This window comes from Pseudomonas sp. Leaf59, assembly GCF_920984685.1.
Lineage (GTDB): Bacteria > Pseudomonadota > Gammaproteobacteria > Pseudomonadales > Pseudomonadaceae > Aquipseudomonas.
In genome coordinates this window covers 1-55,830 of the sequence record NZ_CAKLBR010000029.1, presented here as the reverse complement: position 1 = coordinate 55,830, position 55,830 = coordinate 1, and the positions used below count along the sequence as shown (strand labels likewise).

General features: G+C 61.9%; 34 protein-coding genes and 1 pseudogene. 25 read left to right on the top strand and 10 right to left on the bottom strand.

Annotated elements, in window-relative coordinates; genetic code table 11:
• Nucleotides 1-128 precede the first annotated feature (128 nt).
• Nucleotides 129-704, bottom strand: a pseudogene (locus LUB09_RS22580) (DUF2252 family protein); the annotation flags it as partial.
• Nucleotides 705-853: 149 nt separating this feature from the next.
• On the opposite strand from LUB09_RS22580, the gene ampC reads away from it, so the two are divergent.
• Nucleotides 854-1,996 (top strand): class C beta-lactamase, encoded by a 1,143-nt coding sequence (gene ampC, locus LUB09_RS22575; RefSeq protein ID WP_231423746.1) that lies wholly within the window; start codon nt 854-856, stop codon nt 1,994-1,996.
• A gap of 25 nt (nt 1,997-2,021) precedes the next feature.
• On the opposite strand, the gene LUB09_RS22570 is transcribed toward ampC, so the two are convergent.
• Nucleotides 2,022-2,624: a tRNA-(ms[2]io[6]A)-hydroxylase gene (locus tag LUB09_RS22570; protein ID WP_209981636.1), complete on the bottom strand. Its 603-nt coding sequence runs from the start codon at nt 2,622-2,624 to the stop codon at nt 2,022-2,024.
• A 148-nt stretch (nt 2,625-2,772) separates the two neighbouring features.
• Between LUB09_RS22570 and LUB09_RS22565 the strand changes: the two genes are divergently transcribed.
• Together LUB09_RS22565 and acnB are read left to right on the top strand one after the other, a co-directional pair.
• Nucleotides 2,773-3,636: a universal stress protein gene (locus LUB09_RS22565; RefSeq protein ID WP_231423745.1), complete on the top strand. Its 864-nt coding sequence runs from the start codon at nt 2,773-2,775 to the stop codon at nt 3,634-3,636.
• A gap of 620 nt (nt 3,637-4,256) precedes the next feature.
• Nucleotides 4,257-6,866: a bifunctional aconitate hydratase 2/2-methylisocitrate dehydratase gene (gene acnB / locus LUB09_RS22560; RefSeq protein WP_231423748.1), complete on the top strand. Its 2,610-nt coding sequence runs from the start codon at nt 4,257-4,259 to the stop codon at nt 6,864-6,866.
• 218 nt (nt 6,867-7,084) lie between these two features.
• Here the strand turns inward: acnB and LUB09_RS22555 are convergent, their stop codons facing one another.
• Nucleotides 7,085-8,362: a serine/threonine transporter gene (locus LUB09_RS22555; RefSeq protein ID WP_231423744.1), complete on the bottom strand. Its 1,278-nt coding sequence runs from the start codon at nt 8,360-8,362 to the stop codon at nt 7,085-7,087.
• 224 nt (nt 8,363-8,586) lie between these two features.
• On the opposite strand from LUB09_RS22555, the gene LUB09_RS22550 reads away from it, so the two are divergent.
• The 3 genes from LUB09_RS22550 (at nt 8,587) to LUB09_RS22540 (ending at nt 11,527) form a co-directional block, all read left to right on the top strand.
• On the top strand, nt 8,587-9,540 hold the full coding sequence (locus LUB09_RS22550; RefSeq protein ID WP_231423743.1) for a 2-hydroxyacid dehydrogenase: 954 nt from the start codon (nt 8,587-8,589) through the stop codon (nt 9,538-9,540).
• 129 nt (nt 9,541-9,669) lie between these two features.
• Entirely contained in the window at nt 9,670-10,737 is a 1,068-nt protein-coding gene (locus LUB09_RS22545; RefSeq protein ID WP_209981628.1) for a phosphotransferase family protein, read from the top strand.
• Between the two features lie 22 nt (nt 10,738-10,759).
• Nucleotides 10,760-11,527 carry an SDR family oxidoreductase gene (locus LUB09_RS22540; RefSeq protein WP_209981625.1) on the top strand — a complete coding sequence of 256 codons (768 nt, stop codon included), beginning with the start codon at nt 10,760-10,762 and terminating at the stop codon, nt 11,525-11,527.
• A gap of 142 nt (nt 11,528-11,669) precedes the next feature.
• On the opposite strand, the gene LUB09_RS22535 is transcribed toward LUB09_RS22540, so the two are convergent.
• Nucleotides 11,670-12,299, bottom strand: a complete 630-nt coding sequence (locus LUB09_RS22535) for a DNA-3-methyladenine glycosylase I (RefSeq protein ID WP_231423742.1) — start codon at nt 12,297-12,299, stop codon at nt 11,670-11,672.
• Nucleotides 12,300-12,515: 216 nt separating this feature from the next.
• Here LUB09_RS22535 and LUB09_RS22530 point away from each other — a divergent pair, with 216 nt between their 5' ends.
• The 3 genes from LUB09_RS22530 (at nt 12,516) to LUB09_RS22520 (ending at nt 15,405) form a co-directional block, all read left to right on the top strand.
• The gene (locus LUB09_RS22530) at nt 12,516-13,841 is read left to right on the top strand and encodes a C4-dicarboxylate transporter DctA (protein WP_231423747.1); all 1,326 of its coding nucleotides are present in this window, start codon (nt 12,516-12,518) and stop codon (nt 13,839-13,841) included.
• A 159-nt stretch (nt 13,842-14,000) separates the two neighbouring features.
• A complete protein-coding gene (locus LUB09_RS22525) occupies nt 14,001-14,702 on the top strand; it encodes a FadR/GntR family transcriptional regulator (protein WP_209981621.1) in 702 nt (233 codons plus the stop codon).
• 16 nt (nt 14,703-14,718) lie between these two features.
• The gene (locus LUB09_RS22520) at nt 14,719-15,405 is read left to right on the top strand and encodes a GntR family transcriptional regulator (protein WP_209981620.1); all 687 of its coding nucleotides are present in this window, start codon (nt 14,719-14,721) and stop codon (nt 15,403-15,405) included.
• A gap of 112 nt (nt 15,406-15,517) precedes the next feature.
• Here the strand turns inward: LUB09_RS22520 and LUB09_RS22515 are convergent, their stop codons facing one another.
• Nucleotides 15,518-20,386, bottom strand: coding sequence for an NAD-glutamate dehydrogenase (locus tag LUB09_RS22515; RefSeq protein ID WP_209981619.1), 4,869 nt, complete (start codon nt 20,384-20,386; stop codon nt 15,518-15,520).
• 490 nt (nt 20,387-20,876) lie between these two features.
• On the opposite strand from LUB09_RS22515, the gene LUB09_RS22510 reads away from it, so the two are divergent.
• From LUB09_RS22510 to LUB09_RS22465, 10 genes are all read left to right on the top strand, one after another.
• Nucleotides 20,877-21,230, top strand: a complete 354-nt coding sequence (locus LUB09_RS22510; RefSeq protein WP_231423741.1) for a hypothetical protein — start codon at nt 20,877-20,879, stop codon at nt 21,228-21,230.
• Between the two features lie 260 nt (nt 21,231-21,490).
• Entirely contained in the window at nt 21,491-22,450 is a 960-nt protein-coding gene (locus LUB09_RS22505; protein WP_003236444.1) for an AAA family ATPase, read from the top strand.
• Between the two features lie 5 nt (nt 22,451-22,455).
• The gene (locus tag LUB09_RS22500; protein WP_209981617.1) at nt 22,456-23,388 is read left to right on the top strand and encodes a DUF58 domain-containing protein; all 933 of its coding nucleotides are present in this window, start codon (nt 22,456-22,458) and stop codon (nt 23,386-23,388) included.
• Nucleotides 23,385-23,879 carry a DUF4381 domain-containing protein gene (locus LUB09_RS22495; RefSeq protein WP_209981615.1) on the top strand — a complete coding sequence of 165 codons (495 nt, stop codon included), beginning with the start codon at nt 23,385-23,387 and terminating at the stop codon, nt 23,877-23,879. Before LUB09_RS22500 ends, LUB09_RS22495 begins: the two co-directional genes overlap by 4 nt.
• Nucleotides 23,872-24,960, top strand: a complete 1,089-nt coding sequence (locus tag LUB09_RS22490) for a vWA domain-containing protein (RefSeq protein ID WP_231423740.1) — start codon at nt 23,872-23,874, stop codon at nt 24,958-24,960. Before LUB09_RS22495 ends, LUB09_RS22490 begins: the two co-directional genes overlap by 8 nt.
• Nucleotides 24,957-26,690 (top strand): VWA domain-containing protein, encoded by a 1,734-nt coding sequence (locus tag LUB09_RS22485; RefSeq protein WP_231423739.1) that lies wholly within the window; start codon nt 24,957-24,959, stop codon nt 26,688-26,690. Before LUB09_RS22490 ends, LUB09_RS22485 begins: the two co-directional genes overlap by 4 nt.
• Nucleotides 26,687-28,327 (top strand): BatD family protein, encoded by a 1,641-nt coding sequence (locus LUB09_RS22480; protein ID WP_209981608.1) that lies wholly within the window; start codon nt 26,687-26,689, stop codon nt 28,325-28,327. The genes LUB09_RS22485 and LUB09_RS22480 overlap by 4 nt, the downstream gene beginning before the upstream one ends.
• 374 nt (nt 28,328-28,701) lie before the next feature.
• On the top strand, nt 28,702-29,943 hold the full coding sequence (locus LUB09_RS22475; protein WP_231423738.1) for an exonuclease SbcCD subunit D C-terminal domain-containing protein: 1,242 nt from the start codon (nt 28,702-28,704) through the stop codon (nt 29,941-29,943).
• The gene (locus LUB09_RS22470) at nt 29,940-33,578 is read left to right on the top strand and encodes an AAA family ATPase (RefSeq protein ID WP_231423737.1); all 3,639 of its coding nucleotides are present in this window, start codon (nt 29,940-29,942) and stop codon (nt 33,576-33,578) included. The genes LUB09_RS22475 and LUB09_RS22470 overlap by 4 nt, the downstream gene beginning before the upstream one ends.
• Nucleotides 33,575-34,168, top strand: a complete 594-nt coding sequence (locus LUB09_RS22465; protein WP_231423736.1) for a glutathione S-transferase — start codon at nt 33,575-33,577, stop codon at nt 34,166-34,168. Before LUB09_RS22470 ends, LUB09_RS22465 begins: the two co-directional genes overlap by 4 nt.
• Nucleotides 34,169-34,204: 36 nt before the next feature.
• Here the strand turns inward: LUB09_RS22465 and LUB09_RS22460 are convergent, their stop codons facing one another.
• From LUB09_RS22460 to LUB09_RS22450, 3 genes are all read right to left on the bottom strand, one after another.
• Entirely contained in the window at nt 34,205-34,384 is a 180-nt protein-coding gene (locus LUB09_RS22460; RefSeq protein ID WP_209981600.1) for a hypothetical protein, read from the bottom strand.
• Between the two features lie 156 nt (nt 34,385-34,540).
• Nucleotides 34,541-35,716, bottom strand: coding sequence for a lactonase family protein (locus LUB09_RS22455; RefSeq protein WP_209981598.1), 1,176 nt, complete (start codon nt 35,714-35,716; stop codon nt 34,541-34,543).
• Nucleotides 35,703-35,993 (bottom strand): DUF5629 family protein, encoded by a 291-nt coding sequence (locus LUB09_RS22450; RefSeq protein ID WP_231423735.1) that lies wholly within the window; start codon nt 35,991-35,993, stop codon nt 35,703-35,705. The genes LUB09_RS22455 and LUB09_RS22450 overlap by 14 nt, the downstream gene beginning before the upstream one ends.
• Before the next feature lie 142 nt (nt 35,994-36,135).
• Between LUB09_RS22450 and LUB09_RS22445 the strand changes: the two genes are divergently transcribed.
• The gene (locus LUB09_RS22445; RefSeq protein WP_231423734.1) at nt 36,136-41,016 is read left to right on the top strand and encodes a hypothetical protein; all 4,881 of its coding nucleotides are present in this window, start codon (nt 36,136-36,138) and stop codon (nt 41,014-41,016) included.
• Nucleotides 41,017-41,034: 18 nt separating this feature from the next.
• Nucleotides 41,035-45,840, top strand: a complete 4,806-nt coding sequence (locus LUB09_RS22440; protein WP_231423733.1) for a hypothetical protein — start codon at nt 41,035-41,037, stop codon at nt 45,838-45,840.
• A gap of 861 nt (nt 45,841-46,701) precedes the next feature.
• Here LUB09_RS22440 and LUB09_RS22435 read toward each other — a convergent pair.
• Together LUB09_RS22435 and LUB09_RS22430 are read right to left on the bottom strand one after the other, a co-directional pair.
• The gene (locus LUB09_RS22435; protein WP_231423732.1) at nt 46,702-49,077 is read right to left on the bottom strand and encodes an efflux RND transporter permease subunit; all 2,376 of its coding nucleotides are present in this window, start codon (nt 49,075-49,077) and stop codon (nt 46,702-46,704) included.
• Between the two features lie 15 nt (nt 49,078-49,092).
• The gene (locus LUB09_RS22430; RefSeq protein ID WP_231423731.1) at nt 49,093-50,133 is read right to left on the bottom strand and encodes a WD40/YVTN/BNR-like repeat-containing protein; all 1,041 of its coding nucleotides are present in this window, start codon (nt 50,131-50,133) and stop codon (nt 49,093-49,095) included.
• A 313-nt stretch (nt 50,134-50,446) separates the two neighbouring features.
• Here LUB09_RS22430 and LUB09_RS22425 point away from each other — a divergent pair, with 313 nt between their 5' ends.
• The 4 genes from LUB09_RS22425 to LUB09_RS22410 all read left to right on the top strand — a co-directional run bounded on the left by LUB09_RS22425 (nt 50,447) and on the right by LUB09_RS22410 (nt 55,629).
• On the top strand, nt 50,447-51,562 hold the full coding sequence (locus LUB09_RS22425) for a Gfo/Idh/MocA family protein (RefSeq protein ID WP_231423730.1): 1,116 nt from the start codon (nt 50,447-50,449) through the stop codon (nt 51,560-51,562).
• Nucleotides 51,563-51,851: 289 nt separating this feature from the next.
• A complete protein-coding gene (locus LUB09_RS22420; protein ID WP_231423729.1) occupies nt 51,852-53,576 on the top strand; it encodes a M10 family metallopeptidase C-terminal domain-containing protein in 1,725 nt (574 codons plus the stop codon).
• Nucleotides 53,577-53,727: 151 nt separating this feature from the next.
• Nucleotides 53,728-55,155, top strand: coding sequence for a nucleobase:cation symporter-2 family protein (locus LUB09_RS22415; RefSeq protein ID WP_231423728.1), 1,428 nt, complete (start codon nt 53,728-53,730; stop codon nt 55,153-55,155).
• 12 nt (nt 55,156-55,167) lie between these two features.
• Nucleotides 55,168-55,629, top strand: coding sequence for an LEA type 2 family protein (locus LUB09_RS22410; protein WP_231423727.1), 462 nt, complete (start codon nt 55,168-55,170; stop codon nt 55,627-55,629).
• Nucleotides 55,630-55,830: the final 201 nt, after the last annotated feature.

Below are 55,830 nucleotides of genomic sequence, written 5' to 3'. Positions count from 1 at the left end.
TGGATGAGTCGGTGCTGATCTACAACGGGGAGCGGCCGCACTTATCCCTGAAATACAAAACGCCCGATGCGGTGCATCAGGCGTTTTGAGACTGAAACAGGTGTAAACCTATTTCAGGACTAGACACCGCACAAGGCCTGCAGGGCGCTTTTTTCCGCACGGGACAAAGCCCAGAAGTGCTTGCCCAAAGGGATCGTCGGGCGTACGTCATCGATGCGCTCGCGGGCCAGGTGCTTCCAGGTGCGTTCCACCGCGCTGCGCATCCCGGCCTTGACCTGGGACGGCCGTGGCGGCACTTCATCCGGCTTGTCCTTGAAGGCCTGCGCGTAGCCCAGCATCATTTCTTCGAGCATGCGGGCCGTGGTCACCCCGGGCAGGTCCGAGCCCCGCGCGGCAGTGGCCAGGGATAACGCCAGGCGCACCAGGTCATGGGCCGGGTTGCCGATAACGGTCTGGTCGAGATCGCGGATATGCATGTCAATGCGGCCGTTGTTGTCGCCGGTCGGCCCCAGGTTGCCCGCGTGGCAATCGCCACAGATCCAGATCGGCGGCCCGCTGGGCAAGCGTCGACCGGGCAGGCTGTGCAGCCATTCGTAGAATTGGACGGTACTGCCGCGTACGTAGGCATGGGCCGAACGGGCCATTTTGAGGTTACGCAGTTGGGTCAGGTGCGGCATGCGGGCGGAAGGACGCGGCGTTTTCATTGACGGACTCGATACGGGTGTAGCGGTAGAGCTGCGCGGGTCGGCAAATGTTTCATTATGTTTCGTAAAAGGTTTTTCCGAAGGGCTAGGGTAGACAGCCCGTATTTGCGAAACTTGCCCACCCTGTTTATCTGCCATGGAAGCGACCCATGCATCGATTCATCCAATCTGTCACAGCCCTTGCGCTGTTCGTTACCGCAAGCCACTGCCTGGCCGCCACCGATCTGCGCACCGTGGTGGACTCCAGCGTCAAGCCGCTGATGCAACAGCAAGCCATCCCCGGTCTGGTCGTTGGGGTGCTGCAGGACGGCAAAGCGCAGTATTTCAGCTACGGCGTAGCGGACAAGCAAAGCGGGCAACCGGTCAGCGAGAACACCCTGTTTGAAGTCGGTTCGGTGAGCAAAACCTTCACCGCCACCCTCGCCGGCTACGCCGTGGCCTCGGGCAAACTTACCCTCGACCAGCCGGCCAGCCACTACCTGCCGGCACTCAAGGGCGGCCGGTTCGATCACATCAGCGTACTCAACCTGGGCACGTACACCGCTGGCGGGCTGCCGCTGCAATTTCCCCAAGAGGCGGATAACAGCCAGCGCATGATCGGCTATTTCCAGCAGTGGCAGCCCGCGTTCGCCCCTGGCACCCAGCGCCTGTATTCCAATCCGAGCCTGGGCCTGTTTGGCTATCTGGCGGCGCAAAGCCTGGGTCAGCCGTTCGATCAATTGATGGAAAAGACCTTGCTCCCAACGCTTGGGCTCTCGCATACCTTCCTGAAAATACCTCGAAATCAGATGAGCCTGTACGCCCAAGGCTATGACAACAAAGGAAAACCTGTACGGGTTGGCCCGGGCGCGATGGACAGTGAAGCCTATGGCATCAAGACCAGTGCGGCGGACCTGCTGCACTACGTCAACGTCAACATGAACCCCGCTGGCCAGGAAAAACTCGTCCGGCAGGCCATTGCGCTCACGCATACCGGCTACTACACCGTCAATGGCATGACTCAGGGTCTGGGCTGGGAAATGTACCCGTACCCGCTCCCGCTGGACGCCCTGATTGACGGCAACTCCACGCAAATGGCCATCGAGCCGCACAAGGTCGACTGGCTGACACCCGCCCAAGCCCCCCATGCGGACACCCTGGTGAACAAGACCGGTTCCACCAATGGCTTCGGTGCGTATGTGGCCTACGTACCAAGCGCGCGCATGGGCGTGGTGATTCTAGCGAATAAAAACTATCCGAACGCCGAACGGGTAAAAGTCGCCCATTCAATCCTGAACGCGCTCAACCCTTGATCACCGGATTGGCGTGGCCGTCGCCTCAGGCCGGCACGCCACTGTGAAAGCGGAACTCGACATCGGCTGACTCGATCAACTCCTGTTCCGCCGCCCTCACCCGTTCGATGACCTGGGCGATGTCAGCGGCGTCGCCGTACTGATACGCCAGTTTCAGATAACCCTGGAAATGCCGCGCCTCGCTTTTCAGCAAACCGAAGTAGAACGTGCCGAGTTCTTCGTCCAGGTGCGGCACCAGGGCTTCGAAACGCTCGCAACTGCGCGCTTCGATAAAGGCGCCGACCACCAGCGTATCCACCAGCTTGACCGGCTCGTGGTTGCGTACCACCTTGCGCAACGCCGAGGCGTAACGGCCGGCCGACAATTGGCGCAGCTCGACCTTGCGCTTCTTGATCAGGCGCATCACCTGTTCGTGGTGCACCAGTTCTTCGCGGGCCAGGCGCGACATCATGTTGATCAGGTCCACATGGCCATGGTACTTGGCGATCAGGCTGAGGGCGGTACTGGCCGCCTTGAACTCACAGTTCTTGTGGTCGATCAGCAGGGTGTCCTGATCGGCCAGCGCGGCCTGGACCCAGGCATCGGGGGTGCGGCAACCGAGGAATTGGTGGATGTCGGGCAGGTTCATCGGGCTCACGGGCAAAGGATCACAAAAGGGCGCCGATTATACCGAGCGCGCCGCAGACCACCAGCCGCCTACCTTGATGTGCATCAAGATGACGAATACCGGGCAGCGACTATAGTTGTTGCAGTCCACGTTCCTGGAGGTGCCAACCATGCAAGCCATCCGCAGCATCCTGGTGGTTATCGAGCCCGAACAGGCCGACAGCCTGGCCCTCAAGCGCGCCAGGCTGATCGCCGGCGTGACCGACGCGCACCTGCACTTGCTGGTGTGCGACAGGCGGCACGAGCATTCAGCGTTGCTGAGCCAGCTCAAGGCCGGCTTGCGCGAGGACGGCTACAGCGTCACCACCGAACAGGCGTGGAATGACAGCCTGCATGAAACCATCATCGACGTGCAGCAGGCCGAGGGCTGCGGTCTGGTGATCAAGCAGCACATGCCCGACAGCCCACTGAAAAAGGCCCTGCTGACCCCGGCGGACTGGAAACTGCTGCGCTACTGCCCAACGCCGGTGCTGCTGGTGAAAACCTCCACCCCGTGGAGCGGTGGCGTGATCCTCGCGGCGATCGATGTGGGCAATACCGACAGCGAGCATCGCGCGCTGCACGATTCGATTATCGACCATGGTTTCGAGATTGCCAGCCTGGCCAAGGCGCAACTGCATGTGATCAGCGCCCATCCATCGCCGATGCTGGCGGCGGCCGATCCGACGTTCCAGCTCAGGGAAACCATCGCAGCGCGTTATCGCGAACAGTGCAAGGCGTTCCAGGCGCAATTCGATGTGGACGACGCGCACCTGCACATCGAGGAAGGCCCGGCCGATGTGTTGATTCCGTTCGCGGCGCACAAATGGCAGGCGGCGGTAACGATCATCGGCACCGTGGCGCGCACCGGAATTTCCGGGGCATTGATTGGTAATACGGCGGAGGTGGTGCTCGATGCGGTGGAGAGCGATGTGCTGGTGCTGAAACCGCAGGCGCTGATGGATCACCTCGAAGCGTTGGCCATCAAATCCTGAGACGATGAAGATCAACTGTGGGCGGCGGCACCCAAACTAAATCGTCTGTGGCGAGCGGGCTTGCCCCGCGTTGGGGTGCGAAGCGCCCCCAATCAAGCAAAACGCGGTGTACCTGATACGGCTCAGCGTCTGGTTTTGGGGCTGCTGCGCAGCCCAACGCAGGACAAGCCTGCTCGCCACAGGGAGGTGGTTGCCTGAAATCTCAGATCGTGACGTCATCTGATGAGAGGGCACGACACAAACCAGCGAAACAGTCGGCCATATTAGCCCTTTGTCTAAGCGTGATTGCCCGGCAATCTTGGCCAGGCAACTTACCTTTAGATTTTTTTTGCCGTAGAATCACCCGGCCTTGTAAGGCGCCAATAATCCGCTGGAAGCTGTTTTCAAAGCGTCACGAGCACAGTCGTTCCTTCAGAACGGTGTTGGCGATGGTCAATGACTCGGTAGGTCAAGCCCTCGCCAACCCTCATCAGCCCGTTCTGCAGGCGTAAAACTTTGAAAGCAGCTTCTGTGAGAGATGCCGGCAGCGCTGGCTTTGCGGCCCAAAAAGCCCCCGAGCGCACGCGTGCCGATCATTTCTGGATGAGCGTCCCGTGGGACCACTGATGAGGGTAATAACTGTGCTTGAAGCCTACCGCAAACATATCGAAGAGCGTGCAGCCCTGGGTATTGTTCCCCAGCCGCTTAACGCCGAACAAACCGCAGGCCTGGTCGAGCTGCTGAAAAATCCCCCTGCCGGCGAAGAAGCATTCCTCGTTGACCTGATCACCAACCGCATTCCACCAGGCGTTGACGAAGCCGCCTACGTCAAGGCCGGTTTCCTTTCCGCCCTGGCCAAGGGCGAAGCCACTTCCCCCCTGATCGACAAAAAACGCGCCGTTGAACTGCTTGGCACCATGCAAGGTGGCTACAACATCGTGACACTGGTCGAGCTGCTGGACGACGCCACGCTGGCGCCTGTCGCGGCCGCCCAGCTCAAGCACACCCTGCTGATGTTCGACGCGTTCCACGACGTGGCTGAAAAAGCCAAAAACGGCAACGAGCATGCCAAAGGCGTGCTGCAGTCGTGGGCTGACGGCGAATGGTTCCGCAACCGCCCTACCCTGGCCGACAAGATCAGCCTGCGCGTTTTCAAGGTCACCGGCGAAACCAACACCGACGACCTGTCGCCGGCACCGGACGCCTGGTCGCGCCCTGACATCCCGCTGCACGCCCTGGCCATGCTGAAAATGGCCCGCGAAGGCATCGTGCCGGACGAGCAAGGCAAGACCGGCCCGATGAAGCAGATCGAAGAGATGCGCGGCCAGGGCTTCCCGATCGCCTACGTCGGTGACGTGGTCGGTACCGGTTCGTCGCGTAAATCGGCCACCAACTCGGTGCTGTGGTTCTTCGGCGACGACGTGCCCTACGTGCCGAACAAGCGCGCCGGCGGCTTCTGCTTCGGCAGCAAGATCGCGCCGATCTTCTACAACACCATGGAAGATGCGGGTGCTCTGCCGATCGAGTTCGACGTCAGCAACATCAACATGGGCGACGTGATCGACCTGTACCCGCACGCCGGCAAAGTCTGCAAGCACGGTACCGACGAAGTCATCACCACCTTCGAAATGAAGACCCCGGTGCTGTTGGACGAAGTCCGCGCCGGTGGCCGTATCCCGCTGATCATTGGCCGTGGCCTGACCGACAAGGCCCGCGCCGAACTGGGCCTGGGCCCTACCGACCTGTTCAAGCTGCCTGAAGCGCCGGTCGACACCGGCAAGGGTTTCACCCTGGCGCAGAAGATGGTCGGCAAGGCCTGTGGTCTGCCGGAAGGCAAAGGCGTTCGCCCTGGCACCTACTGCGAACCGAAGATGACCACCGTAGGCTCCCAGGACACCACCGGTCCGATGACCCGTGATGAACTGAAAGACCTGGCGTGCCTGGGCTTCTCGACCGATCTGGTGATGCAGTCCTTCTGCCATACCGCGGCCTATCCAAAGCCGATCGACGTGACCACCCACCACACCCTGCCTGACTTCATCATGACCCGTGGCGGTGTATCGCTGCGTCCAGGCGACGGCATCATCCACAGCTGGCTGAACCGCATGCTGCTGCCAGACACCGTCGGCACCGGTGGTGACTCCCACACCCGTTTCCCGATGGGCATCTCGTTCCCGGCCGGTTCCGGTCTGGTCGCGTTCGCCGCAGCCACTGGCGTCATGCCACTGGACATGCCGGAATCGATCCTGGTGCGTTTCAAAGGCAAGATGAAACCTGGCATCACCCTGCGTGACCTGGTTCATGCCATTCCTTACTACGCGATCCAGTCCGGTTTGCTGACCGTAGAGAAGAAAGGCAAGAAAAACGCCTTCTCCGGCCGCATCCTGGAAATCGAAGGCCTGAACGACCTGACGCTGGAGCAGGCGTTCGAGCTGTCCGACGCCTCGGCCGAACGTTCGGCTGCCGGTTGCACCATCAAGCTGTCCAAAGCGTCGGTCACCGAGTACCTGAACTCCAACATCACCCTGCTGCGCTGGATGATCGGTGAAGGCTACGGCGACCCGCGCACCCTGGAACGTCGCGCCCAAGCGATGGAAGCCTGGGTGGCCAACCCGGAGCTGATGGAAGCCGATTCCGACGCCGAATACGCCGAAATCATCGAGATCGATCTGTCGGAAATCAACGAGCCGATCCTCTGCGCCCCGAACGACCCGGACGATGCCCGTCTGTTGTCCAGCGTTGCCGGCGAGAAGATCGACGAAGTGTTCATCGGTTCGTGCATGACCAACATCGGTCACTTCCGCGCAGCCGGTAAGCTGCTGGAGCAGGTCAAGGGTCAGCTGCCAACCCGTCTGTGGCTGTCGCCGCCGACCAAAATGGACGCTCACCAACTGACCGAAGAAGGCTACTACGGCATCTACGGCAAGGCTGGCGCGCGCATGGAAATGCCCGGCTGCTCGCTGTGCATGGGTAACCAGGCACGGGTAGAGCCGAACTCGACGGTGGTTTCCACGTCGACCCGTAACTTCCCGAACCGTCTGGGCGATGGCGCCAACGTCTACCTGGCCTCGGCCGAGCTGGCGGCAGTCGCATCTACCCTGGGTCGCTTGCCGACTGTCGAAGAGTACATGGGCTACGCGGCGAAACTGGACACCATGGCCAGTGACGTCTACCGCTACCTGAACTTCGACCAGATCGCCGAGTTCCGCAAGATCGCAGCAAGCGCCAACATCCCGGTGATTCAAGCCTAAGGGTTGTTGATGTGAAAAACGCCGCGTATCGCAAGGTACGCGGCGTTTTTTTATGCCTGGAATCCAGTATCAGCAACACCACAAAACAAATGTGGGAGGGGGCTTGCTCCCGATAGCAGTGGTTCAGTCACCCTCTTCAGTGACTGATTCACCGCCATCGGGAGCAAGCTCCCTCCCACCTTTCAGAGGTTGAGCAGCCCTGAAAGCTGCGTTAAACCTCAAGCAATAAACGAATACACCAACGCCGTAATCGCCACCAAGCCCACCGCCGTGACAAACACATTGGACGCCTGCCCACGGTACCTGGCCATCGCCGGCACCTTGCGGATGGCATACATGGGCATCAAAAACAGGATCGACGCAATCACCGGCCCGCCCAGGGTTTCGATCATGCCAAGGATGCTCGGGTTAAGCGTCGCGACGATCCAGCACACCACCAGCATGAAAGCAGCAGTCATGCGGTCCAGGGTCTTGGGCGCGGGGCGGCGACCGGTCTTGACGATCAAGCCCTTGAGGCCTTCGCTGGCGCCGATGTAGTGGCCCAGGAACGACTTGGCAATCGCCACGAACGCAATCAGCGGGGCTGCGAAGGCGATGGTCGGGTTGTCGAAGTGGTTGGCCAGGTACGACAGGATCGACAGGTTCTGCGCCTTCGCCTCGGCCAGTTGCGCCGGCGACAGGGTCAGCACACAGCTGAACACGAAGAACAGCACCATCACCACCATCAGCAAATGGGCGCGGCACAGGATCTGCGAACTGCGCTCGTCGGCATGGGCGCCGTACTGGCGCTTCTGGTCCACCGCAAAGGCCGAGATGATCGGCGAATGGTTGAACGAGAACACCATCACCGGAATCGCCAGCCACAAGGTATTGAGCAATGCCGATGGCGCCGGCACCACGTGAGCGGTACTGAGGATGCCACCGGTCCAGTGCGGCACCAGGTACACCGCGAGGAACAGTAACGCGACGATAAACGGATACACCATCAGGCTCATGGCCTTGACGATGACCTGCTCACCGCAACGCACCACGGCCAGCAGGCCCAGGATCAGCACGAACGACAGGATCGCCCGTGGCGGCGGCATGATGTGCAGTTGATGCTCCATGAAGCTGCCGACCGTGTTGGTCAGCGCAACGCTGTAGATCAGCAGGATCGGAAAGATCGCAAAGAAGTACAACAGCGTGATCAACGCACCGGCCTTGATGCCGAAGTGTTCTTCGACCACGTCGGTGATATCGGACCCTTCACGCCCGGACAGCACGAAACGGGTCAGGCCACGGTGGGCAAAGAACGTCATCGGGAACGCCAGCACCGCCAGAATCAGCAGCGGCCAGAAACCGCCGAGGCCTGCGTTGATCGGCAGAAACAAAGTGCCGGCGCCAATCGCTGTGCCGAACAGGCCCAGCATCCAGGTGGTGTCCTGGCGGCTCCAGCTTGAGAGGGTTGCAGGTGTCGTTGCATAGCGTTCGTCGACGCTATTGGCCTGATCATTCATCCGGTCGGATCTCCGCATTGACACGGCCGGGACGAGTCAGAAAAACCTGACAGGCAGCGCCCCGACTGTAGAAGGGGCTGGATTGTCCGGGATTCTCTTGAAGAAGCAAAGACTTAGCTGAGGAACGGTGAGCTCGCGGCCAGCCTGTTCGCACCTGCAATGGGATTTTGCGTACAGATGCGCTTTATACTCACCCGCTCAAACCCCTCAGCAAGAGCGTTGCGATGACCACCACTGTCCTGGTCCTGGTTGAGACCATCAACGAATACCTGCACATCATCGAGAGCAATGACTTTCATGTGATCCTTGCGCCGACGCCGGCTGAACGCGCCCAGGCGATCAAGGCCCACGGTGCGCAGATCAAGGCTGTGCTGACCCGTGGCCCGCTCGGTCTGTATGCCGAGGAAATCGCCGCATTGCCGGTGCTGGAAATCATCTGCGTGATCGGCGCCGGTTATGAACACGTGGATCTGCAGGCCGCCAGCAATCGCGGGATCGTGGTGACCAACGGCGCCGGGGTGAATGCGCCGTCGGTGGCGGACCATGCCATGGCGCTGCTGCTGTCACTGGTGCGCGGCATCCCGCAGACCGACGCCGCCGTGCGCCGCAGTGAATGGCCCAAGGTGATGCGCCCTTCCCTGGGCGGCAAGCAACTGGGCATTCTCGGGCTCGGCGCGGTAGGCCTGGAGATCGCCAGGCGCGCGTCTCTGGGGTTCGGCATGCAGATCAGCTACCACAACCGTCAGCCCCGCGATGACGTGGACTACACCTACTGCGCCACGGCGGTGGAACTGGCGCGCGCCTCGGACTTCCTGATTCTTGCCACCCCCGGCGGCGCCAGCACCCGTCACTTGATCGACCGCCGCGTTCTGGACGCGCTCGGCCCCAATGGCTACCTGGTCAATATCGGCCGTGGCAGCGTGGTGGTCACTGCCGACCTGATCGCCGCCCTGGAGCAACGCCGAATCGGCGGCGCGGCGCTGGATGTGTTCGATGACGAACCCAAGGTGCCCGACGCGCTGAAGAAACTCGGCAACACCGTGCTCACCTCCCACGTCGCCGGCCTGTCACCGGAAGCGGCCCACGACACCGTGCAGCGCGTGGCCGACAACCTCACGGAATATTTTGCCGGACGCCCGGTACTCACGCCCGTCGCCTTGCCCGCGCCCATTAAATGACCGATCAGGCACGCTGATCATCCTCCAACACGCTAACCTATTAAGCCGCCCCGACCTTGTCGCTGGGCGACGCTGCGCATTAGATTACCCAATAGTCCAAGGCCTCAAGAATAAGCAGAAGGGATAAGCATGGCGCTGAACGACCAATCGACAACGATTCGCCCAGGCGAAGAACTGGATGCCAGCCTGATCGATCCCTACCTCAAGGCGCATATCCCGGGCCTGAGTGGTGCGGTCACCATCAGCCAATTCCCTGGCGGCGCGTCCAACCTCACGTACCTGCTGGAATACCCGGACCAGGAATTTGTCCTGCGTCGCCCGCCCTTCGGCCACAAGGCCAGGTCGGCCCACGACATGGGCCGCGAGTTCCGCATTCTCAACCAGCTCAGGGACGGCTTCCCCTACTGCCCCAAGGCCTACGTGCACTGCACCGACGAATCGGTGATCGGCGCCGAGTTCTATGTGATGGAACGCGTCAACGGCATCATTCTGCGTTCCGACCTGCCGCCCGAGCTGGGCCTGGACGCCAGCCGAACGCAAGCGCTGTGCAAAAGCTTCATCGACACGTTCGTCGAGCTGCACCGGGTCGACTACAGCGCCTGCGGCCTGGCCGACCTGGGCAAGCCCGAAGGTTACGTGCAGCGCCAGATTCGCGGTTGGAGCGAGCGCTACGAAAAGGCCTTGACCCCCGACGCGCCACAGTGGGAAGCCGTGCGTGCCTGGCTCAATGACAAGATGCCGGCCGACCACCCTACCTCCAGCATCGTGCACAACGACTACCGCTTCGATAACGTAATCCTCGACCCGCACAACCCGATGCAGATCATCGGCGTGCTGGACTGGGAACTGACCACCCTGGGCGACCCGCTGATGGACCTGGGCAACACCCTCGCCTACTGGATCGAAGCCGCCGACCCTGCGCCGGTGCAACTGATGCGGCGCCAGCCGAGTAATGCACCGGGCATGCTCACCCGACGCCAGTTTGTCGACTACTACGCCGAACGCGCCGGCATCCAGATCGACAATTTTGACTTCTACTACACCTACGGCCTGTTCCGCCTGGCGGGCATCGTGCAGCAGATCTACTACCGCTTCTTCCATGGCCAGACCCAGGACAAACGCTTTGCGCAGTTCATTCACATGAACAAGCTGCTGGAGCAGATGAGCCTGAATGTCATCGGTAAATCCGCGCTCTGATCGTTCACAACAAGGAACCCTCATGTCCAAGACCCAACTGTTCGACCTCGACGGCAAGATCGCTTTTGTCTCCGGTGCCAGCCGTGGCATCGGCGAGGCCATTGCCAGGTTGCTGGCCCAGCAAGGTGCCCATGTGATCGTTTCCAGCCGCAAGCTCGAAGGCTGCCAGCACGTGGCTGATGCGATCATCGCCGACGGCGGCAAAGCCACCGCCGTGGCCTGCCATATCGGTGAAATGGAGCAGATCACCCACGTGTTCGCCGGCATCCGCGAACAGTTCGGCCGCCTGGATATCCTGGTCAACAATGCCGCGACCAACCCGCAGTTCTGCAATGTGCTGGACACCGACCTCGGCGCTTTCCAGAAGACCGTCGACGTGAACATCCGCGGCTACTTCTTCATGTCGGTGGAAGCCGGCAAGCTGATGCGCGACAACGGCGGCGGCAGCATCATCAACGTGGCGTCGATCAATGGCATCTCGCCGGGCGTGTTCCAGGGCATCTACTCGGTGACCAAGGCTGCGGTGATCAACATGACCAAGGTGTTCGCCAAGGAATGCGCCGAGTTCGGCATTCGTTGCAACGCCCTGCTGCCGGGCCTCACCGACACCAAGTTCGCCTCGGCGCTGGTCAAGAACGACGCGATCCTGAAAATGGCCCTGGCGCAGATCCCCCTCAAACGCGTGGCCGACCCGAGCGAGATGGCCGGCGCGGTGCTGTTCCTGGCCAGCGATGCGTCGAGCTACACCACCGGTGTTTCGCTGAATGTGGACGGTGGCTTCCTCTCCTGACCCTGGCCTGAAACCCACACAAAACCCCTGTGGGAGGGGGCTTGCTCCCGATAGCGGTGTATCAGTGACAGATAGATGCCTGACACTCCGCTATCGGGAGCAAGCCCCCTCCCACAGTTTTGATTCCGTTCAAGCCACAGACTCAAGGCCGTTTGAACTGGCGCCGCAGCACTTCGACCTGCTGGCGGCAGGCGCATCCTTCCAGGTGATCGTTGACCATCCCCATCGCCTGCATCAACGCATACATCGTGGTCGGCCCCACATAGCTCCAGCCGCGTTTCTTCAGGGCTTTGGACAGGCGCACCGACGCCGGCGATGTCGGGTTCGCGGCCCAGTAGGCCATGTCGACCACCGCCGGGCGCTCGTCAGGGCCAGGCTCGAACGCCCATAGCCAGCGCGCCAGCGAGCCGGTCTCCGCCACCAACTCGCAGGCCCTGCGGGCATTGTTGATGGCGGACACGATTTTCGCGCGATTACGCACAATGCCGGGATCGTGCATCAGGCGCTCGATATCCGCCTCGCCGTATTGCGCCACGCGGCGAAAATCAAAACCGTCGAACGCCGCCCGGAACTGCTCGCGCTTGCGCAGGATCGTGATCCACGCCAGCCCCGCCTGAAACCCCTCCAGACAGATCTTCTCGTACAGGCGGATATCATCCGCCACCGGCACGCCCCATTCATGGTCGTGGTAGCGCAGGTACTCCGGCGCGGCCATACGCCAGGTGCACCCGGTAAGCCCGGTCTCGTCAGTTGTCAGCCCTGCCTGATCCATGCATCACCTCGTATGCCGAGCGCGGATGATAAGCGAAAATTTTTCCACCCCGCCAACCGCTCAAGCATCGCCCTCGCCGACCAACTGGTCAGACCAGGACCTGTCAACCGCCAAATATTTGCTTGTGATTTCAAAAAAATCCGGCCTAGACTGGCCGCGCACTGGACTTACCGGTATGACCACAACAATTAAGCCCTGGAACCACCAGGGCACCGAATAGGGATTCCTCCCATGCTCAGATGGTGCTCGCGTTCGATTTTCCTGCAAGTCGTGATTGGCCTGATGCTCGGCATCGCCTGCGGCCTGGCCCTTCCCGAATTCTCCACGCAACTCAAACCTCTGGGTGACGGTTTCATCAAGCTGATCAAGATGCTGATTGGCCTGATCGTATTCTGCGTGGTGGTCAGCGGCATTTCCGGCGCCGGCGACCTGAAGAAAGTCGGGCGCATCGGTCTCAAGTCGGTGATCTACTTTGAAGTGCTGACCACCGTCGCCCTGGTGATCGGCCTGATCATGGCGTTCAGCACCGGCATCGGCCAGGGCGCCAATATTCACCTGGAGCAGCTCTCCTCCGCCGGCCTCAATGAATTGGCGGACAAGGGCCAGCACCTCAAGGGCACCAGCCAGTTTCTGATGGACCTGATCCCCAACTCGGTGATCGGCGCCTTTGCCGACAACAATGTGCTGCAAGTGCTGCTCTTCTCGGTGCTGTTTGGCAGCGCACTGAACCTGGTGGGCGAAGCGGCCTCGGGCATCTCGCGGCTGATCAACGAACTGAGCCATGTGATTTTCCGCATCATGGGCATGATCGTGCGCCTGGCACCGATTGGCGTGTTCGGTGCCATCGCGTTCACCACCAGCACCTACGGCCTGGATTCGCTGCAACACCTGGGCAGCCTGGTGGGCCTGTTCTACCTGACCTGCTTTGCCTTCGTCGCACTGATTCTCGGCCTGGTGATGCGCCTGTCGGGTCTGCGCATGCTGCCGCTGCTCAAGTACCTGCGCGAGGAGCTGCTGATCGTGATGGGCACCGCCTCCTCCGACGCCGTGCTGCCGCAGGTGATGCGCAAACTCGAGCACCTGGGCATCGGCAGTTCCACCGTGGGCCTGGTGATTCCCACCGGTTATTCGTTCAACCTCGACGGGTTTTCAATCTACCTGACCCTGGCCATCGTGTTTATCGCCAACGCCACCGGCACGCCGCTGTCGATGACCGACCTGATGACCATCCTGCTGGTGTCGCTGATCACCTCCAAGGGTGCCCACGGCATACCCGGTTCCGCGCTGGTGATTCTGGCGGCGACCCTCACCGCCATCCCGGCGATTCCCGTGGTGGGCCTGGTGCTGGTGCTGGCGGTGGACTGGTTCATGGGCATCGGCCGCGCGCTGACCAACCTGATCGGCAACTGCGTCGCCACCGTGGCCATCGCGCGCTGGGAAAAAGACATTGATATCCAACGCGCCAACAAGGTGCTGGACGGCGAGCAGGGTTACGCCTTCCAGACAAAGAAACCGGTGTTGCCCGCGCATCAGGAATTCTGAAAGCGACACAGATTCACTGTGGGAGGGGGCTTGCTCCCGATAACGGTGGGCCAGCTTGCACCTCCGGTGACTGAAACACCGCGATCGGGAGCAAGCCCCCTCCCACACTGGATTTTCACTGGGATAACCACTGTGTTTGCAACTTAAGGAGGCATCGACGTGATCAGCACCTCAACCGTCGTCAATTCAGTCGTGGAAAAACTGCGTGCCGCACTCAAGCGCGGCCAGTGGCGGCGCGGTGAAATGCTGCCCGGTCAGCGTGAACTGGCCGAACAGATGGGCATCAGCCGGCCCAGCCTGCGCGAAGCAGTGATCGTGCTGGAAACCCTCGGCCTGGTGCGGTCCATGCCCGGCAAAGGCGTGGTGGTGCTGGAAAACAGCGTCAGCCAGCCACACTCGAACGACGCCGTGGCCGATGCCAGCCTGGAAGATATCCTGCAACTGCGCTACACCCTCGAACCGTTCATTGTCGGCCTGGTGGCGCAATCGATCAGCACCCAGGAGGTCGGCCAACTGCGCCTGACCCTGATGGACATGCGCGAGGCCCTGGATGCCAGTGATGCCGAAGCGGGCATGCACGCCTACATCGGCTTCCATGAAGCGCTGTTCGCCCTCACCGCCAACCCGATCTTCCAGAACGTGGTGCAGCAAACCCGCAACGCTCTCAAACAGAGCGCCCAGGTACTGCGCAACTCGCCCGAGCACCTGGCCGAACGCCTGCGGGAAAACGAAGCCGTGGTACGCGCCATCCGCAACAAGAACAGCGCCCTGGCCAGTGCCGAAATGCGACGGCATATCCTTCAGGAAGGCCTGCGCATGGGCATCGCCCTGACCATTCCGGACGACCATCCGGGCAGCTGATTTTTGGAGACCGGCCATGACCGCCCACGCCCTGCACCGCCACCCGCCCCAGCCGCCACTGCACTTGATTGCCGGTAAAAAGCCCTCGGCAGACGACATTTACGCGCGGCTGTTCGACGCCATCCTTGAACACCGCATTGTCCCCACCAGCCGCTTTACCGAAGAAAGCCTGGCTGAAACCTTCGGCGTGAGCCGCAGCGTGATTCGTCGGGTGCTGACCCGGCTGTCCCATCAGCAGGTGGTCCTCCTGCGCCCCAACCAGCGCGCCCAGGTCGCCGCGCCGGATGCGCAGCAAACCCGGCAGATTCTCGAGGCACGGCGACTGACCGAAGTGACCGTGGTGCAATTGGCCTGCGCCCAGGCCACGCCCCTGCACATACGGCAACTGCGCGAATTGATTGCACGGGAACGTGAGTGCATCGAACGGGATCAACGCGGGCCGGCAATTCGGTTGTCCGGGGAATTCCATATGCAACTGGCGGTGATGGCGGGCAATGGACCGCTGGCGCAGTTCCTCAACGGCCTGGTGCCGTTGACGTCGCTGGTGATTGCCCAATATGCAGCGCAGGCCTGCACGTATTGCGCGTGGCAGGAACATGGGGCGATTGTGGATGCCGTCGAACAGGGTGACTCAAACGTGGCTGTGAGGTTGATGAGCCAATACCTGGATCACCTTGAAAGCAGGCTGCTTAAACGCCACTGACTTTAACTAAATAGGCAAATCACCCACATTGGATGTGTGGTGTTGGACAAAAACTGATCCAACAAAAAGCCCCTGCATCTCACGATGCAGGGGCTTTAGTGTTACTGCCTGATCAAGCCGGCTGCAGCACCGACTGACCACTCAACGCGAGGTCCAGCAATTCACGGTTGGCCACCGCGTACATGGCGTAGTCCGTGCCGACCGCGGCACGAATTTCCACCATCATGGCGCGCCAGCGATCAGCCATGTCCTGGTGCTGCTCAAGCCACAGGGCCACGCGGGCGTCCATCTCCTGCGGCGCGTCGGCCATTTGCAGGACCGAGATGGTGATTGCCCGTTGCTGCCAGTCCACATCGTCGCGGAACGCTTCGCGGGCCTGGGCCTGCCAGTTGTTGGCCACCGGCAGATCGCTGATCTGCTGCAGGTACCACGGCAGGTCCAGAGCGCTGCCCACGGCAAAGTAGGCCTTGGCCACTTCGGCGGCGTCGTGCCCGGTGACGTCGGCAGCTTCGATGATCGGCAGCAAGGTGTACAGGTGGGTGGTGCCTGCCACCATGCGCGCCAACAATTCCGGCACGCCGGCTTCGGTGTAGGCCTGGTAGCGGGTCTGCCAGCCTTCGCGGGTCGGGCCTTCCAGCAGTTCGTCGAGCTTGAGGCCCAACGCCGCCAGATGCGGACCGAAGTGCGCGGTGTCACGGCCAGCGTCCTGCTCGTTGCGACGGCTGCGCAGGAACCAGCGCGTGGCACGACGGCCCAGGCGCATCAGCTCGTCCATCAGTTCCAGTTGCACGTCGGCGGAAACCTGATGGTCCAGCGCCTCGATCTGCCGGAACCAGTGCGGCAGGTGAAAGATGTCACGCACGATCACATACGCACCGGCCACGTTCGCCGGGCTCATGCCGGTCGACTCCTTGAGGCGCTGCACGAAGGTGATGCCCATGTGGTTGACCAGGTCGTTGGCGATCTGGGTGCTGACGATCTCACGCTTGAGACGATGGCGACGCATGGCCTCGGAGAACTTGGCCACCAGGCTCGGCGGGAACGCGGTCTCCATGTCACGGGTCAGGTACTCGTCGTCCGGCACCTGGGACTTGAGCAAGGCTTCCTTGAGGTCGATCTTGCTGTACGAGATCAGCACCGACAGCTCCGGACGGGTGAGGCCCTTGCCATTGGCAGCGCGCTCGGTCAGCTGCTCCTCGGTCGGCAGGTACTCGATGGCGCGGTCCAGCTTGCCACGGCCTTCCAGGTCGCTCATCAGACGCTTGTACTCGGCGGCACGCTCGTAGGCACGGCGCGCTGCCAGGGACAGGGCCTGGGTCTGCTTGTAGTTGTTGCCCAGCACCAGGTGGCCGACTTCGTCGGTCATGCTCGCCAGCAGCTGGTTGCGCTGCTTGTCGGTCATGTCACCGGCCTGCACCACTTCGTTGAGCAGGATCTTGATGTTCACTTCGTGGTCGGAGCAGTCGACGCCACCGGCGTTGTCGATGAAGTCGGTGTTGGAGCCGCCGCCATTGAGACCGAATTCCACACGACCCAGCTGGGTCATGCCGAGGTTGCCGCCCTCGCCCACCACCTTGCAGCGCAGCTCGTTGCCGTTGACGCGCAAGGCGTCGTTGGCCTTGTCGCCCACGTCTGCATGGCTTTCGGTGCTGGCCTTGACGTAAGTGCCGATGCCGCCGTTCCACAACAGATCCACGGGTGCCTTGAGCAAGGCATTGAGCAGCTCGGTCGGGGTCAGCTTGTCAGCCTTGATGTCGAAGCGTTCTTTCATCTGCGGCGAGATAGCGATGCTCTTCGCGCTGCGCGAGAAGATACCGCCGCCTTCGGACATGATGCTGGTGTCGTAGTCGGTCCAGGCCGAACGCGGCAGCTCGAACATGCGTTGGCGCTCGACGAAGCTGGTGGCCGGGTTCGGGTTCGGGTCGATGAAGATATGCAAGTGGTTGAAAGCCGCGACCAGTTGCAGCTTGTCGGACATGAGCAAGCCGTTACCGAACACGTCACCGGCCATATCGCCGACGCCCACCACGGTGATGCTGTCTTCCTGCACGTTGATGCCGCGCTCACGGAAGTGACGCTGCACACCCACCCACGCGCCCTTGGCAGTGATGCCCATTTTCTTGTGGTCGTAACCGGCCGAACCACCGGAGGCAAATGCATCGCCCAGCCAGAAGCCGTAGTCGATGGCGATGCCGTTGGCGATGTCGGAGAAGGTCGCCGTGCCTTTGTCAGCCGCCACCACCAGGTAGGGGTCATCGTTGTCGTGACGCACGACGTTGGCAGGAGGCACCAGCGCGCCGTCTTTCAGGTTGTCGGTAATGTCCAGCAGCCCGGAGATGAAGATGCGGTAGCAGGCGATGCCCTCGGCCGCGATCTCGTCCCGGCTTCCGCCCAACGGCAGGCGACGCGGCAGGAAGCCGCCCTTTGCGCCCACCGGCACGATCACCGAGTTCTTCACTTGCTGGGCTTTTACCAGGCCGAGCACTTCGGTGCGGAAGTCTTCTTCACGGTCGGACCAGCGCAGGCCGCCACGGGCGACGTTGCCAAAGCGCAGGTGCACGCCTTCAACGCGCGGCGAGTAGACGAAGATTTCAAACTTCGGCACCGGCTTGGGCAGCTCGGGGATCGCGTGCGGGTTGAACTTGAAGCTGAAATACGACTTGTTCTGGCCGTTGGCATCGGTCTGGTAGAAGTTGGTGCGCAGGGTGGCCTTGATCAGGTCCAGGTAGCGCCGCAGGATGCGGTCTTCGTTGAGCACCTGAACATCGTCGAGGGCGCTGGTGATCGCTTGTTCCAGACGCTGCTGCTTGTCTTCCAGATCATCGGCGGTGAGCTTGCGCGCCAGGTAGAAGCGGGTCTTGAACAACCGCGTCAGCTCGCGGGCGATGTCAGTGTGGTTGTTCAACGTGCTGGCGATGTAGCCGAGGTCAAAGCCCAGGCGGATCTGCTTGAGGTAACGCGCGTAGGCACGCAGCAACGCCACGTCGCGCCAGGGCAGACCGGCGGTGAGCACCAGACGGTTGAACGCATCGTTCTCGGCGTCGCCATGCACGATGTGCACGAACGCGTCCTGCAGGGTGTCGTTGAGCTGCTGGATATCCAGGTTCACGCCTTCGGCGGCGATGAACGCAAAGTCATGGATCCAGAATTCGCGGCCGTTGGCATGACGCAGGCGGTACGGGAATTCACCCAGCACACGCAGACCGAGGTTTTCCAGGATCGGCAACACGTCGGACAGCGCCAACGGAGTGTCGGCGTGGTAGAGCTTGCAATGCAGCTCGCGCTGGCCGGAGACCTGGCCCAGCGGCTGATAGAAGCTCATCACCAACGGGTTGGCTTCGGTGAGGCTGAGCAGGTGCTGCATGTCGACCACGGCCGAATGCGCGGCAAAGCGCTCGCGGTAGCCGGCCGGGAAGCCTTTCGGGAAATCCGCCAGCACGTTGGTGCCGTGGGCTTCGCCGAAGCTCTCGACGACCAGGCTTGCGTAGTCGTCCTGCCAGCTGCGGCAGGCCTGCACCACTTCCTTTTCCAGTTGCAGCGGGTCGATGTCCAGACGGTTCTTCGGGTCGACCCGCAAAATCAGCTGCACACGGGCCAGCACCGACTCGGAGAAGAAGGTCCAGAACTCGCAGTCGGAGGCCTTCAGGCGGTCCATCAGCACTTGCTGGATTTTCTGCCGCACTTCGGTGGAGTACACGTCACGCGGCACATAGGCCAGGCAGTAGCAGAAGCGTCCGTACGGGTCTTTGCGCAGGAACACGCGGATCTTGTTGCGCTCCTGGATCTGCACGATCGACATCACGGTGCTGAACAGCTCGTCGACCGGGGTCTGGAACAGGTCGTCACGGGGCAGCACTTCAACCACCTGGGCCAGTTCCTTGCCCAGGTGAGCCTTGGGCTGGAAGCCGGAGCGGCGTTCGATCTCCGCGACCTTGCGGCGGATATACGGGATGACCCGCACGCTTTCGCCGTACACCGACGAGGTGTACAGGCCCATGAAGCGGTGTTCCTTGAGGACCTTGCCGTCGGCATCGATCTCGCGGATCGACACGTAGTCCGGGTAAGCCGGGCGATGCACGCGGCTTGGGTGCGCCGCCTTGGCGAACGACAGCACGGTCGGCTCGCGCAGGTAGGCCACGGCGTAGTCTTCGATGCGCAGGTCGTCGGCGCTGAGGCCGGCACGCAGCAGCTTGGTCAGACCGAGGAAGGAGCTGGCGTCATATTCGATATGACCGCCGTCCGCCTCGTCACGTACCACGAATTCTTCGTAGCCCAGGAAGGTGAAGTGGTTGCCCACCAGCCATTCGAGGAAATTCTTGATCTCGGCTTTTTCTTCGCCGTCAATCGCGTACTGGCTGGCATCGATACCGGCCAGCAGGTCCTGGACCTTGGCTTTCATCGGTTCGAAATCGGCCACCGCCACCCGCACTTCGCCCAGTACCTGCTCCAGCTCTTTGCTCAGCACGCTCAGTTCGGCGGCGTTGGCGCAGCGGTCGATTTCCAGGTACATCAGCGATTCTTGCTCGATGCCCTCGCCCTGGGTGCCCTTGGGCAGGATTTCCAGCAGATCGCCCTTGCTGCCACGACGGGTGCTGAGCACGGTGGTCTGCAGGGTGTGGATGCTGTAGCCACGGCGGTTCAGCTCGGTACGTACCGAGTCCACCAGAAAAGGCAGGTCACGGTGCAGCACTTCAACCGCAGTGTGGGTCGACTGCCAGCCGTGACGTTCGTAATCGGGGTTGTAAACGCGCACTTGCGGTTGCGCAGGATCGAAGCGCTCAAGCAGGCGCCAGGCAGACAGGGTGCAACCGGCCAGGTCAGACAGGCGACGCTGGGTCAGTTCATCCAGGGAAATAATGCCGAAGAATTGCTCAGCGAACAGTGCCACTTGTGGCAGTGCCTGTTCGCTGATGTGCTGCGCCAGTGCCGCTTGCAGTTGATGCTGGAAGTCGGCCTTGCTGGCTGCGGTGAAGAACGCCATCTGTGGTACTCCGCTTGGGCTTGTTATTGATGGAAGCGTCGCGTGTTATCCCCGTGCGGGGAGACCGTCAGCTCTGTTCGTGGGTAACGATGACAAACACCATAAACCAATCAGAGTGACAGGTGGGTGAAGCTGGACAAGACAGTCAGGTCACATACAACTTCCACAGGATGAACCGTAGCCGGGTGACGGTACGACGGGCAGGTCAGACGCCCGGCCAGGGCACATCCGTTGCGCAGCTTAACGAGTGCGGGAAGATAGCTGCTTGCGATCCTGCGACATATTCGGTCATCGGTACGCAGGGTTGGGGTTGCGCCTTGGGCAACCCGGTTTCCTCGGCAGAAAAACCGTCTGTTTTCCAGGCCTGGAGTACCGAAAATGACTGGTATTGCCCGTCAGGTCATGCTTGGGGTCTGACACAGGATGCAGCACAAAATTCGCCGCAATGGCACAATTGCCCGCGCATCACCTCCCCCCGACAGGATTCCCCATGCTGCAATTTAAAACCGACGCATTGATGGCCACCCCGTGCGACGACGAAGAAGACAACATGGCCATGCTCTGCTGCCACGGTAAAAACGGCGAGATGTTCATGCTGAGCCGTTACCCGGATGAAGACGAAGTGGAGTTGACCTGGGACTACGAGCCGTCGACGCTGGACGGGCTGAAAGTCAGCCTGAGTGACACGACCTTGCTGATTGAGCTGGCCGCTGGCGATGCCGATGCCTTGGGTGGCAAGGACCAACTGGAGATCAGCCACGCCACCGTTGCGGCGGATATGGCCGAAGTCGAAGAGACCTTGCAGAACATTCTCAAGGGCACCGGCACTTTCACCCGGATTTAAGCTGCACCAACGATCAAATGTGGGAGGGGGGCTTGCTCCCGATAGCGGCGGGTCAGTTGATACATCTGTGACTGACACACCACTGTCGGGAGCAAGCCCCCTCCCACATCGACCGTGTTCCAAAACAAAAATCCTACACGATTTGCCAAAAATACCCGTTACGCCGTTAGTCGCCGCCCCCTTCGATGCATTAAAGTAGACGCCCCCGGCCTTGGCAGTTTGCATAACACCCAGGCTCTTCTTCCCAGGAACCGTCATCGATGGAACATCGTGAAGCGCTGCTTGCGCTGCGAACCTTTCTTTCCACGCAGATTCTCGGCCAGGAAAAACTCATCGAGCGCCTGCTCATTGCGCTGCTGGCCGACGGCCACATGCTGGTGGAAGGCGCGCCGGGCCTGGCCAAGACCAAGGCCATCAAAGAACTGGCCGAAGGCATCGAAGCGCAGTTCCATCGTATCCAGTTCACCCCCGACCTGTTGCCCGCCGACATCACCGGCACCGAGATCTATCGTCCGGAAACCGGCAGCTTCGTGTTCCAGCAAGGCCCGATCTTCCACAATCTGGTGCTGGCCGACGAAATCAACCGGGCGCCGGCCAAGGTGCAGTCGGCCCTCCTCGAAGCCATGGCCGAGCGCCAGGTCAGCGTGGGTCGCAGCACCTACGACCTGTCGCCGCTGTTTCTGGTGATGGCTACGCAAAACCCCATCGAGCAGGAAGGCACCTACCCGCTGCCCGAAGCCCAGCTCGACCGTTTCCTGATGCACGTCAAGATCGGCTTCCCAGACGCCGCCGTGGAGCGGCGCATCCTGCAACAGGCGCGCGGCGAAGCGCTCAACGGTGAAACCAAGCCCGAACGCCGCGTCAGCCAGCAGGCGATCTTCGCCGCGCGCAAGGAAATCCTCGGCCTGTACATGGCCGATGCAGTGGAGGAATACCTGGTGCAACTGGTGATGGCCACGCGCACCCCGGCCAAGTTCGACGCGGAAATGGCCGAATGGATTGCCTACGGCGCCAGCCCCCGGGGCTCGATTGCCCTCGACCGCTGCGCCCGTGCCCACGCCTGGCTCGCCGGTCGCGACTTCGTCAGCCCGGAAGATATCCAGGCGGTACTGTTCGACGTGCTGCGCCACCGCATCATTTTGTCCTTCGAGGCAGAAGCCGCCGGCATCGACCAGGACCGCGTGGTGCAACGCATTCTCGACGTCGTTGCCGTCGCTTGAAGCCGATGAACACCAGCGCCGGGATCCGCGTCACGCTCAGCGAGCTGATCGAGATGCGTCATCGCGTGCGCGAAGTGCAGCTGTTCTCCACGCCCGGCCAGCGCAGCCCGATGATCGGCCTGCACCACTCCAAGCTGCGCGGGCGCGGTGTCGACTTCGATCAGGTGCGCGTATACCAAGCCGGCGACGACGTGCGCACCATCGACTGGCGCGTCACCGCGCGCACCCAGGAACCGCACACCAAGCTGTTCCACGAAGAGCGCGAACGCCCGATCTTCATCATGGTGGAACAAAGCTGCCGGCTGTTTTTCGGTTCGGGGCAGATGTTCAAGTCGGTGCTGGCGGCGCAGGCCGCCAGCCTGATCGGCTGGGCCGCGCTGGGGCATAACGACCGGGTCGGCGGGCTGGTGTTTGGCGACCGCGAGCACTACGAAATCAAACCCCGACGCAGCAAGCAGAGCCTGCTGCAACTGCTCAATCGGCTGGTGCACGTCAACCAGAGCCTGAATACCGACAGCCTTCCGGAAGCCGACGCCCTGGGCATGGCCCTGCGCCGTGGCCGCGAGGTGTTACGCCCGGGCAGCCTGGGCATCGTGATCTGCGACGAGCGCGCCCTCACCGAAGGCGCCGAACAGCAACTGAGCCTGCTGTCGCGCCATTGCGACCTGCTGCTGCTGCCGATTTCCGACCCGCTCGACCACGCCCTGCCCGCCGCCGGGCTGCTCAGGTTCGCGCAACGCGGCGCGCAACTGGAACTGGACACACTCAACTTCGACCTGCGTCAGGCCTACAAGGCCCAGGCCGAAGCGCGCACGGCCCGCTGGGAACGACTCGCGCAGAAACTGCGGGTGCTGCTGATGCCCTTGAGCACCCAGAGCGAAATGGTCGAGCAACTGCGCGAATACCTCAACCCGCAACGCCCGGTCAAAAAACAATGAGCAGCCTCGACCAACTGCAACCGCTGATCACCCCGCCGCCCATTGGCCTGTGGCCGCCCGCGCCGGGCTGGTGGCTGTTGCTGCTGGCAGTGCCGCTGCTCGGCTGGGGCCTGTGGTGGGCTCGCCGCTTCCTGCCCGCCCGCCGTCCGGTAGCCCGCGCCGAGCAACCGTTGGACCCGTTGCGCATCGCCGCCCTCGCCGAACTGGCCTTGATGCCCAAGCCATACGACGGCGCCCCCGCCGGTGCCTGGCTGCAACAGCTCAACGGCCTGCTCAAGCGTCTGTGCCGCAACGATTACCCCTACAGCCAGAGCCACACCCTCAACGGCCGCAAATGGCTGGCATTCCTCGATAACCGCTGCCCGGCCGCCGGCCTCACGCGCTGGATGGTGCTGGTAGAAGGCGCCTACAAGCCCGAATGCAAGCTCGACGACAAGGCCATCGCCGGCCTCACCCAGGCCGTCGACACGTGGATTCGCAAACATGTTTGAGTTCGCCTGGCCGTGGATCTTCGCCCTGCTACCTTTGCCCTGGTTGATGCGACTGCTGCTGCCCATCGCCGACAGCGGCGAGCCGGTACTCAAAGTCAGCTACCTCGAGGACCTTGAAGGCCTGGCCCGACGCCGCGCGCGCATCAACCTGCCCGGCTGGCGCCAGCAAGCGCCGTTCGTGGTGCTGTGGCTGTTGCTGCTGACCGCCGCCGCCCGCCCCGAATGGCTCGGCGAACCGCTGCCGATTGCCGCCAGTGGCCGCGACCTGCTGGTGGCGGTGGACGTGTCCGGCTCCATGGACTTCCCCGACATGCACTGGCAGGACGAGGACGTCAGTCGCCTCAGCCTGGTCAAGCATTTGCTCGGCGATTTCCTGCAAGGCCGCGAAGGCGATCGCGTCGGGCTGATCCTGTTCGGCAGCCAGGCGTATTTGCAGGCGCCGCTGACGTTCGACCGGCGCACCGTGCGCACCTGGCTGGACGAAGCGCGCATCGGCATCGCCGGCAAGAACACCGCCATCGGCGACGCCATCGGCCTGGCCCTCAAGCGTCTGCGCCAACGCCCGGCGCAGAGCCGCGTGCTGATTCTGGTCACCGACGGCGCCAACAATGGCGGCCAGATCGACCCGCTGACCGCCGCGCGCCTGGCAGCCGAAGAAGGCGTGAAGATCTACCCCATCGGCATCGGCGCCGACCCCGAGCAGACCGGCTCCCTGGGCATTCTCGGCGTCAACCCGAGCCTGGACCTCGACGAGCCGGCGCTCAAGGCCATCGCCCAGGCCACCGGCGGCCAATATTTCCGCGCCCGGGATGGCCAGGAGCTGCAGCAGGTGAAGGAAACCCTCGACCGCCTTGAACCGGTCGAACAGCAACCCACCCAGGCCCGCCCGGCCCAGGCGTTGTACAGCGGGCCGCTGGCGTTGGCGCTGATCCTGAGCATGCTGCTAGTGATCCAGGAACGCTGGCCCGACAACGCGCTGCAACGGCTGTTGAGCAAACTGCCGAGCCGGGGGATGTTCCTGCCGCAGCGCCCCGAATGGCGCCAGCGCCTCAAACGCCTGCGTTTGCGGAGGCGTCGATGATCGATCTGTGGCCGCATTGGTTCCGTCCCTGGTGGTTGTTGCTGCTGCCGCTGCTCGGCTGGCTGCTGTGGCAGTTGTGGCACCGGCAAAAACGCGCCGGGCGCTGGCAGATGATCCTGCCGCCTGCATTTCACGCCGTGCTGCTCAGCGGCGGCAACGGGCGCGAGAGCAAATCGCCGTGGGTGTTGCTGGGCCTGGCGTGGCTGCTGGCTTTGCTGGCCTTGCTTGGTCCGAGCTGGCAACGCGTGGAACAAACCAGCCAGAAGCCTGCCGACCCGTTGGTGGTGCTGCTGGAGCTGACCCCGCAAATGCTCGCCACCGACAGCCCGCCCAATCGTCTCGAACAGGCGCGGCGCAAGCTGTATGACTTGCTGCAGGCGCGCAGCGATGCGCAAACCGCCATCGTGGTGTACGCCGGCAGCGCCCACACCCTGGTGCCGCTGTCGGACGACCTCGGCACCAGCCGCAACCTGCTCGAAGCCCTGCGCCCCTCGATCATGCCCGAGCCTGGCCATCGCGCCGACCTCGCCGTGGAAAAGGCCCTGGCCCTGCTCAAGCACGGCGGCCTCGGCCAGGGGCGCCTGCTGTTGATCGGCTCGTCGCTGTCCAAACAGGAGCGCCAGGGCATCCGGCTGTTGCTGCAGGGCAACGCGTCACCGGCGCTGTCGATCCTCGGTATCGGCAGCCGCGAAGGCACGCCGGTGACCCAGGAAAGCGGCGAGTTCCTCAAGGACGAACAAGGCGCGATCCTGATCCCGCGGCTCGACAGCCCGACCCTCAAGGCCTTCGCCAACGAGATGGGCGGCCGCTACCGCGCCGCGCGCCTGGACGACAAGGACCTGCGCCAGCTCGGCGTGCTCGACCCACCGCAAACCCTGCTCAGCGACGGACAATGGCTGCACCTCGACACCTGGGCCGACCAGGGTTACTGGCTGCTGCTGCCGCTTTTGCTGCTGGCCGCCTGCGCCGGTCGCCGCGGCTGGCTGTTCTGCCTGCCCCTGCTGCTACTCGCCGCGCCGCAGCCCAGCTACGCCTTCGAGTTGCAGGACCTGTGGCTGCGCGCCGACCAGCAAGGCCAGCAGTTGCTGCAAAAACAACGGCCCGCCGAAGCGGCCGAGCGTTTTGCCGACCCCCAGTGGCAAGGCGTGGCGCTGTATGAGGCTGGCAACTATGCAGAGGCGATCAAGCGTTTTGCCCAGGGCACTGACGCCAGCGCCCACTACAACCGAGGCAACGCCCTGGCCCGCTCCGGCGAGCTGGAAGCGGCGATCGATGCCTACGACCAGGCCCTGGAAGCACAGCCGGACCTGCAACCGGCGCTGAAAAACAAGGCCCTGGTCGAAGCCCTGATGCAACAGCAGGCGCCCCCCGAGCCGCCAGAGCCTGCAAAAAACGAAGATGACGAAACCACCCAACCCGGCCAAACTGCGCAACCGGGCGACAGCGGGCAACGTGCCACTGGCGGCGAGCAATCGTCCCAGGGCCAGGGCCAGACCGGTGACACCCAGCCGAGTACGCCGGCCAAGTCCGGCAGCAACGAAGTACCGGGCAGCGAGCTGGGCGATGAGCAAACCACCACCCCGCCGCTGAGCGCCAATGACGCCAGCCTTGACGGCGAACACCGCCAGGCCCTGGAACAATGGCTGCGGCAGATTCCGGACAACCCCGGCGAGCTGCTGCGGCGCAAATTCTGGTACGAACAGCAACAGCATCAGGACAAGACGCGATGAGCCGCCGCACCACCCTTCTGCTTCTGCTCGCGCTGACGGCAGGCCCCGCCCAGGCGGCGAGCCTGGTCGCCAGCGTCGACCGCAGCCGCCTCAACGCCGGGGAAACGGTTGAACTGACGGTGGAATCGAGCGACGTCACCCAGTTCGGCAAGCCCGACCTGTCGCCGCTGGACGCGCAGTTCGAAGTCAGCGGCACACGCCAGATCAACCAGCTCACCACCCTGGGCGGCGACAACCACGCGACCACGCGCTGGATCATCACGTTGTTGCCCAAGGAGAACGGCGAGGTGGTGATCCCGCCGCTGCAGGTGGGCGAATACACGACCCAGCCGATCACCCTGCAAGTGATGGAAACCGCCAGCCAGAACACCAGCGCGGAACTTGCACCCGTGTTTGTGCAGGCCAGCCTCGACCAGAACACCGCGTACGTGCAGGCTCAGGTGCTGTTGACCGTGCGCGTGTACCACTCGGTGTCGCTGTATGACGACAGCAGCCTCACGCCATTGCAGATCCCGGACGCGCGCATCGAGCAACTGGGCGAGTCGCGCACCTACGAGAAAGTCATCAACAGCATCCGCCATGGCGTGATCGAAACGCGCTATGCCCTTTACCCGCAGCGCAGCGGCGCGGTGGAGATTCCCGCGCAGACCTTCAGCGCGACGCTGGTGGAGTCGCGCCCGGCGCAGGAGAACACCCTGCAAGGCACCAAGCCGGGCAGGCTGATCCACGTCAGCTCCGCGCCCATGCTGCTGACGGTCAAGCCCAAACCCGCCCTGTACCCGGCGGATACGCCCTGGTTACCGGCGCGCAGCCTGACCCTCACGGAAAGCTGGAATCCGGAGCCTGAGCATGTGCAGGTCGGCGATTCGCTGACCCGCAGCCTCACGGTCAAGGCCGAAGGGCTGTCCAGCGCGCAACTGCCGACCCTGCCCAGCACCGACATCGCCGGTCTGCGCCGCTACCCGGACCAGCCGGTGCTGGGCAACCAGAACAGCGACCGCGGTCTGGTCGGCAGCCGCGAAGACCGCGAGGCGCTGGTGCCCAACCGGGTCGGCGCGCTGGAGCTGCCGCCGGTGGAAGTGGTGTGGTGGAACACCCACGAAGACCATCTGGAGCGCACCAGCCTGCCGGCGCGCACCCTGCAAGTGGCCAACAACCCGAGCCTGGTGGTGGACACGCCCGCCACCCCGACCATCATCACTGCACCGGACGACAGTCGCCTGTGGCTGTGGCAGTTGAGCACCCTGCTGCTGTCCTGCACCACCCTGCTCGGTTTCGGCCTGTGGTGGCGCGCCCGCTCGCAGCCGGCCGTGTTGCGCGCCGCGCAAACCGGCCCGAGCCCGCGCAGCCTGCTCGACGACCTCAAGCGCGCCACCCAGGCCAACGACCCCCAGGCCACACGCCAGGCGCTGGACGCCTGGGCCCGCCAGCAACCGGAAACCCTCGCCGAAATGGCCGCGCGGTTCGTGCCGTTGTCGGATGCGCTGGATGGGTTGAATGGCGCGCTGTACAGCGAAGGGGGCCACTATTGGCTGGGCGAAGACCTGTGGCGCGCGGTGAAAGCCATTCCGATAGCGGACCGCGAGCAGGACCCAACAACTGACAGCACCAGCTTGCCGCCGCTCTATCCCAAATAACCGACACACCCAAAACTCATGTGGGTGGGTTTGTCTGTGGCGAGCGGGCTTGCCCTAATGCCGTTCAGTTAAGCGCAGATTCCCTGTGGCGAGCAGGCTTGTCCTGCGTTGGGCTGCGCAGCAGCCCCAAAGCCAGGCGCTGAGCCGTATCAGGTACACCGCGTTTTGCTCGATTGGGGGCGCTTCGCACCCCAACGCGGGGCAAGCCCGCTCGCCACAGGGAGGGTGAGATTTCCGGTTCTAAAGCAGCCCGTTATTTTGTGTTTGATAAGAGTGGCTTGCCCCTCCCACCCTTGAACTGTGTCGGTTGCAGGCATAGCCCGCGCTTTTGCAGGTAAACTCCCCTCCTTTCCATCTTCTCCACGGAGTTCGCCTTGCGTCTGTTTCACACCTCCGACTGGCACCTGGGCCAAAACCTCCATGGCCAGGAACGCGACTTCGAACACGCCTGTTTCCTGGCGTGGCTGCTCGGCCAGCTCAAGGCCCACAGCCCTGACGTGCTGCTGATCGCCGGCGATATCTTCGACACGGTCAACCCACCGCTCAAGGCCCAGGAGCGGCTGTATGACTTCATCATCAGCGCCCACGAACAAAACCCCGCACTGACCATCGTGATGATCGCCGGCAACCATGACTCCGGCTCGCGCATCGAGTTGCCCGCGCCGTTGATGCGCCGTCTGCGCACCCATGCGCTGGGCCGGGTGCTGTGGCTGGATGACGGCCAACTGGATGCCGAGCGCCTGCTGATTCCCTTGCCCAATGCCAAAGGCAAGATTACCGGCTGGTGCCTGGCGCTGCCCTTCCTGCGCCCGGCGGAAGTCACTGGCGCCCACTTGGGCGACGACTACCTGCGCGGCATCGGCCAGGTGCATGAATGGTTGATCGCCGCGGCGAACGCCAAGCGCAAAAAAGGCCAGGCGCTGATCGCCATCAGCCATGCACACATGGCCGGCGGTTCGGTGTCGGAAGACTCCGAGCGCAGCCTGATCATCGGCAATGCCGAGGCGATGCCGGCCAGCCTGTTCGATAGAAGTGTCGCCTATGTCGCCCTCGGCCATTTGCACAAACCGCAAAAGGTCAACGGCGAAGAGCGCATTCGCTACAGCGGCTCGCCGATTCCACTGTCGTTTTCCGAGATCGGCTACAAACACCAGATTCTCGACGTGATGTTCCAGGGCGAAAGACTGGTCAGCGTCGAACCGATCCTGATTCCGCGCTCGGTCAACCTGCAACGCCTGGAAGCTGCCCCCCTGGCCGATATCCTCAAGGCCCTGGCGGACTTGCCCGACATCGACCTGCTCGCCGAGACCCAGCGCCATCCCTGGCTGGAAGTGCGGGTGCGCCTGGACGAACCGCAACCGGACCTGCGCCAGCAAATCGAAACCGCCCTGCAAGGCAAGGCCGTGCGCCTGGTGCGCATCGCCGCCGAATACGCCGGCACACGCGGCCAGGACGACGCGGACCAGGCGCGGCTGGTCGAACTCGACCAGCTCACGCCCCAGGAGCTGTTCAGCCGCGCCTGGCAGGACAACTATGGCAGTGAAGTGGATGAACAGACCTTGAAGGACTTCGCCGTGTTGCTCCAGGAAGTGCAGCAGGAAGGTGAGCAACCATGAAGATCCTCGCCATCCGCCTGAAAAACCTTGCCTCCCTGGCAGGCCCGTTTGAAATCGACTTCACTGCCGAGCCCCTGGCCAGCGCCGGGCTGTTCGCGATTACCGGGCCCACCGGTGCCGGTAAAAGTACCTTGCTCGATGCGCTTTGCCTGGCGCTGTTTGGCGCGGTGCCACGGCTGGGCGACACCGGCCAGGCGAAAATGCCCGACGCCGATACCGATATTTCCATCGGCGACCCGCGCACGCTGATTCGCCGCGGCACGGGCGGCGGCTATGCCGAGGTGGATTTTGTCGGCGTCAACGGCCGTCGCTACCGCGCGCGCTGGGAGGCCAACCGCGCCCGCGACAAGGCCAGCGGCAAGCTGCAAAACAGTCGGCAAAGCCTGCTCGACCTGGACAGTGATCAGGTGCTGGCCAGTCAGAAAACCGAATACAAGACCCAGCTGGAACTCGCCCTGGGCCTGAACTTCGAGCAGTTCACCCGTGCGGTGTTGCTGGCCCAAAGCGAGTTCAGCGCCTTCCTCAAGGCCAATGACAACGAGCGCAGCGAACTGCTGGAAAAGCTCACCGATACCGCGCTGTACACCCAGCTTGGCCGCCGCGCCTTCGACAAGACCCGGGACGCCCGCGAGGTGCACAGGCAACTGCAGGACCAGGCCACCGGCATTGTCCCGCTGGCCGCCGAAGCCCGCGCCGAGCTGGACCAGCAACTGAGCGAGGCGCAGCAACAGCTCAAGACCCGGCAGGCCCAGCTCAGGCAGCTGGAGTTGCAGCACACCTGGCTCAAGGAGTTGCGTGAGTGGCAAGAGCGCCATCAACATGCGGCGCAGCAACTGCAGCGCGACGAGCAGGCCTGGGCAGCCCAGGCCCCGCTGCGCCAGGACCTTAATCACCTGGAGCAGTTGGCGCCGCAACGACACCATTTTGCACGCCAGGCCGAACTCAGTACCTTGCTCCCGCCACTGGCGGCGCAGATTCAGCAGTATATTGAACAGCAACACGCGCTGCAGACCCGCCAGCAGCAGGCACAGCTGCAACAAACCAGCGCGCAAAGCGCTGTGGCCCAGGCGGTAAAAAACCAGGCCGACGCTGCGCCGCTGTTGCGCCAGGCCGTCGAAGAGCAAAGCACCCTCGCCCACCTGACCCGCGACCTCGCCAAGCGCACCGAAGAAAAACACCAGCAGCAAAGCGCCTGCCTTGAAGGCCAGGCCCGGCTCAAAGCCATGCAGGACAAACACGCCGACGTCGAACAGCGCCTGCAGCGCCTGGCCGCAGAGCTTGAGCGCAGCGCCAACCTCGCCCCGCTGAGCGACGCCTGGAACGCCTACCGCGACCGTCTGCAACAGTTGATGCTGATCGGCAACCGCCTGAGCAAAGGCCAGGCCGAATTGCCCCAACTGGAGCAGCGCGCCACGGCCACTGCACAGGCGTTCGCCGAGCAGCGCGAAGCGTTGGACCTGCTGTTTCAGGAGGCCGGTGCCGAACCCCACGCGGTAGCGGAACAGGTGCAACTGCTGGCCAGCCTGCTGCAGGACAATCGCAAGCAGCAGCGCGCCTTCGAAGAGCTGACGCGCCTGTGGGACAGCCAGCAACAGTTGGACCAGCAAGCCGCCACCCTCACGCAGAAGCTCGCCGACGCTGCGCAACAACGCGAGCATCTGAACCAGGCCGGCCTGCAAGCCAAGGCCGAACTGGCGGTGGCCGAACAGACCCTCACCGTGACCCGGCAACTGCTGGAGCGCCAACGCCTGGCGCGCAGTGCCAGCGTCGAGGAGTTGCGTGAACAGTTACAGGATGACCAGCCCTGCCCCGTGTGCGGCAGCCCTGAACACCCGTATCACCAGCCCGAAGCGTTGCTGCACAGCCTGGGCCGTCACGATGAAACCGAAGAGGCCACGGCGCAGAAGGTCGTCGACACGCTCAAGGAAAAGCTCACCGAACTGCGCGGTGAAGTCGGTGGCCTGATCGCCCAGCAGAAAGAGTTTTTGCAACAACAGGAACACCTGGCCGCCCAGCACACTGCGCTCAAGCCGAGCCTTGAAGCGCACCCTTTGTCGGCTTCGCTGTTCAATCAGGAAGCGGCCAAACGCAGCGCCTGGCTGGGCCAGCAGCTCAACCAGCTGACTCAGAGCATCGGCCAGGACGAACAGCGCCAGGCCGCACTGCTCAACCTGCAACAGAATGCCGGGCGCCTGCAACAGCAGTTGAACAGCGCCCAGCAAGCGAGCCAGCAAGCGCGCCAACTGATGCTCGACCAGCAACGCGAACTGGCCAACGACCGCGAACGCCTTGACGAAGAGCTGCACGCCTTCGCCAACCTGTTGCCCGCCGAAACCCTCGACGGTTTGCGCAGCGATCCAGCGGCAACCTTCATGCTGCTCGACCAGCACGTCAGCCAGCGGCTTGAGCAACTGGGCCACCAACGCGACGAACTGGCCGAACAACAAGCGCGTCAGCAGGCCATCGAAAAAGAGCACACCCATCAGCAACACCGTGAGCAACAGCTCGACGCGCTTAACCAGCAATTCAACGAGCTGGCGACGCAGCAACAGGCCGCTCAGGAAAAACTCGGTACTTTGCTGGGCGACTACACCAGTGCCGAACACTGGCAACAGCAACTGGAACAGGCAGTGGTGCAATCGCGCCAGAGCGAAGCCGAGGCCAGTCAACAGTTGCAGGCTATTCACGACGAACTGATCCAACTGGCGGCCGACCTCAAGGCCCGCCAGGAGCGTCAGTCGGCGCTGCACAGCGAACAACAGGCGCTCGACACGCGCTTGAGCGAGTGGCGCGCACGGCATCCCGAGCTGGATGACACGCACCTCACGCGTTTGCTGGCGTTCGATGATGCCCAACTGAGTGAACTGCGTCAGCAGGTGCAGACCAGCGAAAAAGCCCTCGAGCAAGCCAGGGTGTTGCTGCTTGAGCGCGAACAGCGCCTGGCCGAACACCAGGCCCTGCACAACGGCAACCTCGAAGCAGAACAGTTGGACAACAGCCTCGCCGCCCTCAATCAGCACATCGCCGAGGCCGAAAAACAGTGCGCCGAGCTGCGCGCACGTCAATCGGAAGACCAGCGCCGTCAGGAGGCCAACAGCGCACTGGCCGCGCAAATTGCCCGGGCCTATGAAGAGTGGCAGCGCTGGGCACGCCTGAATGCGCTGATCGGCTCGGCCACCGGCGACACCTTCCGCAAGATCGCCCAGGCCTACAACCTCGACCTATTGGTGCACCATGCCAACGTGCAGTTGCGCCAATTGGTGCGCCGCTACCGCCTCAAGCGCGGCGGCAGCATGCTTGGCTTGCTGGTGATGGACACGGAAATGGGCGACGAACTGCGCTCGGTGCATTCGTTGTCCGGCGGCGAGACGTTCCTGGTGTCGCTGGCCCTGGCCCTGGGGCTGGCGTCCATGGCGTCGAGCACCCTGAAGATCGAGTCGCTGTTTATCGACGAAGGCTTCGGCAGCCTGGACCCCGAGTCGCTGCAATTGGCGATGGATGCCCTGGATGGCTTGCAGGCCCAGGGCCGCAAGGTGGCGGTGATCTCCCACGTGCAGGAGATGCACGAGCGCATCCCGGTGCAGATCCAGGTCAAGCGTCAGGGCAACGGCTTGAGTACGCTGGAGGTCCAGTGAGCGAGGCGCTGTTGTATTCGTTCCGGCGTTGTCCTTATGCGATGCGCGCACGTCTGGCCTTGCGTTATTCAGGCGTGGCGGTGCGCATCGTCGAGGTGAGCCTCAAGGCCAAGCCGGCCGACATGCTGGCGCTGTCGCCCAAGGGCACGGTGCCAGTATTGAGCGTGGGCGGCCAAGTGATCGATGAAAGCCTGGCGATCATGCAATGGGCCCTGGCGCAGCACGACCCGGATGACTGGTTACTGCAGGATGACCCGGCCGCGCTGGCGTTGATCGCCGAGAATGACCAGGGCTTTAAATATCAGTTGGATCGGTACAAGTATGCCGAGCGCTACCCGGAGCATCCGATGGAACATTATCGGGCCGAGGGTGAGGTGTTCCTGCAGAAGCTGGAAAATTTACTGGCGGGGCATAGCTGCTTGTTGGCCGATCATTTGAGCCTGGCAGATGTGGCACTGGCGCCGTTCGTGCGCCAGTTTGCCCATGTGGATCGCGAGTGGTTCGCCAGTACGCCCTATGTCCGATTACAAACCTGGCTGCAGCGCTTTCTGGAGTCGCCGCTGTTTGTAGCGGTAATGGCCAAACCCTGAGTTCAACACCGTCAAATGTGGGAGTTCAGTTCAAGCTTATCGCAGGGTCTTGTGATCCAGGGCGGCATAGAAGTTGGCGCTTTGTTGCAGGTACTTCTGGGTGTAGGCGCTGGTGCCGGATTTTTTGTCGGTGACTTCCACGCTGGCGGCCGCTGGCAAGGCAACAGTGGCGGAAACAGCAGAAGCGGCGATGATGGAGAAGAGGTTCAAGTTCATGGCGGTAACCCTCGTGTTCGTTTGGTTGAGTGGCCGGGGAAGGCCTTGGGACTCAACGTACGCCCGAGGGTTGAACCTTAGAAATGCTTTGAAACAGTAGCCGCTATTAACAGAATTAATAGACAAGCTCAGGCCCCGCGTTGCGGGGCCTGTGGCTTATTGACGCAGCAGAAACTTGAGGTCGCTGGGCGCATCAATAGGCAGTTTCTGCACGGTTTTACCCAGCAGGCCGGTCTTCGGGTCGCGTTCGATCACCACGATTTCATTGCTCTTCTGGTTGGCGATCAGCACGAACTTGCCGCTCGGGTCCAGGCTGAATTCACGCGGGTGGTCGCCCTCGACGGAGCGTTTTTGAATCTGCTTGAGGTGCGCCGTCGCCGGGTCGATGCTGAACACCAGCAGTTGATTGGCCGTACCGCGATTGCTCACGTACAGGAACTTGCCGTCACTTGAGGCATGCAACGCCGCACCGGCCTTGTCGGTCACCGGCTGGCCGGTGGCGTAATCCACCAGTTGGGTCTGGGTGAGCTGGCCGTCCTGATAATCGAACACCGCAATCTGGGCGCTCATCTCGGTGGTCAGCCAGGCATGCTTGCCGTCGGCGCTGAACAGCAGATGACGCGGACCGCTGCCGGCCGGGAGTTGCACCGACGCCGGCCTGGCCGGGGTCAAGGGCTGTTCGTGGTTGGCCTTGGGGTCGTAACGGTAGACAAACATCTTGTCGGCACCCAAGTCCTGCACGAACACGTAGTTGCCATCGGGCGATGACACCACCGAGTGCACATGGTTGGACGCCTGGCGCTCAGGGTTTACGCCACTGGCGGGGTGCCCGCTCATCTGCACCGGTGCCGACAGTTTGCCACTGGCGTCCAGCGGCAGAATCGCCAGGCTGCCGCCCGGGTCTTCCAGTACCGAGTAGTTGGCAACGAACAGATAGCGCCCGTCAGCCGCAATGCTGGAATGGGTCGGCTCATTGCCCAGGCTCTGCACCTGATTGATCAGGCTGAGCTGATGGTTCTGCGGGTCGATGCTGTAGCCGCTGACGCGTCCGACCGCATCCTGCTGGCCCGGGCCATTTTCGTTGACCACGTAGAGACGCTTCTGGTCTTTGGAAAGGGTCAGCCAGGACGGATTGGCCGCCTTGGCCGCCAGCACCGGCTTGCCGTTGAACTGGCCGGTACGGCTGTCGAACTGCAGGCGGTAGATTCCTTCGCTGCTGCCAGCGGTGTAGCTGCCCACCAGCAGGTCATGGGTGTCGGCCGGTGCAGCCTGCACCGACATCGCACCGACACTGCCCGCCATCAGCAGCGGCCAGAATTTACGCATCATCATGCTCGTCGTCCTCATCGTTATTGTTGCCGGTGATAGCACTCATGCAGATCAGGCGATGCTCGCCCGAGTCACCGCAGAGGGTCCAGCTTTGCAGGGTGTTATCAAACGTGGCGTTTTCCACCTGCTGAAGGCTGAAGGTCCAGCGCTTTTCTGCGCGGCCGTCCATGGCGGTGATCAGCAGGTGTTCCTTGGACAGCGCAAAGTCGAAGGCGTGCAGCCCGTCAATTTCAAGCATGTCGGCGGTGGCAAGGACGGTGGTGAGGTTGTCGGCAGTCATTACGAGTCGGTCATCGGCAAAGAGAAAGTGCACATGATAGGCGAGTTGGCGCATCAGAGGGTGGCGGTAACCGGCTAACGCCCGCGCGGCATTGCGAGCCGTAACGTAAAGGGATCCCCTTCTCTTTCGTAAAGGAATACCCATGACCGACAACTTGATCAAGCGTGCCGTCCACGCGCAGTTCGGCACACGACCGACGTTGCGCTCGGTGGTCGCGCAGATGCTCGCCGACCACCTTGTGGAAAAATACCCGCCGCTGACGCTGCCCGTTGCCCGATTGCGCCTCGCGCTGCCCCGTGAAGGCGGTGGACGCAGTTTGCAGCCACTGCTTGAGGTCGCGCTTGACTACCTCGCCAGCGGCATTTTCCCTGACCTCACTGCTCGCGACGGGCTCGACGCTTACCTGAGCGACGCCGGCGGCACGCGGCTGGTCTTCGAACAAAACGGCACGCACAGCTACGACCTGGCGGTGGTGGAAGCGATCATCCGCGAACTGCCGTTTATCGTGCAGGTGGGCTTTCAAGACGCGCTGACCGCCTACTGGAACATGCCCAGCGACGCCGCGGGCAGCCGCTGGCAGTGGTTTGCCGGTATTTTGCAGGGCCAACTGCGCGCTGCAGCCATCCGCCAATTGAGCGGCGATGTCTCTGCGTTGCAACGACTCATTCACCTGGCCGACTACCCTGCGCGCGAAACCCGCAGCCAGCGCGCCGGGCCAGAATCTTCGCTGCATGCCTACAGCGTGGAAACCCGCCTGGTTCAAGGCGACATCCAGGTCACGTTGCAATCGAGCGACCTGGTATTGGTCGATGGTAAACAGGCGTGGCTCTGCAGCCTGTCGGGCCGCATCGAAGCCTACCCCAGCCTGGATGCCTTTGGCGAAGCCTGGGGGCGGCGCATTGCAGAACAGTTCACCGCCGACAGCCTCACCTGGCAACTCTATGAACCGGACGGCAATATCTTCGAAGTGCAGGCTGCACTGGTGCTCGATGCCCAGCTCGATGACATTGCGGCCCTGGACCTGACGAGCGCTACCTCGGCTGATCGCCTGCAAGCGCAGTTCGAATCGCTGACCGACCCCGCCGCGCGGCTGGGCGACGTATCCACCGCGCCGAGCCAGACCCTGCTGTCGGTCGAGGCCGCCCTCCCCGACTGGTTGCGGCAGGCCTCGCCCGACCTGCGTTTGGCCTATCGTCGCTGCCTGCTCGAACAAGCCAGCGTCAGGCGGCTGGAAGACGGTAAAACCTGGCTGACGGGTCTGGACGATATCCGTTCCTATGCTCGTCGCCATCTGGACAACCAGCTGTGCCTGGAACGCAATGCCTGGCTGACCAACCAGCGCACCTGTGAAACCGACACCGCCACCTACAGCGCCGACCACCTGGAACTGACCTTTGCCGTACCGTACGGCACGCTCAGCGGGGGCTACCTCGAAACGGTGCGCATGAGCCTGGTGGACCTGGCCCTGAAAAACCTGTCGGGCAAACCGCGCGGTTCCATGACCCTGCGTGACACGACCGGACAAGCCCTTGAAGCGTGGCTGACGCCCGATTACATCGAGCAATTGGTACAACGGGTGGATATCGGTCTGAACTACCCCAACTACGTTCGTCGCCAATTGCTCGGCGACACCGATGAGGCGCAGCAACGCAAACGCCGGTTCATTGCCCAACGTCCGCTTGAACTGACGAGCCAGGCGCTGGAGCACGCCATAAAGAACGAAGCGGGCCTTACCTGGATGGGCGTCAAGTATGTGACCGCCGTGGTCGCTGCCAGCCGCGCCGAGCGCTGCGTGGATAACCGCGACATCGTCATGCGCCCGCTGGCCTTTCAACGCAAGCCCGGAGCCAAGGCGGATGGGGTGCAGCACATGTTCATCATCGAGCCGCGTGATGGCCAGGCCGGCCCACATTTGCTGTACCGCCCCAGCTATCGTGAGTCGCTGTTGCAATTCAGCAGCCGCGAGCAATTGCTTGCGGCCATCGTCAAGCCGGGCGAGCTGCAGGACAGTGTCCTCGCGTGGCTGGGTGACAGCGCCCGTCTTATTTACAGCAACGGCGGATTCAACGAGCCGCATTACGTGCGGATCGGTGGCATTGGTTCGGCGTTCGATCCGCTGCCCGCCGTGCCCGCACCGGCGATACTGGCGTTGAGCGATGATGAGAGCAACGACGAACTCATGCAGTCGCTGACCAATGGCCAGCTCATGGAGTACCTGTTTACCAGCGAGGCGCGCCAACTGCTGGAACAGGCCGAGCGCGAGTCGACCTCCAATGTCGAAAGCCGCTGGGCACTGATTCTGGAAGGCGCGCAACTGGGCTTTAATACCTTATTGATGCTGGTGCGCGGACCGGCGGCGGTGGTGGGCTGGTTTATGCAACTGGTCCAGAGCCTTGCCCAGGACTTGCCGGCGCTGGTCAGCGACGACCCAATTGCGCGGGAACTGGCATGGATCGATTTGCTGCTCAACACGGCCATGGTGCTGGTGCATCAAGCCTCGGCTCCACCCGCAACGCAGCGGCCGCCTATTGATCAGTCGGCCGTCGCCCGACTGCCACTGCGGCGCGCGGCGGGCCCGCCGGCAAAAACACTGCCCGTGATCAAGCGCGGAGCGGTCGGCCTGCCCTCCGAACCGCCGGGTGGCGGTCGCACGCGGGTCAACTTCGATCATTCAGTGGCCGGCGACGGCGCATCCGCGCGGCTGCTGGAAAAACTGCTGAACTACAAAGTGGCCTGGCCCGACCCTGTTCCCGCTCCCATCGAAATCGGCGCGCTCAAGGGTCTGTACAAAATCGATAGCGTTTGGCATGCGTCGGTTGGCGGGTTGTTGTTCCGGGTCAAGATCGTTCCAGGGTTCAGTGAGGTATTTATTGTTCACCCCGAAAAACCCGCCCATCCGGGCATCAAGCTAAGAACCGATAGCAAGGGCCACTGGACCCTGGATCGCGGCTTGAAGCTGCTGGGCGGTGGCCCCAAACGTATTGCGCAGTTGCGCGAGGAAAACCAGCGCAAGACTCGTGAAATGGTCGCGCAAATGGAGTCCCTTGGCCTGGAAATCACCCCGCAAATAAATGAGCTCAATGCATCAATGATGCGGATGCAGACGGCCTACGAGAACTTGATCAAACAGGGCAATACGCTCAAAACGGTATGGAAGCTGCTTCAGCACGCCGACGTCGCACAAAAACCCGCGCTGCTGCAAAGGCATCAACTTGAGGTGCAGGGTTACGCCAGGCTGCGCAACCAGTACGAAGCGCTGCTGGAACCGCTGCAAAAACGCTATGACCAGGTGCTGCCGCTGCGTCTGGAGCTGGTTGAAGTGGGTCGGTCTCTGGAAAAGTATGGGGGCGCCGGGGTTCACGTCCGGGACCGGGCCAAAACACTGCACACCCTTTGGGGTGATCAGTTTTCCATTCACACGTACCTGAGGGGCTGGGCCGATACGCTGCGTTTCACCGGCAGTGGAGAGCCGATGTCACACCTGGTTTTGCGCATGCTCCCGGAAAAATGGATAGGAAACCCAACTGCCTATAACGAGCATGTCACCAGAGCGATTGAACTGGCCGACATGTGGCAACGCATGGCAACGCTTTCCGAAGCCATGGAAAACACCCTGGATCAACTTGAAAAAGACTCCGTCGCGGGCCGTGCGATACGGGAATCGCTGCTGGCCGGGATCAAGCATCCCCAGCACTTCTCCTCTGAGAGCCTGAAGCTCAATTCGCTGATCCCGTTGTCGTGGATACTGGTGGAACCATTCGAGCCCGGACTGATACGCACGCCACAAGAAGCGCTGTACGTCGAACACCTGGCGTACATGGAGTTGACCAAAGCTGTGCTGTCCCATGTCGAGGTGCGTAGCAGTTCAGGCTATGCCCTGGCAGAACAACGCCAGGTATACGACACGGTACTGGTCATGTACCGGCGCTATGAACATGCCGCACAAGTACTCAAGACGATCAACCCGGGTCGCCTGCATCCTGTGTCGGAACGTCTGTTCAAGCAATTGGACAGTGCTCGTCGGCTGGCCGAAACCGAGCTGGAAACGGTGGTACGCCGACAGGAAGAACTGGACACCCAGACCCCCACTGCGACCAACCTGCGCCCCAAGGCCTCGACAAAACGGGTATTCAAAACCCGCAAGCACCACTACTACGTCGGAGAACTGCAGCCAGCAGGCGCGACGACCGATACCACACACATTGTCATCACCGACACGATGACAGGCGAAGCCATTGCAAGGTACGACCAACAGGCGGACGGCTGGGCGCAGTCCAGCCAGGACACGCCGCCGGCGCCTGAACCGGCGCCGAAGGCGCAGTCGCTGACCACCCTGAAAAACCAGGGTTTGCAGCTGATCCGGGAACGGCCGGCGCTTGAGCGCGTCATCGCTACCCAGCAGCAGAAACTGCAATCGCCGCTGACCCGACAAGACGTCAACCCGGCGGACTGGGATGCGCTGCTCGGCGGACAAGCGAGCAGGCTTGACGCACTTGCTGACGAGATCGCACGCGAACACCTCGCCAGCCCGACGGCACAGGATTTGATCGATGACTTCAGGGCGAACGCCCGTGACATGACTCGAAAGGCGCAGCGCGTCACCAGCGACGCCTACAAACAGCAATGGCCAACCCTGGAAGGTATCGATTACCTGTGGCGCCATAAAGAAATCGATATCAACCTGACCAGCCAGGCAGACCCGCTGCGTCCCACCTTGAGCGGAGACTTCTTTACCGAATACGCGGTGTACGACAAAGCCCGCAAGCCTGCGGTGGTGTTGTGGTACGCGCACTTTCACTACACATCAGCCGAGGCTGCGCCCGCGGCTTATACCCGCGCCCATCTGAAGCTGCCCGAGCAACGCAAATTCACGCAAAAGGATCTGCTCAAGCAGCATGTGCAAGCCCGGCTGCGCGCTCAGCAGGAGGCCGGCGCCGAGCCGCTGGGCAAGATTCTCTATGTGCTGATCGAGCCGCCAACTGACCGGTTGTTCCTGAGCATTGCCCCGTCTACTGCAGGCTGAACACGTAAAGGACTACCCATGACGCTCCCTGAGTCCTCCACTGGCGCACAAGCACTGCGCCAGGCCGTGCAAGCGCAGTTTCGTGCTCGCCCCACGCTGCGCTCAGTCATTGCACAGTTGCTGGATCAACTGATCATTGAAAAAACCGCACCGCTCAATATCCCCGCCGAAGCGGCGTATGTCGCCTTCCCGAATCAGGCAGGCGGTTATGACCTGACCCGGCTGGTGGAGGTGGTGCTCGATTACCTGGCCGGCGGTGATCCGCCGGACTTTTACACCGGCACCGCAGACCGTGTGCCGCACCTGGTGGACATCACCCGGCGCAAGGTCACCTTCGCCCAGGTCGGTGACTCGCACGCTGCGACCGGGCCAGACATGACCATGCTGGCAGGAGTGGTTCGGCAACTGCCCGGGATTATCGCCATCGGCTTTCAGGAGGCGTTGGCCCGCTACTGGAATGGCGCCAGTACCGCCGGCGGCAGCCGCTGGGAATGGTTGGGCGACCGGCTTGCCGAGGCGCTGCGGGTCGCCGCGATCAGCCACGCCGCCGTCGACCCGACGCTGGCTGAAACCCTCACGCAGATGGCCAATCATCCTGATCGCCTGGGCCTTGAGGCGTTCAGCCCGGCGCGCGTGTACGTGCTCGAATCGCGGGTGTCCAGGGGCGCACTGTCCAGCACATTGCTGTCGCCTGATTTGTTGGTGACGCTCGATCAACGGGTGTTGCATTGCCGGTTGTCAGGCGTGATCGCGACTTACCCGTCGATGGACGCATTCGTCCAGGCCTGGCAACGCGAGTTGAGCCTGCAGTTCGAAGCCGACGCTATAAAACTCAAACGCTATGAACCTTCCGGCAATTTTTTCGACACCCAAGCGGCACTGCTGTTGAATCTACAGCTGGAGGATCTGGCCGCCATCCAGTTGCCGACGCGCACCAGCAAAGCCGAACTCGCCGCGCTGTTCGTGCGCGTCACCGATCCGGCCGCCTGGTTAAGTGGCGCACACAGTGCCGATCCTCAATTCTTGCGGCGTGTGCACGCGGCGCTGCCTGGCTGGTTGAGCAGTGCCAAGCCCGCCGCGCAATTGGCGTACCGCAGGCACAGCCTGGAACTGGCCAGGAACCGCCAGGCCAGCCAGGGTAAATCGTGGTCCGATGGCATCGATAACCTGCGGGTGTACGCGGCAAAACAGCTGCACCGGCAAATGCGGCTGGACCAGCCCCAGGCGCCGGGCTATCAACCCGATGAGCTGGAGCTGACCTTCGCGGTGGCGGTCGGCACATTGGGCGGCGGTTATATCGAGCGCCAGACGATGAGTCTGACCGACCTGGCATTGAAGAATCTGTCCGGCAAACCCAAGGGCACAATGACCCTTCGGCACACTGGCGGGCAACTGATTCAGGCCTGGACAACACCCGACTATCTGCTGGACCTGATCAGCCGCGTGGACATTGGCAAACACTACCCGCTTTTGCTCAAAGAGCATTTGTTGGTTCCCTCTGCCGAGGCCGTTGAACGCCAGCGCCTGTTTGGCGAAGCGTTGAGGGTGATGCTAGCGTTGACGGCGCTGGAACTGGCGGTCAAGGGCGAGCAAGGTTTTACCCTTGTGGGCTACCAATTCATCGCGGCCCTGGTACAGCCCAGCGCGGTGCAACAGATCGTGGGTGACGACGCGGTCGTGATACGCCCGCTGGCATTGCGCAGAAAAGACGGCGCCACCCCCGATCAGGTCGACACCATGTTCGTCATCGAACGCACCGACAACCGCAAGGGCCCGCATATTCTGTACAGGCCTTTGTATGAGCAGTCCCTGCGGCAGTTCGCGGATCGTTCAGCAATGCTGGCGGCCATCGCCGCACCCGGCGACCTGCAGGAAAGCGTGTTGGCGTGGCTGCCTGAGCATGCACGACCGATCTATGCGCACGGCGGTTTGCAGGAACCGCACATCGTGCACTTCTCCGCCCTGGACCCGTTTGACGTACCTGACAGACCCAGGCCCGCGACGCTGGCGGCTGATGCGACCGATGAAGAACTTATCCAGTCGCTGCAAGGCGGCGAGCTGATGCAGCATCTGTTTGGCCGCAACGCCCGGGCGCTGGTGGACCTGGCCGAGCGCGAAGCGGTGTCCAATGCTCAAAGCCGCTGGGCGATTGTGCTGGAGGGCGGCTGGCTATTGTTCAACATCCTGTTGGGGCTGCCGCTGAGTGCGCCGGTCATGCTGGTGGGCTGGATGGCGTCATTGAGCAGCAGTCTGATGCATGACATTCCCGGCCTTGATAGCACGGACGCCATCACCCGCGAGCAGGCCGTTGTTGATCTTTTACTGAACATCGCCCTGGTGCTGCTGCATGCCGGTACGGCGGTCGACGTTGCGCGAGGGTCCGATTCACCGCGCTACGGGCTGGCGCTGGACCCGATCCGCCGGGCATCGGGTCGACCGCCGGACACCACGCTGGTAATTGATCCAGGCCCGATTGCGCTGCCGTCCGAGCCCCCGGGAAGCGGTCACACCTTGCTGGACTTCGACACGTCAGTGGCGCGGGATGCCTCTGCCGCGCGCCTGCTTGAACAGCTCACCGCCGTGCGCGTCGAATGGCCCAAAGAGCACCTGGCTCCGGTGGATACCGGTGCCTTCAAAGGCTTGTTCAGGATCGCGGGAAAATGGCATGCCACGGTCGCTGGCCGGCTGTTCCAGGTAAAGATCGTGCCGGGCTTCGGCGATGTGTTCGTCGTGCATCCGCTAAAACCGGATCATCCCGGCATCAAATTGCGCACCGACGGCCAAGGGCACTGGACGCTGGATCGTGGCCTGAAACTGACGGGGGGTGGCCCGAAAAAACGGATTGCCGCCTACCGGCAGGCGCTGGAGGACCGAACGGCGCCACTGTTGGCCCGCAAGGCCGATATCGGCAACCAGATGGATCAACTCTGCGCCGTCCACGAGCAAGCGTTCAACAAGGCCCGGCACACCCGCGCCGCGTTTGAGTCAAACCGTGCAGCGCTGATAAACGCGTGGAACACGGTCCAGACGTCTGCGTCCCCGAAGACGCATGACCTGCAACTGCAGCAGTTCTGGCAGGAAAAAACCCGCGCAACCCAGGTCGCTTTTGAAGTGGCGTTACGCCTCATGCAGCGCAACGTGGACGCACTGGTGCCCTTGCAACGGCAGTTGCTCGACAGCTTTAACCAGATTCGCGCGGTGGACGCAGCGCCCCTGTATGAAGAGCAGCAATTAAGCGCGATGAACACGCTGTCGCGGATACATTGTGCCGTGCGCGACCTGTTGCAGGACCATCTCAGGGACGTGGCGATTACCGCTGAAGGTGAGCACGTAGACGCGCTTGCCTCACGGTCTCTTGAAGCATTGGCACGTGAACAGAACAGCGTTTACGAGACATTTATCGCGCAAAAGCAACGCGAGCAAGCGCACAGCCAGGCGCTGATCGAATGCACGGAGCGCATAGAAACCCTGTGGGACGAAATGGCCCGACTCTCGCCGGCGGGCAGCGCGCAGAGCGACAAGCTGCACGCGCAAATCACCGTGCCGGAGTTGTTCTACGCCGCCAACTACAGGATCAAGTTACTGAGCACCGAAGTGGAGCTGGCTATCGACCGCAGTGGCCCGGCGCCCGATCACAGCGAGGGGTTTTTCCTCCAGCATCTGAACGGCACGCGCTTTTACTCGGCGCTGATCTCTCATCTACAAATGCGCATCGTGCGCGGCTTTACCCTGCAGGAACAGATTTCAGTCTACGAAAACGTCATCACGCACTACGAAAGTCAGGCCTACGCCATGCGCTCGCTGCACGAGTTGGGGTCGAGCACTGTGCGTCAACCCTATCCGGAGATGTTTCTGGCAAGCCTTGCACAGGCGCGCAGCATCGCCGAGCAAGACCTGGCCACCGCCATTCACACCCTCGAAAAAACCCAGGTACCGCTGCCCAGGGCGCTGCCACTCAAAAACAAGCCTGCCAACAGGCGGGTGTTCAAAACCCGCAACCATGGCACGCTGGTCGGTGATGCCCGCACACAAGCGAGCGACGCGCTTATCGACCTGCATGACCCGCAAACGGGCACCGTCAGCAGCACCTTTCATGCACATCCAGAGGAAGGCAATTACGTCGAAATAGTCCAGGCGGCGCCACCGGCTCGGCTACCGACACGACCGCCTGCCGGGCGCTCGGCAAGTGCGGCGATCAAGGCTGGCAACCGCCTCAAACAGGAGCGGGTAAATCGGGAGCGCCTGATTCAGCGTGAAATGCGCCAGTTGGATGACGCGACGTTACGCGATGAGAAGAACCCGCAGGAATGGTTCACACTGCTCGAACAACTGGCCGATGAGCTGGAGTCCATCAGCAACGAGCTTGCGCGCGCAAAGCCGGCCACCGGGCCGATCACGGCGGCCATCGAGGGCTTTCGCGCCGAAGCCCTGGACCTGCGCGACACCGGCAAGCGCTACCGAAACAACGCCTACAAGCGCCAGGCGCCGACGTCCGACAAGGTATTTACGCTGTGGCGCGACAATCAGGTGGATATTCAACGGGTCAACGCCCGCACAGCGACCCAGGCCCAGGACTTTCTCACGGAATATGCGATCCGCGACAAAGCCTCCAACAAGGTGCTGTGGTATGCACACTTTCACTACGCCAGGGGAACCGACGCTGACCTGGCCTACACCGCCGGGCATCTGAAACGCGCGGAGCAGCGTTATCTGGGATTCAAGGCGCAACTGCAGCAAGCCCGGAACAACCAGGTCGTGGGACGGGTCTGGCGCAGCGACGTCTCGCGGGAGATGGCGAAGAAGCTGTTCTTTTATTCAGCGTGAACGTTGACCGAGGAGGTCCATCGTGAACGGGCACGCTTTGGCAGCCGGGCTCGTTGTGGCCAGGTAGCTCGTCGTGGCGAGCGGGCGTGTTGTGGCGAGCGGGCTTGCCCCGCGTTGGGGTGCGAAGCGCCCCCAATCAAGCAAAACGCGGTGTACCTGATACGGCTCAGCGTCTGGTTTTGCGGCTGCTGCGCAGCCCAACGCAGGACAAGCCTGCTCGCCACAGTTAAGCCAGTGTGATGCTCGAAGCAATGAGCGGTGCGACTTTTCGGTGCACCTATCCGTTTCTGCGGTAACGACGACTTAGGGTTCCGCCCTTACGGCGGCTCACTTTTGAAAAGCGCAAAAGTAAGCAAAACGCTCTTGCCCCAACACTCGGCACCTCGCCCAGGCTCGGTGTGCCTAAGATCAAGATCAAGATCAAAAGCGCGGCGGCCTGAGAGCCGACCGAAATGGTCTGCCGAGCGCTGTAAAAAATGTGGGAGGGGGCTTGCTCCCGATGGCGTCGGCCCAGCAAACATTGATGTTGAAGACCCACCGCTTTCGCGGGCAAGTCGAATCGTCGCACCGCCGCTCCCACAGGGGAGCTGCGCTTAACCGACTGGCATTAGGGCAAGCCCTAATGCCGTTCAGTTAAGCGCAGATTCCCTGTGGCGAGCAGGCTTGTCCTGCGTTGGGCTGCGCAGCAGCCCCAAAGCCAGGCGCTGAGCCGTATCAGGTACACCGCGTTTTGCTCGATGGGGGGCGCTTCGCACCCCAACGCGGGGCAAGCCCGCTCGCCACAATAAGCCCACACATTTTCCTTAACTGAACGGCATTAGGGCAAGCCCGCTCGCCACAATAAAGACCTTGATGTTAGCCTCAGTGGGCGAACAACGAGTTGCCCTTCTTGCCCGCCAGCTTCTCGGGCTTGATCAGGAAACGCGCCAGCGCCGGCAACAGCCACAGGGCGCCGAACATGTTCCACAGCAGCATGAAGGTGAGCATCAGCCCCATGTCGGCCTGGAACTTGATCGCCGAGAAAATCCAGGTGCACACGCCAATCGCCAGGCACAGGCCGGTGAACAGCACCGCTTTACCCGTGGACTTGAGCGTCTGGTAGTACGCCTCTTGCAGCGGCAGACCCGCGCGCAGGAAGCTCTCCAGGCGACTGTAGATGTAGATGCCGTAGTCCACGCCAATCCCAACGCCCAGCGCCACCACCGGCAGGGTCGCGACCTTGACGCCGATACCCATGAACGCCATCAGCGCGTTGCCCAACACCGAGGTCAGCACCAGCGGCAGCACGATGCACAGGGTGGCGGCCCAGGAGCGGAAGGTGATCATGCACATGGTCGCCACGCACAGGTACACCAGAATCAGGATGGTCAGTTCCGACTCCTTGATGACCTCGTTGGTGGCGGCTTCGATCCCGGCGTTACCGGCCGCCAGGATGAATTCCAGGCCGTCCTTGTTGTTCTCTTTGGCGAAGTCCTGCACCGCGTGCACCGCGCGGTCGAGGGTCTCGGCCTTGTGGTCGTTGAGGAACACCAGCACCGGCGCCAGCGAGCAATTGTTGTTGTACAGGCCATCAGCACGGGCGATGGAGTTGTTCAGCACGTCGGGGTTGCGCGACAGGGTTTCCCATTTGAGGTTGCCCTCGTTCATGCCCTTGATCATCTGCTTGGACACGGTCACCAGCGAGATCGCCGATTGCACGCCCTCGGTGTTCTGCATCTTCCACATCAGTTGGTCGATGGGCGCCATGGCTTCGTAGCGCGAACAGCCTTCGGCCTTGGTCTTGACCATCACCACCAGCACATCGGAGCTGGTGGAGTAGTTACTGATGATGAAGTTGTTGTCCTTGTTGTAGCGCGAGTCCGGGCGCAGCTCCGGTGCGCCCTGGTCCAGATCGCCGATCTTGAGGTTCTGGCTGTACCAGAGGCCGCCGCCAAAGGCGACCAGCGCCAGCAGGATCGAGACCGGTGCGACTTTGGCGCTGGCGAACCTGGACAGCAAACGCCAGAACGGGTGTTCGCGGTTCGCGTCTTTCTTGCTCCTGGCGATGGCGCGCTGGCTGATGCCCGCGTAGGAAATCGCCACCGGCAGCAGGATCAGGTTGGTGAACACGATCACCGCCACGCCGATGGAGGCGCCGATGGCCAGTTCACGGATCACGCCGATGTCGATAATCAGCAGGGTAATAAAGCCCACCGCATCGGCAAGGATCGCGATCATGCCCGGCAGGAACAATTGGCGGAAGGTACGCCGCGCGGCAGTCAGCGCGTTGTCAGCCTCGCTGGACTGCAGGGCGATGCCGTTGATTTTCTGTACGCCGTGGGAAATGCCGATGGCGAAGATCAGGAACGGCACCAGCATCGAATAAGGATCGAGCCCGAAGCCGAAAAAATGCATCAGGCCCAGTTGCCACACCACCGCCACCAGGGTGGTACTCAACACCGCAACGGTGCTGCGCACGCAATGGGTGAACCACAGCAATAGGACCAGGGTGATGACGAACGCAACGCCGAAGAACAGCACCACCATCACCAGCCCGTCGATCAGGTCGCCGACCTTTTTGGCAAAGCCGACGATGTGGATCTTGACGTTGGGGTTCTGCGCTTCGAACTTGTCGCGGATCTTGTCTTCCAGTTCATGGGAAAACTTCTGGTAGTCCAGGGCGAGCAATTTGCCCTGGTCCTGCGGGTCCGGATAGGACTCCAGCAACGGGATATCAACGATGCTCGACTTGAAATCGTTGGCCACCAGACGCCCAACCTGGCCGGATTTGAGCACGTTATTGCGCAGTTGATCGAGGCTGGCCGGCGAGCCGTTGTAGCTCTGCGGAATCACTTCACCGCCGGCGAAGCCTTCTTCGGTCACTTCGGTCCAGCGCACGCTGGGGCTCCACAGCGACTTGAGGCCCGAGCGGTCGACGCCGGAGATGTAGAACACCTCGTCGTTGATCTGGCGCAGGGTCTCCATGTAGTCCCTGGTGAAGATGTCACCGTCCCTGGCCTCCACCGAGATGCGCACGGTGTTGCCCAGGTTCGCCAGGTCGTTACGGTGTTCCATCATCTTTTCGATGAAGGGGTGCTTGAGCGGGATCATTTTTTCGAAGCTGGTGGACGGGCGAATCAGGGTCGCCTGCCAGAACAGGAAAATGCTCACCAGCAGGCAGATCACGATGACTGCCGGGCGGTTGTTGAAGATCAGGCGTTCAAGGAAGGTCGCTTTATCGTTGTGATGACTGCTCATGCTTTCCCGCCCTTATTATTGTTTTGTCGGTTCGGCGCCGGTCGGCGTGGCAACCCGCACGCCGCCCTGCCCGACCAGAATCAGATTGCCGTTGCCCGCCGCCGTGACGGCCGAGAGCGAGATACGGTCCGGGCGATTGAACACGCTGAACGTCAGCCCGTCGTCATGGCTGACGACCACGCTGCCACCATTGCCGACGACCACGATGGAGCCATCCGCCAACAAGGTGGCGCCGGATAAACCAAACTCCAGTGCGCCGCGCGCCGCGTTCAGCTCGACCTGCTCCCAGGTGCTGCCGAAATCGCTGGAGCGGTACAGATTGCCGCGCAGGCCATAGGCCAACAGCGTCTGCGCTTGCGCCGTGCCGATCACGCCGAACAGCGAGCCTTCATAAGGGCCTTCGAGTTTTTCCCAGGTCTGGCCGTTATCGCTGGAGCGGAACATGCTGCCCTGCTCGCCGACGATGAACAGGCCGGCGTCCTTGATGGCGGCGATCGCGTTGAGGTGGAACTGGTCTTCGTTGTCGAGGCGGTCGCTGACGTCGGTCCAGGTATTGCCGCCGTCGGTGGTTTCGATCAACGCCCCGTAGGCGCCCACCGCCAGGCCGTGGCTGGCATCGTTGAACAAGATGTCGAGCAACGGCGCTTCGCGCTTGAGGTCTTGAAATTGCTGGGTCCAGGTGGCGCCGCCATCGGTGCTGGCGAGGATTTGCGCATCGTGGCCGACCGCCCAACCGTGCTTGTCGTCGATAAAAAACACCGCCGTGAGCAACTGGCGGGTGGGGACGCTGGCCTGGGTCCAGGTGCTGCCCTGATTATCGGAATAGAGGATGTGCCCTCGATCACCGACTGCCACCAGACGTTTGCCGGCGTGCACCACATCGATCATCAGGCCCTTGACGGCCTTGGGGGACTCAATCGCAGACACCGCTGGCGCGGTAGTATCGCTGGCGGCCTGGGCGGCGGTCGACAACGCGACAGCGCCAAGCAGCGAGAGCGCTGTGGCCAGCATCGCAACCCTGCGTGCGGCGCGTGGGCGGCAAACAACCCAAGCCATGACAGGCTCACTCATAGACCTTTCTCCCCATTATTATTTTTTGTCAGGTCGTCTCGTCTTCCCGGGCGCTGAAACCTGCAATCTAGAGCGCCTGAAGCAAGCACGGGCCATCCTAGCGGGCTTTGGAATCGCCTGACAATCGGCGGTACGTTATCTTTTGTTAACTAGTGGCTTTTCGTCAGCGTCTGAATATAGCCGCATTCGCCAGAGTGATTGATTGGGCAGCAATGAATTTTTATTCCATGTATTGAATTAAGAGAATATTTATTCCATTAATAGCGCTCCTGAAAATAAAAATCCAAGGACCACGGCGATGCGCGAACTCGGAATCGGTTTGATCGGCACAGGCTTCATGGGGCGCGCCCACGCGCTGGCATTCAACAATGCCCGGTCAGTGTTCGACCTGCCGGTTCAGCTCAAGCTGGTCGCCCTGGCCGATGCCGACGGTGAACGCGCCGAGCGCTGCGCCAAAGCCTGGGGATTTGGCCAGGCCCAGGGTGATTGGCAAGCGTTGATCAACGACCCCAGGGTTGACGTCGTCGCCATCACCACGCCCAACCACTTGCACTACCCCATGGCCATGGCCGCGATTGCGGCGGGCAAGGCGGTGTATTGCGAAAAGCCCCTGGCCGTCAGCCTGGAACAGGCCGACGCCATGCGCCGCGCCGCGAGCGCGGCCGGTGTGGTGACGCGGGTCGGCTATAACTATCAGCACAACCCAATGATCAGCCTGGCGCGGCAAATGATTGCCAGCGGCGAGCTGGGCGAGATCATCAGCTTCCAGGGCGAATTCAGCGAAGACTTCATGGCCGACCCGGCCTCACCGTGGTCGTGGCGCTGTGAAGTGGAACATGCCGGTGGCGCGCTGGCGGATCTGGGCAGCCACCTGTTGTCGATGGCGCGTTACCTGGCAGGCGATGTGGTAAGCGTGTGTGCCGACACGCAAACCGTGCATGCCCAACGCCCTGCCGTCAAAGGCAGCCGCGACCTCAAACCCATCGCGGTGGATGACCAGGTGCATGCCCTGCTGCGCTTCGCCAATGGCGCACGCGGTACAGTGAGCAGCAGTTGGCTCAAACATGGCTACAAGAACCACCTGAGTTTTGAAATCAGTGGCACCCAAGGCACCCTGGCATTCGATCAGGAGCGCTTGAATGAGCTGCGCCTATGCCGCGTCGGCCAGCACGGTTTCCAGCGTTTACTCGCTGGCCCTGCGCTGCCCGGCTACGCGGCCTTCAGCCCGGCCGCCGGGCATCAACTGGGCTACAACGAACTGAAGACGCTGGAAGTCCACGAGTTGGTCATGGCGCTGGTGGGTCAAGGCGCTGAAGGCACTGACTTTGAAGCCGCGTGGGCGGTCGAGCGGCTGGCAACAGCGATACGCCTGGCCGCTCAAGAAGAGCGCTGGGTCAATGTAGGGGCGCTTTAAACGGCGCCAGCCCTCGTCAACCGGGTGGTGGGTAAACATGACTGGCTGATACCGTCACTTTCCGCCCCCACTACATTCTTCTATTCGATCCCTCGTTTACTAACGTTCGGACGCGATAATGCCAATATTCAACACGCCACTTACGCCTCGAAACACCACCACTGTCCAACTCACACAACGACATATTTACCGGGTTGCCCCCCCTGCGAAAATTACTTACTTTATTTCCCGCCCTCTTCAAACTAACTATCACGTTGGCAATTCCATAAAATTATCGAGAGGTTCCCTATTGAACATTCAATCCTTGCCGTCCGCCCGGTTAAATCTTAACGCTTCCCGGCCTGTACTCGATCATACGACCCCTTCGACTGTTAATAAGCCTGCTTTCCCTTCCGCCTCAGATAAAGTTGCAAAAGATATTACCCATAATAGATATAAAATCGTCGATACAAACGGTGATGGCAAGATAACAGTCGCCTATAAGTTTATTGACCTGTCCAACCCGGAACATGCCTGGCGTAAAAAGGGGGGAGCAACGGAGTTCAGCGAGGGCAGAAAAAAAGCCTTTAGAGATTCAATTCGCGCATGGGAAGACGTTACCAAGGTCACCTTCATCGAGAACGGCAAAGGTGCAGACGCCTCCATACTCGTTCACGGCAACCCGGGTGTGGGCGGTGTCGCCAACCTGCCGGTGGGTGATACCAGCAGCATGAGCATCGCGATCGGAGTGGATGAAAAAGGCTTACCTCTAAACTCGTCAATGATTCACGAAATCGGCCATAGCCTGGGGCTGGAGCATCCACAGGGTCATTATCCCGAGAACAACAAAACCCATACCGCCATGTCCTATACGACCCATTGGTTGGAGCGCCCTGACGAAAAAGGCCTTAGATGGTCGGCCAGTACAGCCACCCCGATGATGGGCGACATTGCAGGCGTTCAAGACCTCTACGGAGCCAATCACAACACCCGAAAGGGAAATACTACTTATGGGTTCAACGCCAACGCCGGGCGTGACTACTATAGTCTGGCCTCCTCCAGAGACTTGGCGGCCTTTTGCGTCTGGGACAACGGCGGTAACGACACCCTGGATTTTTCCGGTTACGGGCAAGACCAGAACATCAATCTGAATGCCGAGTCCCTTTCAGACGTCGGCGACAGGAAAGGTAATGTGTCCATCGCCAAAGGTGTGGTCGTGGAAAACGCCATCGGTGGTTCAGGGCATGATGTGCTGACCGGCAATCAGGTCGGCAACCGCATGACCGGCGAGGCCGGCGGCGACATCCTCTACGGCGGCGGCGGGGCTGACACATTTGTCTACAACAGGGCCAGCGACTCGCCGCCACAAAACCCGGACATGCTTAACGACTTCGTCAGTGGTGTCGACAAAATTGATCTTTCCAGGGTTCTGAAAGATGCCGAAATATCAAAACCCATATTCACCGGCGTTCTCACTGATCAAATCGGCACGCTGAGTGGGCGCAAAGGCGAACTGCTGCTGGACTATGAAAAAGGCATCAATATGCACAGGTTGACTCTTGATGTGAGTGGCAACAATAAGTCCGTGCTGATGATTTTGAGCAAAAACCCAATAAAGCCCAATGACATTTTAATTAACGAGGGCTCACAATTACCGACTGCCCCCACCCGTCTGACTGGCGGAGCCGGCGCAGACAAACTCACAGGCAACGCAGGCGCCAACATTTTCAACTATGACGCCATCAGTGATTCGCCCTACCACAATGCTGACGTGCTGATGGACTTCACTACCGGCAAAGACAAAATCGACTTAAGCACTTTGAGTGAAAAAGCCCAAGTGTCCCTCAACCACGTCAAGTACTACACAGGACGAATCGGCGACACCCTCGTTGAATATCACCCGGCCACCAAAAAGTATTACCTGGCTGTTGATATGACGGGAAATCGCCGGTCCGACTTTTTGATCAAAAGCCTCAAGCCGATCAACAGCCAGGATGTCATTGGCCTTAACCGTTTGAACGACGGCCATGGCTGACCGTCTCGAAGGGCTCGAAAAATGAGCAGAGTGAGGACGGTTCACTCCGGTCGATCAGATTATGCCGGTGGCTTATAAATATTTTTTACACTTCTGACGATGAGGACTTTCTGGCATCCTGCGCCTCCCTTTTCTGACCCGAGCCCGCATTTTGTCTGACGCTCAAGCCCCCCGTCCGCGCTATAAATCCGAGCTGATCTACGGCCTCGAAGACCGTCCGCACTTTACCGCGGCGGTGTTTGCCGCGTTGCAGCATGTGCTGGCGAGCTTCGTCGGCATCATCACACCGACCCTGATCGTCGGCGGCGTGCTGGGCCTGGGAAGCGAAGTACCGTACCTGGTGAGCATGGCGCTGTTCGTCTCGGGGCTGGGCACCTTCGTGCAGGCGCGCACCTTCGGCCCCATCGGTTCGGGGCTGTTGTGCCTGCAGGGCACCAGTTTTTCGTTTATCAGCGTGATTCTCAGCGCGGGCTTCTTGGTCAAGGCTCGCGGCGGTGGTACGGATGAAATTCTCTCGACAATCTTTGGCGTGTGCTTTTTCGCAGCGTTTATCGAAGTGGCGCTCAGTCAGTTCATCGGCAAGCTGCGCAAGCTGATCACACCGGTGGTGACGGGCACCATCATTACTCTGATGGGGCTGTCGCTGATCAAGGTGGCGGTCACCGACATGGCCGGCGGCTTTGGCGCCAATGATCTGGGCGCAGCCGGCAATATGGGGCTGGCCGCGCTCGTGCTGCTGACCATCGTGGTGCTCAATCGCTTCAACAATGCGTTTTTGCGCCTGGGCTCGATTGTGATCGGCCTGACCCTTGGCTTCGTCGTCGCCTGGTGGCTGGGCCGTGTCGACATGGCCGCCCTGCCCCAGGTGCCGTTGATCAGCGTGCCGGTGCCGTTCAAATATGGTTTCTCGTTTGACTGGGTGGCGTTTGTCCCGGTGGCGGTGATCTTCCTGATTTCGCCGCTGGAAGCGGCAGGCGATCTGACAGCCAATTCGATGATTTCCCAACAACCGGTCAAGGGCCCGCTGTACATCAAGCGGATCAAATCCGGCCTGCTGGCCGACGGGCTCAACTCAGCCATGGCCGCCACCTTCAACAGCCTGCCGATGGTGACGTTCGCGCAGAACAACGGGGTGATTCAGCTGACCGGCGTGGCCAGCCGTTACGTGGCGTACTTCATCGCCGGCCTGCTGGTGCTGCTGGGGCTGTTCCCGATGATCGGCGCGGTGCTGCAATTGATGCCCAAGCCGGTGCTGGGCGGCGCCACCCTGATCATGTTCGGTACCGTGGCGGTGGCCGGCATCAAGATCCTCGCCGAAGCCGGCCTGCATCGGCGCAATGTGCTGATCGTGGCGATTTCCCTTGGCATGGGCCTGGGCGTTGCCGCCGTGCCCGAAGTGCTGCGCGACCTGCCCAAGACATTGCACGACATCTTCGAATCGCCGATCACCGTGGGCGCGTTCTGTGCAATCCTGCTGAACATCTTCCTGCCCGAAACGTTCATCGCGCTGGAAGACGACGAATTTGATCCGGAGTCATCCACCCTCAAGGTGATGCAGGACCCGGACGTCACGAAATAGGAGCAGGTTCACATGCGCAAGCTCATGGTTCTATCGTTACTGCTGTTGACCTTGAGCGCGTGCGCGCTGTTTCCCCATCGCGATCCGGTCAACATCACCGTGGTGGGCATCGAGCCGCTGCAGAGCCAGGACCTGGAAGTGCGCTTCGCGGTGAAACTGCGGGTGCAGAACCCCAATGAAACGGCGATTGACTACAACGGCGTGGCGCTGGACCTGGAAGTCAACGGGCGGCCGCTGGCGTCAGGGGTGAGTGATCAAGACGGCAACATCCCACGTTTTTCCGAGACCGTTCTGACCGTGCCGGTCAGCGTTTCAGCGTTTTCCGTGTTGCGCCAGACCCTGGGCCTGAGCCAGACCCAAAGCCTGAACAACCTGCCATACGTGCTGCGCGGCAAACTGGCGGGTGGGCTGTTCGGCACCCTGCGCTTTGTGGACCGTGGCACGCTGAATCTGCCGAACACGGCGACCTGGTAAAACAAGAGAGTGATCTATCCCCGTGGCGAGCAGGCTTGCCCTGCGTTGGGCTGCGCAGCAGCCCCAAAGCCAGACGCTGAGCCGTATCAGGTACACCGCGTTTTGCTTGATTGGGGGCGCTTCGCACCCCAACGCGGGGCAAGCCCGCTCGCCACAATAAGCCCACAAACTTTCCGTTCAGTTAAGCGCAGATTCCCTGTG

Bases quoted from the DNA above. Each gene is read 5' to 3' on its own strand.
- LUB09_RS22500 (WP_209981617.1), top strand. From the start codon at position 22,456: ATGAACACCAGCGCCGGGATCCGCGTCACGCTCAGCGAGCTGATCGAG.
- LUB09_RS22455 (WP_209981598.1), bottom strand. From the start codon at position 35,716: ATGATGATGCGTAAATTCTGGCCGCTGCTGATGGCGGGCAGTGTCGGT.
- LUB09_RS22425 (WP_231423730.1), top strand. From the start codon at position 50,447: ATGCGCGAACTCGGAATCGGTTTGATCGGCACAGGCTTCATGGGGCGC.
- LUB09_RS22490 (WP_231423740.1), top strand. From the start codon at position 23,872: ATGTTTGAGTTCGCCTGGCCGTGGATCTTCGCCCTGCTACCTTTGCCC.
- LUB09_RS22570 (WP_209981636.1), bottom strand. From the start codon at position 2,624: ATGAACCTGCCCGACATCCACCAATTCCTCGGTTGCCGCACCCCCGAT.
- LUB09_RS22510 (WP_231423741.1), top strand. From the start codon at position 20,877: ATGCTGCAATTTAAAACCGACGCATTGATGGCCACCCCGTGCGACGAC.
- LUB09_RS22440 (WP_231423733.1), top strand. From the start codon at position 41,035: ATGACGCTCCCTGAGTCCTCCACTGGCGCACAAGCACTGCGCCAGGCC.
- LUB09_RS22555 (WP_231423744.1), bottom strand. From the start codon at position 8,362: ATGAATGATCAGGCCAATAGCGTCGACGAACGCTATGCAACGACACCT.
- LUB09_RS22480 (WP_209981608.1), top strand. From the start codon at position 26,687: ATGAGCCGCCGCACCACCCTTCTGCTTCTGCTCGCGCTGACGGCAGGC.
- LUB09_RS22505 (WP_003236444.1), top strand. From the start codon at position 21,491: ATGGAACATCGTGAAGCGCTGCTTGCGCTGCGAACCTTTCTTTCCACG.
- LUB09_RS22540 (WP_209981625.1), top strand. From the start codon at position 10,760: ATGTCCAAGACCCAACTGTTCGACCTCGACGGCAAGATCGCTTTTGTC.
- LUB09_RS22550 (WP_231423743.1), top strand. From the start codon at position 8,587: ATGACCACCACTGTCCTGGTCCTGGTTGAGACCATCAACGAATACCTG.
- LUB09_RS22545 (WP_209981628.1), top strand. From the start codon at position 9,670: ATGGCGCTGAACGACCAATCGACAACGATTCGCCCAGGCGAAGAACTG.
- LUB09_RS22565 (WP_231423745.1), top strand. From the start codon at position 2,773: ATGCAAGCCATCCGCAGCATCCTGGTGGTTATCGAGCCCGAACAGGCC.
- LUB09_RS22410 (WP_231423727.1), top strand. From the start codon at position 55,168: ATGCGCAAGCTCATGGTTCTATCGTTACTGCTGTTGACCTTGAGCGCG.
- LUB09_RS22435 (WP_231423732.1), bottom strand. From the start codon at position 49,077: ATGAGCAGTCATCACAACGATAAAGCGACCTTCCTTGAACGCCTGATC.
- LUB09_RS22460 (WP_209981600.1), bottom strand. From the start codon at position 34,384: ATGAACTTGAACCTCTTCTCCATCATCGCCGCTTCTGCTGTTTCCGCC.
- LUB09_RS22430 (WP_231423731.1), bottom strand. From the start codon at position 50,133: ATGGCTTGGGTTGTTTGCCGCCCACGCGCCGCACGCAGGGTTGCGATG.
- LUB09_RS22515 (WP_209981619.1), bottom strand. From the start codon at position 20,386: ATGGCGTTCTTCACCGCAGCCAGCAAGGCCGACTTCCAGCATCAACTG.
- LUB09_RS22445 (WP_231423734.1), top strand. From the start codon at position 36,136: ATGACCGACAACTTGATCAAGCGTGCCGTCCACGCGCAGTTCGGCACA.
- LUB09_RS22535 (WP_231423742.1), bottom strand. From the start codon at position 12,299: ATGGATCAGGCAGGGCTGACAACTGACGAGACCGGGCTTACCGGGTGC.
- LUB09_RS22495 (WP_209981615.1), top strand. From the start codon at position 23,385: ATGAGCAGCCTCGACCAACTGCAACCGCTGATCACCCCGCCGCCCATT.
- LUB09_RS22450 (WP_231423735.1), bottom strand. From the start codon at position 35,993: ATGACTGCCGACAACCTCACCACCGTCCTTGCCACCGCCGACATGCTT.
- LUB09_RS22520 (WP_209981620.1), top strand. From the start codon at position 14,719: ATGACCGCCCACGCCCTGCACCGCCACCCGCCCCAGCCGCCACTGCAC.
- ampC (WP_231423746.1), top strand. From the start codon at position 854: ATGCATCGATTCATCCAATCTGTCACAGCCCTTGCGCTGTTCGTTACC.
- LUB09_RS22470 (WP_231423737.1), top strand. From the start codon at position 29,940: ATGAAGATCCTCGCCATCCGCCTGAAAAACCTTGCCTCCCTGGCAGGC.
- LUB09_RS22485 (WP_231423739.1), top strand. From the start codon at position 24,957: ATGATCGATCTGTGGCCGCATTGGTTCCGTCCCTGGTGGTTGTTGCTG.